We start from the raw sequence: 57,671 nt of genomic DNA, 5'->3' as shown, positions 1-57,671 counted from the left end.
AGCAGCTTGTTCTTGTGTGGTCCATTTTTGTGGCATACTAATTTCATCCATCCTCTGAATGCAGCCAGTGTTTCGTTTTGGAATTGCAAGCGCTCAAAGACTACTGTGTAGCATAAGAAGCATCACTGTCTTTGTAGTTACTTGTATATTACCAATTAAATTGGTATAAATGTGTTCCTGTAAGGATTTCGGAAAAATTCAAAAGTTAAAAAAATCAATTTTTAAGATCATTTCACAACACTTCATTTGCAATATGTTAGGCTGTGTTACCAACAATATTGGTATAAAGCAGCGATTGATACAGTTTTGGCAACCGATTTAAGCTTTGATGGTTTTGGGGGAATGGTATGTCCTGTTTGGGGTATGCCAAGCAATGCCTGTAAATCTTGAATTGGTTTGGTAGGTTAGGCGCAAGCTCTGCAGTCACTAAAAACTACGTTTCTTGCTCTGATGAATTTAGGATTGTCAAGAATAGCAACTGTCAAAGCGAGCCGTCTTCCTAAAAGCCTTCGCCGGCACTTTGACATCAAACCTTCACCTGTAGCGTTAGATTTGCTCACCGCCTTTGAAGTCATCGGTTACACTGTCCTTTTGGAATCAGATATTAACATAGGTAGACACAAGGCACAAGGTTGTCTTGATACCAAGGTGGTTTTGGGCGATTGGGCGCAAGCCAGCACTCTCTTGAGCGATTGGGCACGAGGGCACTGCGCTCCGCGCGATCGCCTATACAATGCCTTGAAGCAGATTAACCCCAAACTGTCAACTGTTGCGATTGAAACAGCTATCTCTGGGGTGAGTTTCACCCAAAGTTCTAACCTGTTTGAAAATAACCGTCTTTTTCACCAACACCTGACACAAGGAGTTGATGTTGCGTACCAAGAAAATCACCAAACAGTTCATGAAAAAGTTTGGCTGGTTGATGCGTCTAATTTGCTCAACAATGACTGGTTAGTTATTCATCCTTTAACCCTGATTGAGGGAAGTTCCACTCACTGTCTGGATGTGGTTGTCTTCATCAACGGGTTCCCATTAGCAGTCATTATCTGTACCGATCCTCAGGACAAAAACGCTACCCTCAAAAAAGCGTATCAGCAACTTCAGTTCTACAAACAACAAATTCCAACCCTGTTTTCCTACAATGCATTCCTGATTATTGCCAACCGAAATCAAGCACGAGTTGGCACTTTAACTTCTGAGTGGGAAGAGTTTCTGCCTTGGCGCACGATTGATAACGAAGACTTTCCGCATCAAGGAGAAACAGAACTAGAAGTGCTGATTCAAGGGATTTTTGACAAGCGGCGTTTTCTAGAGTTGATAAACCACTTCATGGTATTTGAGAACAACGGAGCCAGTATCAGCAAACAGTTGCTTCGTCGCCCTTTTTGTACAACGCCATACCCAAAAACAAGCTGTCATTCTTAAGCAAGCAAGTATTTCCCAGTATTCAACATGACAATTATGCCTACGAACTCCAATTGGTATGAGAAAGAACTCATCGAAGAGTTCACTACCATCATCAATCACTCTTTCCCACAAGTTGGGCAATTGCTAAAGCGCTGTCATGTCAAACTCATCCAGTCATTCTGGGGACAACAGAGTCTTCACTTCCTGCCCTACATCGCGATTTATTGCCCTAATGAGATCATTGCTGCTGTCAAAGCGCAAATCTCTGTATTTAGAGAAGTCGCAAAATATGTAGGAGTTGTTGAGGTTGTCTGTCTGAATGCCACATCCCTGCTGCATGATCCCATGTCCAAGATCAAGCAGGATAATCCTCGCTTGTGGTTAGAACTGCACTGGATTGTCACACAGGAAAAAGGACAGGTCGTATGAAAACTGGGCTTTTCTGCAATTACGAAAATCATGACCATGATGCTCGTCGTGCCATCTCTGAGCAAGTGGCGGTCGTAAAACACGGAGAAAGCTTAGGCTTTGAAGAAGCCTGGGTAACAGAGCACCATTTCAATGATTTGAGTGTTAGCTCGTCTACTTTGATGTTAATGGCACATTTGGCGGGCGTAACTTCAACAATCACATTAGGTTCGGCAGCAGTGCTGTTGGCGTTTCATAACCCAATTACTGTTGCAGAAGATATTGCCACATTGGATAACCTGTGCGATGGGCGACTTGCTGTAGGAATTGCCAAGGGTGGACCATTTCCCGAACAAAACAAGCACTTTGCCACACCGATGAGTGAATCGCGTGCCAAGACACTAGAGGCAATGACGTTGATTCATAAACTGTTGTATCACAACGATGTGTCGTTTCAAGGGCAATACTATCAGTGCAATGATGTCACGATTTACCCGAAACCCTTACAGAAAAAAATACCAGTGTACCTTGCTACCAGTGATGATGAGGCGATTGGATTTGCTGCCCTTAATTCTTTCGGCTTGATGGGAGGACCACCGTTTTCCCTGGATACACTCAAAAACAATGTTGCCAAATACCGCGCTATCAATTCCAGTGGTTGTGATAAGTTCATGCTGGCACGATTCTTTTTTGTTGCGGGTACCAAAGATGAGGCGATCGCTGAGGCTTTACCTTTGATTCGCAGTTTTAGTCAAAGAATGAAGATGTTGAGTGCTAAAGCACAAAAGTGTGGCAATAGCAGCCAACACCTCCAAGCTTCTAGTAGTCAAAAAAGTATTTTTGATGAAGACCAATTGTTAGAAAATTCGATAATTGGTGATGTAGCCACTTGCCGAGACAAAATCAAACGATTTCAGGACGAACTCAATTTAGGCACTTTAGCACTGAAACCCGCTTCGTTGAATCTGCAAAAAAACCTAGAGAGTTTGACGCGCTATAACGAAGAGGTACGAACTTATGTGTAAACAACGCAGTGATTAGAAAGGGGTGTTACCATGAATCAACCTTTCCTTCCTCCAGATGATTTGCCTCCAGCTAGAACAACTCTAGTTGATGAAATACTGCACAGACAACTAGAAACAGTTGCTGGCATACGCTTTTACCAAACCTGCGGTCCCATTATGCGGGTTTTGCTGTCGAATTGTCACTGGTATTTCCAAACGAGTTCTGGCATTTTGACGCTAGTGATTGTTTGCTATGACATTGAAAGTTATTGGCATATCACTAACGCTGTTTCCCATATTCTCAAGAGATTGAAGCTGTTTTCAAACAGTGCCAAAATTCGCCTCTGTCCACCAACTGAGTTGGGGACACCGTGGGAAATCGAAGTCAATGAAATGTCAGATGATGAAATCCCGGATGATGAAGATTAATTTCTGTACGTTCGCTCATTTTCAATAAGTGGGAGGGAATTATGTCTTGCAGTGCTTGGAGTGTGCCTGATAGAAAGACTCTGGCATTTTCATTAGTGAAAGCATCTGCCGTTGGAGACAGTTTTTCCTTGAACCGCTTCAATATTTACAGTAGCAGCAGGTAGTGAAGCAGGTGTTCTGACTCACTTTCACCGTCACCTTTTGGCTACAATCAAACCAAGCCCGAAAAAGTCTTGGCGTTCAAAGATTATGGTAGCCATCACCCAACAACCCCAAAAAATGACCATCGAGGAATATCTCGAATGGGAACCTCAGCAAGACGTTCGCTACGAATATGTCAACGGCGAAGTTTTTGCCATGACAGGTGGTACAATTCCGCACAATGATGTTGCACTTAACCTTTACGCAGCTTTACGCCCCCATCTGCGTTCCAGAGGTTGTCGGGTGAATGTGTCAGATGTGAAAGTGCAAGTCAGTTCCCAAAGCGCTTACTACTATCCTGATGTTATCGTCAGTTGCGACCCAATAGACCTCAACGCCCGCAAATTTATTCAATTTCCCAAGCTGATTGTCGAAGTCCTCTCCCCAGGTACAAGCGCCAAAGACAGGGGTGAGAAATTCACTTATTATCTTAAAATCCCCACTTTGCAAGAGTATGTCTTGATTGACTCTGAAAAAATCTCCGTTGAGCGTTACTCTCGCGGAGAGGGTAGAATGTGGCTTTACTATCCCTACACGAGTGGAGATATTATCACTCTCTCAAGTATTGAATTTGAATGTCCTATTGAATTGCTGTATGAAAGTGTTGTATTTGGAACCGAGGAATAAAGAAAAGGCAATTATTCTCAGGAAAACAGCACCTTCCTTGTTATAAAGCCCCCATATGGGGGCTTGAAAGTTTCATACTCTAGCTTGCAGATAGTTGACAACTATCTCAAAAAGACTTTGTTAATCAACAGCAACTATTACATCCGAAGATTTTATAATAGCGTATGCTTGCTTTCCTTCTTGCAGTTGAAGCTTTTCTGCTGATGACTTGGTGATGATCGCAGTGACCTCTACTCCAGAAGCAATTTCTAATATTACCTCGGTGTTAACGGCTCCTTCCACAACTTTTTTTACAGTAGCTTTAAGCGCATTACGAGCACTTACTTGCATCTTTTGATGTCCCCTGTAGTGTTTGAACTTAATAATACTAGCAACTATTGACTCTTATAATTAACATCTTGACGTCAACATTACTATTCTTAACTTTTCCTTAACGTATAAAAAACCATTGCTTAGTCTTACAGCATCCTTCAAATGATTAGATCACAAATCTTCGGGTGTTCCTTGCCCGTAAAAGCCTATGTCGTATCCATTTGAGATATTGGTGAGCAATGCCCACCTTAGCTGAAAACCGCTGTAAAATCAGGGTTTTCAGAGAAAGTAAATTTATAATGTCATATTGCCATGACTGCAATTACCATCAACTTTAATAATGTTGTTAAACTAACCGACGATCAATTTTACCAACTGTGTCAGGATAATCCCGATGTCAAATTTGAGCGCAACGCCAAGGGAGAATTGATTGTAATGCCACCAACGGGGGGAGAAACAGGAAAACGTAACGCGAAACTTACTGCACGATTTGTTTTGTGGAACGAACAAACACAACTCGGTGAAGTATTCGACTCCTCCACTTGCTTTAAACTCCCCAACGGTTCTGATCGCTCCCCTGATGTATCCTGGATACAATTAGAGCGGTGGAACGCACTGACACCCGAACAGCGCGAGAAATTCCCACCCATCGCCCCAGATTTTGTATTGGAGTTGATGTCTCCATCCGATAGTCTTAGCGTTGTTCAAACCAAAATGCAAGAATATATGGATGCAGGCGTAAAATTGGGTTGGCTTATCGACAGAAAAACTGGGCGTATCGAAATTTATAGACAAGGGCAAACAAAAGAAGTATTGGAGTTCCCCACAAGCTTATCTGGAGAAGAGATATTACCTGGTTTTGTTTTGGATTTACAGATTGTGTGGGGTTAATTGCAATTTCAAACAAGCTAAAAATTTTCTAAACAATATCATTATCAGGACTTACGCAAAGTCGAGAATGTCATACTGAGCGAAACGGAGTGTAGCGAAGTATCAAGGGAGATTCTATGTCTTTCAGACACGCTGAGTCCCAAAGGGACACGCTTCGCGAACGCGAACGTTTCGCTAGCGCTACACTCAGAATGACAGTTTTTCGTTAAAATGCGTAAGTCCTGATTATTTTTGTAGTAGCAATTTTTTATATACTAGATAAAAAATAATGTTTATGAATCCTTTTTATAGGGTTTGACAGATTTGGCTATACTTTGTTTTAGGATAGGTTTAGTGTTTTGTCTTGGTGACGGGGTAAGATCCTGTGCCAAGTTTAGTAGTTTTGGGTGGTTTGGTGCGATCGCAAGTGCTTTTTCATAGTACATTCTTGCTTCATCAACTCTGCCAAGTTTCAACAGTGCGCGACTTAAATCTGATGTGACGATGGTCAAACCTCTTTCATTTTTTAAAATTTTGTCGATTTCAAAACCTTTTATAAGTTGAATAACAGCTTCTTCTAAGTTTCCATGTGCGAGTAAAGCTTGACCCATTGCAGTATAAACTTTTGCTAGATGTCCTTGGTCGCCTAGTTCCTCGCCTAATTTGATACTTGCTTGGAAATACATCAGGGCTAATTTATGCTTTTCCTCTCCTCCCTGTTTGTGTAATACTCTACCCAGAGTGTTAAGAATTATTGCTTGTCCGCGTTGGTCTGCCTCTTTTGTAGATAAGTCGTAACATTGTCGGAGAATTTTCTCTGCTTCATTCCATTTTTGTTGTTTTCTTAGTATTCTGCTTAGAGTATGAAGGGCAAATATTAAAGGTTTAACATCGTCCAAGTCGGCACAAATGTCTTGGCTACGTTTTAATATTTGTTCAGCTTCTTCCCATTGACATTGTAATTCTAGAATCCTGCCTATATTATTCAATGAGATAGCCGAGCTTTTCTGGTTTCCTAGTTTTTCAGATATGTCGTAACTGCTTTGGAAAGCTTCTTTTGCTTCATTTAATTGCTTTTGTTCGAGCAATAAGTAACCCTTTTGATGCAATATCTCAGCTAAATAGGTAAGTCCTATTGGCTTTCGCTCCTGGTTATTTAATTCTTCTTTGATAGCAATAATACGTTCAAGAGTCGAAATAGCTTTTTCAATTTCACCCTGCTTGCGTAGTACCGCGCTTAGAGTCTTTAGCGTCTTTACTAAAGAGCGTTTGCTATTTAGTTGTTCTTGAATATCAATAATGCGCTCAAGGGTTTTTCTTGCCTCTTCAAAATCGCCCTGTTGACGCAGTACACCAGCTAGACTTGTTAGGGTCATTGTCAAGCCGCGTTGGTTGCCAAACTGTTGTTGAATTGCAATACTACTATGAAAAGAATCGATGGCTTCATCGAGTTTATTTTGCTGCTGTAAAACACCAGCCAAGCAGTTTAAACCGATTACTTCTTGGCGTTTGTCATCCAGTTGTTGGCTGATTTCAATTTGACGGCGAAAAGCATTGACGGCTTCATCGAATTTTTTTTGCTGCTGTAAAACACCAGCCAAGCAGTTTAAACCGATTGCTTGTGAGCGTTTGTCATCCAATTCTTGATTGATTTCAATTCTGCGGCGAAAAGCATCGACGGCTTCATCGAGTTTATTTTGCTGCTGTAAAACACCAGCCAAGCAGTTTAAACCGATTGCTTCTTGGCGTTTATCATCGAGTTGTTGGCTGATTTCAATGCTGCGGCGAAAAGCTTCGGCGGCTTCATCGAGTTTATTTTGCTGCTGTAAAACACCACCCAGGCGATTGAAAGCAATTCCCTCGAAACGTTTGTCATCCAATTCTTGATTGATTTCAATTTCACGGCGAAAAGTATTGACAGCTTCATCGAGTTTGTTTTGATGCTGTAAAACACTACCTAAGCAGTTTAAACCGATTGCTTGTGAGCGTTTATCATCGCGTTGTTGGCTAATTTCAATACTGCGGCAAAAAGTATCGGCGGCTTCATCGAGTTTGTATTGCTGTTGTAAAACATCACCCAAACGCTTTAAACCGATTGCTTCAAAGCCTTTAGCATCGCGTTGTTGGCTGATTTCAATGCTGCGGCAAAAAGTATCGGCGGCTTCATCGAGCTTGTTTTGCTGCTGTAAAACACCACCCAAGTAGTTTAAACCGATTGCTTCTAAGCGTTTATCATCGCCTTGTTGGCTAATTTCAATGCTGCGGCGAAAAGTATCGGCGGCTTCATCGAGTTTGTTTTGCTGCTGTAAAACACCACCCAAGTAGTTTAAACCGATTGCTTCTAAGCGTTTATCATCGCCTTGTTGGCTAATTTCAATGCTGCGGCGAAAAGTATCGGCGGCTTCATCGAGTTTGTTTTGCTGCTGTAAAACACCACCCAAACGCTTTAAACCGATTGCTTCTAAGCCTTTAGCATGGCGTTGTTGGTTGATTTCAATGCTGCGGCGAAAAGTATCGGCGGCTTCATCGAGTTTGTTCTGCTGTTGTAAAACATCACCCAAACGCTTTAAACCGATTGCTTCTAAGCGTTTATCATCGCGTTGTTGGCTAATTTCAATACTGCAGCAAAAAGCATCGACAGCTTCATCTAGTTTATTTTGCTGCTGTAAAACACCAGCCAAGTAGTTTAAACCGATTGCTTCTGAACGTTTATCATCAAGTTGTTGGCTGATTTCAATTCTGTAGCTAAAAGTATTAGCGGCTTCATCGAGTTTTTTTTGGTGCTGTAAAACACCAGCCAAGTAGTTTAAACCTATTTCTTCTTGGCGTTTGTTACCAAGTGCTTTGCTGATTTCAATTTGACGGCGAAAAGCATCGACGGCTTCATCGAGTTTGTTTTGCTGCCGTAAAACACCACCCAAGCATTTTAAACCTTTTGCTTCAGAATGTTTATTATCGAGTTGTTGGTTGATTTCAATACTGCGGCGAAAAGCATCAACGGCTTCATCTAGTTTATTTTGCTGCTGTAAAACACCACCTAAGCAGTTTAAACCAATTGCTTCTTGGCGTTTGTCATCGAGTTGTTGGTTGATTTCAATTTGACGGCGAAAAGCATCGGCGGCTTCATCTAGTTTATTTTGCTGCTGTAAAACACCACCTAAGCAGTTTAAACCAATTGCTTCTTGGCGTTTGTCATCGAGTTGTTGGTTGATTTCAATTTGACGGCGAAAAGCATCGGCGGCTTCATCTAGTTTATTTTGCTTTTGCAAAGCACTTCCTAAGCTGTTTAGCGTAATTGACAAACCATCTGGTTCATCTAATATTTCTTGGATAGCTAAAGCTTGTTTGAAAGTATCTACAGCCTGGTCAATTTTTTGTTGTCGCCGTTGTACACGTCCAAGGGTAGTAAGCCAATTTGCATGACACTGATGGCGGGTTTGCTCAATTTTGATTTTTTGCAATATATCTGAAATAGGAACAAGTACTGCCTCAGCATTCAGATGTTCCTTTTCCAGAGAAAGATACTTTGCTTGTTGAATGCGGAATTTAACTACCAATTCCCAATTCTCAAATCGTTCCGCTAAAAGTTGGAACCTGGACATGAATGCTACTGCTTGCTTCCAGTAGCCATATTTTTCAAAAAATTCTTGCAGCCGGGATGCAAATTCATAGTCAGCACTTTCTTGATGTTGCAACCAATCAGCAACCAAAATAATACCGTTAATATCCTCTGCGATCGCACTAGCAACAAAACCAACATCGCTGGATTTAACTAAATTGATAAAAAATTGAGCGTGTCGAGTTGCTGCATCATCTCGCAATCCGCGTTCAACTGCCAACTCTTGAGCAAACGCACGAATTAACGGATGGAAAACAAATCGATTCTCTCCCACCTCAGCATAGTTAAGTAGCGAAAACCGACATAAGCAATCGAGGTCATCTTGTGCCGTATACTCATCACTATAATTACCTGTTGCTGTTGCAGAACGTCGAGAAAATCCATCCTCGGCACAAACACTTAAGCAGGAAAAAAAATCAATTTGCTCTGGCTGAAGTTCTTTTAAGCTAAGTGAGAAGCAAGCACGAACATCCAAATGTTCATCTTTTGCAACTCTTAATCTTGCCAATCGTCTTTCTTCTCGCAATGAAGCCGCATAGTCTGCGAGACGACGATTTGGGTTCAACTTTAGCGCAGCGCCGATAATTTGTAATGCTAGGGGTAAATAGCCTGCTAACTCGATAATTTCTTCAGATATTTGAGGTTCGGCTGCGATGCGCTTTTCGCCTAATAGCTTTTGCAGCAGGAGTAATGATTCTGGTTTCGAGAGCGGTTTAACTTCAATCGTACCTTGATCGGGAATATCTAACGAAATGGACAACAAGCGATCGCGTGTGGTGATAATAACCGCGCATCTGTTGCCATCTGGATATAATTCCTTAATAATATTGGCATCTTCAGCATTATCGAAAATCAACAGTATCCGACGATGAGCAAACACATCTTGCATGATGGTTTTTGCGTCTCGCTCATCTTCTGGATCTACTTCTTGTCCACAACGTCGAGCAAAATCACGAGCGATGGTGTCTGCATCTTTACCATCAACCCGCAAACCAATGACACCATCAGGAAAATCTGCTTTGTGTAACGTAGCGAAGTGACAAGCAAGCGCTGATTTGCCGATACCCCCAGTACCAGCCAAACCAGCGATGCTACACAGTTTGGTTCCTTGACGATGAATCAGCAGTTCTTGAAGTTGCTGCAATTCTTCGTCTCTACCAGTAAAACTAGAGACATCTTTTTGTGGCAATATAAAAGGTATTTGAAAAGGCAGAGACGTTGAATTATTAGCTTTTTTGTGCCTTTCGCTTATTTCTGCTTCTAATCTGCTAATATTTTCATTACATTCTTTAATCTTGCAGTGAAGAGAATATTTTTGTTCGGGGTCTGCCGTTTTAACTTTTTCTTCCTCAAAAAAGCCACACTTATCCCGCCAAGAATTAAGCGCTTCTTCTAAACTAGCAACCCCCTCTAGCTTCATCCTCTACCTCTAAAGAGCGATTTTACCTGTTGCCATGACCGAACCATTAAAGCTTCGGTATCCATTTCCAACTCATAGGATGCAATAGCCGGGACAATAGGTAGAGCTACTTTCAACTTTGCACTTGCCGTTTTTCCTGGTTCGTCAAGCTTGGCACGAATTTCTGTTAACAAACGCAGCAACTCATCGGGGTAGTTAATCGAACGTTGCATTTCCAAACGTTCAACAGCTTCCATAACCCGCATCAAAGCATTTTCGGCTTGCAAATCGGAAATAAAATAAGCATCAGTCCCTTGATAAAGGAGTTGTCCATATTCAACCTCATACTTGCGAATATCCGGTAAGATTTCTCGCTTAATTCGCATCTTCAATTCGGTTTTAGCAGGGGTACTAGCTGTCACAACCAGTTCCTTTTGAAATTCCCCAAGCTTCTCGTATAAAATTTCTAAAATATCTTCGAGAGAAGTTAATCGTTGACGGCTAATTTCTTGAGACCGCATAAGTAATCTTATTTATTCAAGATAATCGTGTTTCTACGTATTATTCCTGATTATAACCAACTTATCCGGTTGAATTAGCTTTTCCTTAAGCGGACAATTACTTAAATAGAGAAAATTCGGGGCGTTATCATGAAAGCTGTTTATATCATGTTCGGCTAATTAGTTATGATTCCCACGTTGGCTGCACCCCACCCCTTTATCCCCTCCCCCTCCGGGTTCGCCAGTTGCCTAGGTCGGGAAACCCTCCTGCAGCACTGGTCTCACCGCAAGCGGGGAGGGGAGCCTAAGCGTAGCTTTGGCGGGGTGGGGTTCTTCAGGAATGATAACTAACCAACAGAGCCTTATATTATACCAAGTTGCAGTCATAGAGACTAGTTGTCATGCTGAGGGTAACGAAGCGTGAAGGGAAGCATCTCGCGAGATTCTTCCCTATGTCTGCGGCACGCACTCGCGTTCGGTCAGAATGACATGTTTGAACGCAACTTGGTACTTAGTACAGCATTTCATTAATTCGTAACGTTTTTAAACGCTGAGGAACGCTGAGGTAAACGCAAAGGTACACAGAGTCTTCGTTCAAGTTTTCGCTATGAACTTATAAAATCATGTACTTAGTACCAACGCTGCTACCGTGCTTGAAAGACGCGCAACTAGATTTTACGCACTCAATGAGTCGTCTGCATCTGTTCGGCACCGATTGTGGGTATTGCACTCAACCTTTTGAGACGATCGCTGTTGCACAATTGTAGCTAAACTAGGTCGCCCTGTGAGGGAAAGTCGCAAGTCTGCCCAAATGCCATATAGAAAATTAGCGATCGCGCCTACAATTGGCAATTTGGTCGCAGCATAAACCCAGCCCATCCCTAAAGTTTCGTAAACGCGGCGAAAAACTTCAACATTTTTAACTAGCGTTCCTTCTGGCAACACAGCATGGATGCGCCCCATTGCAGTTTCGTAGTCAATTCCGCCATTTTCTTGGGGGTTATAGTCATCAGCTGCAATATCCACAAACGCTACCAGTCCCCGATTCGCATCACGTTTCATCAAAAAGTTAACTTCGCGTACGCACAAAGGACATTCACCGTCATACAGCAGTTTTATTTTCCACGATGGTGGCTGGTTGAGGGGGTTATCAGAACTGTAGGATTGGGTTTGTAGTGAGGACATTATTTTGGTTTTAAATAAGTTTATAGCGCTTCTTTGTGTTGAGTGCAATACATCAAGTTAGGAGAACCACAGATGGACACAGATGGACACAGATAAATAATTACTTCATCGAAACGAGAAGTGCTATATTTCCGTGTCAATGAGGCGTAACGCCCCTGAAATTATAACTGCTTGGTTCAGGCATCCCCTATGATGTTGAAATTTTTGGCTCTTCTATTCATGCAAGTGAACATTATTCCACCACATGAACTTTTACGAGCAATGCCCCGAAGTTCCCTACGGCGGGAAACCCGCCTGCAGGACTTCTCTCCACCCGAAGATTTGTGGTCTAATCATTTGAAGGGCGCTGTAACGTATAAAAAACCATTGCTCTTGAACGCCAAGCATCTACTCCATTAAAATCAGCCGTAAAGGATCTAAACGAACATACCAAGGCATCGGTTGGTCTTTGAGAGTTGCCCATTTTTCCTTAAACACCTCCGCCTGTAAGTGGTAATCATTATGACTAGTAGATGGATGATGGAGTTTGAGAAATAGCGTCATCCGGTGTGGTGTTTCGCTCGTTCTCACTAGCCAACAGGCAAAGGCGTTTTCATGGGATAAGTCGTTGGTGAGAATGATCTGATGGGCACGAATTCCCACATTGGATAAAGCGTCTGGGATAGGTTCAATGACACGGAGGGTACAACCCCAATCAATGGCTTCCACCTGCCCTGATGTGACAGCAACCGCACTTGAGAAGTTCTTACATCCTGTTAATTGAGCTACACCAACAGTAGCGGGACGCTCAAAAATCTCGTGTTTGGTGCCATAATGAGCTGCTTTTCCTTTCTCTAGAACAAGCAAATTAGGACAAACCCGATACGCCTCTTCCATATTGTGGGTGACGAATAGAGTCACGCCTTCGTAATTCGCTAGTGTTTCTATCATTTGCTGTTCCAGCTGGCTTCGCAAGTGTGTATCTAGTGCAGAAAACGGCTCATCTAGTAACAGTGCTTCTGGTTGACTTGCTAAGGCTCTTGCCAGTGCGACTCGTTGCTGTTGACCGCCGGAAAGTTGATGCGGATAGCGTTCAGAATATCCTTGCAATTGTACTGTGATCAATTGGGCTTCTATTTGTTGCTTAATAGCTGTGGTAGAAAGTCCTTTGGATAAGCCAAAGGCGATGTTTTGCCCTACTGTCATATGCGGGAAGAGAGCATAATTTTGCACTACAAAACCAATGCGGCGATCGCGCGGTGGCAAATTAATCCCCTGTTGAGAGTCAAACAACACCCGCCCATTCAAAACAATGCGACCTCTTGTTGGCGTTTCTATCCCTGCAATGCAGCGTAGAATGATGCTCTTACCAGCCCCAGATCCTCCCAACAATCCCAAAGGTTGCTTGTCGGCACTAAAACATACTTGCAAGCTGAAGCCAGGGAGCTGTTTTTCAATGTCAACAAACAGCCCAGAAGAAGACGCGGGGACACGATGACGCGGTGAGTCCAGTGCTGAAGGAGGGTCTCCCGACCTAGGCAACTGGCGTTCGCGTAGCGTCTCCGTTCGGCGCAGCCGTGCCGCAGGCTCAGGAGATACCCGTAAGGGGGACGCGGTGACATGGGGAAAATTTTCTCCCCTGCTCAACAGCTCCCCTGCTCCCCCTGCTTCCTTCTTCCTCCCCCGAGTTTCCTGCCAATAGTTGACTGCAATAATTCCAGATAGGGAAATACCCATGATGGCAACAGCCCAAAACCAACCTTCTTCGATTGCTCCGCCTTCCACAGCAAAATAAATTGCCATTGGGATCGTCTGAGTTTGCCCTGGGATATTCCCTGCTAACATCAGCGTGGCACCGAACTCACCCAAAGCACGGGCAAAAGCCAAAGTCGTTGCTGCTAAAATTCCGCTCCCTGCTAAGGGTAAACTTATTCGCCAAAATATTGTTGATTCCTTTGCGCCAAGGGTTCTCGCGACTCGCAGAAGGTTGCTATCTATTTGCTCAAAAGCTCCCAAAGCAGTTTTATACATCAATGGAAAGGCTACCACTGTGGCAGCGATCGCGGCACCATACCAGGTAAAAACGACACTAAAGCCCAAAGGCTCCATCAGTTTCCCCGCCGGACCATTTTTGCCAAACAGCAGTAGCAACAAAAAGCCAACCACCGTGGGAGGTAAAATCAGAGGAGCTACGAAGATTCCCTCAATCAAAGATTTCCCTTTTCCTCGATATCCCAGCATCCAATAGGCAGCAGCAATACCTATAAAAAAGGTAATAAATGTTGCAAGTATGGAGGTTTTTAGCGATATCCATAGAGGGGAAAGGTCAAGAGGCATAAGTCATTCAAAATTTAAAAAGTAACACCCATTGAGACAGACTCAGAATTCGTGTCTTGCTTTTTGGCAGAATTTTAGTTTCTGATAAATTGACTAAGCACCAACTTAATAATAAATAAGTTGGTAATAAATTCATATATACAGTTAGACAGTTTTCAACGACATTCAAAAGGTAAATGAGGTCGAGTGACATTTTATCTACTCATTCTGTAACCGTACTTAAAAATAAAAAAGTATAAATAAAAACATTTTTATCAGATTTGTCTATTTTACCGATGGTAGCCCAATGAGATAGCCTAAAATTTTCATCGTTTTGGGGAGTAGGGAATGGACTCTAAAAAATTCCCAATCTCCACTCCTCACTTACCACTTACTCGCTTGATACGCCAGTTAAATCTGCAACAGTTTAACGGCTTGTTGCTGGTACTTTTGATGCTTGGACAATAAACCCATATTTGTTTAGTACAGTCTTAGCTGGATCACTAGATAAAAACTGGACAAACTCCTTGGCTGCGTTAACATTTTTACTGCTTTTAAGCACTGCCATAGGGTAAACAATCGGGGAATGGTATTTATCGTCAACAACGACGGCGACTTTCACCTTATCAGAGATTTTGGCATCGGAGGCATAAACCAGACCTGCATCGGCGTTACCACTTTCTACAGATGCCAAGACTTGACGTACATTGTTCGCCAAGACCAATTTGCTCTTGATCTTGTCATAAAGGTTCAATTTCTGCAAAACTTGCTCGGCATATTGCCCAGCTGGGACACTCCTGGGTTCGCCGATCGCAATTTTCTTCACCTTGGGATCTGCCAATGTGTTGAAGCTGGTGACACCTGTAGAGTTACTAGGTACAACCAAAACCAGACGGTTATTTGCCAGGTTGGCAAGGGTACCCGGAACCAGCAAGCCTTTTTGCTCCAAAGCATCCATTTGCTTTTTTGCAGCAGAGATAAAAACATCTGCGGGTGCGCCTTGCTCAATTTGTTGCTGTAAGGCACCGGAAGCCCCGAAGTTATAGCTTATGTTGACACCCGGTTTACTTTGTTGGTAGAGAGTATTAATTTCCCCGAGCGCATCTTTGAGGCTGGCAGCAGCAGATACGAGTAGGTTGGTGTTTGACTGTGCTATGACAGGAGATGGCTCAAACAATCGCAAGCCAATTGCTAGCAGCAAACTAGCAACAGCTATGCTTATAAAGGCAAAAAGTTGTCTTCTTTTCATAGTGGGACTTACAAAGATCCTCTTTTGATGAAATTACGGTTGGTACAATCTTACCAACCTAACCCCTCCATTACCAATCAATTTGGTATGATGCCTAGAAAAGAACAACGATGGGTCAGATTTCAAACCTTAGAGCAGGAGTGCAGACTTCTCTTCGGAGTTCTCAAAGCAGTCTCAGCCTACCAAAACCGAGATTCTCTAGCTACAGCAGGCGACAACTACCGTCAACCGACCAAGCATTCTCATTTAAAGATGTGCTTACAAATGCCCCTGTGCTTGTGCTAACTGCAAAAGTTCTTGTGTCGTGAGGCTACGTTTTTTCTCTACCGACTCTTTCCGCACCGCGTCCAACACAGACTGGGTTTGTTCTTTGTTGAGAATGATACCGTACTGCTGTAGTACGCTCGATAGCAATGCCCGACCAGAATGTTTACCGACAACCAAACGCCGCTCCCACCCTACCTCTTCGGGAGCAAATGGCTCGTAAGTGCTGGGATTTTGCAGCACACCGTGGGCATGAATTCCCGATTCATGAGCGAAGGTATTTTCACCAACAATTGCCTTCCAAGGCGGTACATTGGCACCTGATGCCGCTGCGACAAGTCGCGAGACTTCCAACAAACCAGAAGTGTCAATACCCAAATCAATGCCATGAATGCATTTGAGAGCCATAACAACTTCTTCTAATGCTGCATTTCCGGCTCGTTCGCCTAACCCGTTTACTGTTGTATTTACTGATAAGGCTCCCGCTTTGATACCAGCAAGAGCATTGGCAGTTGCTAAACCAAAATCATTGTGGGTGTGCATTTCCACAGGAATTGACAACGCCATTACCAATTGCTGAACTTTTGCGTGAGTCGTGAAAGGGTCGAGAATACCTACAGTGTCACAAAAACGAAACCGCGATGCACCCCATTCTTGAGCAGAATGTGCTACATCTTGGAGGAAGTTTTCGTCAGCTCTTGTGGAATCTTCTCCCCCCACGGATACAAACAGACCTTGATCAACAGCGAAGCTAATACTATCTTTAAGTTTTTGCAAAACCACCTGCGATTGACCGTGAAATTTCGCGGCAATTTGGATTTGGGAAACCGGAATGGAAATATGCACTCGCTTCAAACCACAAGCAATAGAAGCCTGAATATCTGATATGACAGCGCGGTTCCACCCGAGGAGTTGCGCTTGCAAACCCAAGCCGGAAATGAGCGATATCGCTTGTTGTTCTTCCTCACCCATCGCCGGAATACCGACTTCTAACTCGTGAACGCCGATGGTGTCGAGAATAGCCGCGATCGCCACTTTCTCCTCTAAGTTAAAAGCAATACCAGCTGCTTGTTCACCATCGCGCAGTGTCGTGTCATTAATGAGAACCTGACTCATTGCCAAAATGCCTCTAACGAAAGGTGATGTCTATCAAAGCTTAGTGGGAGTGTGAGAACCCCTACGCTGTCTTCGAGGGGATGAAACACGACTTCTTCGGGCTTTAGCCCTTTGTTTCCGCATTGATAAACAGAAGAAAAATGTTCTAAAATAGTCTCATAGGAACATGGTGAACGACCCATACCCGATATCCATAACTGGACTCCTAGAGTAGAAACGTTGTCTTTTTGACTGTTCCTAATCATCTGCGGTGGGACGCGTCGTGGATGTAAAATTAAATTGCCTGTTGAGATGGTCTAACGGGGATTAGTAACACAATTTAGTGGTCTAGTCAAGAATCTAAGAAACAGGAATAAAAGTGTAGAAGCACGGCAATAGCTAAGCTTCGTAACATCCTTTTAAGAATCACCGAGGCTTTAGCCCGGTGAGTACGTCAAATATTACACCCAATTGAAAACTACTATAATTAATTTCAACGCCGAGCCATCTGGCTCGGCGTTGAAGTTTTTGCACAATTTTTTTTACATAACCTTTGGTAAGTCTCCACCTGTACTGCTTAGGACTCAGGTGGCGTAGGTGACAGTGCTTTGGCTCAACTCATAGCATAAGTAGGAAATACCTTTGCCTGCTTGGATTTAATATAAACACGCTGCTCCTCTCTAATGTTGAGCTTACTAAACTGCTCCCGGCTGAGGAAAGCAGTTACTGTTTCACCAGACTTGAGAACCAACTCGACCCGAATTTCCCAACCTAAGTTAATAATGCGATACACTTTGGCAGGCGCAGTATCCTCAGCAGGACTGGTGTGAATCAGAATGTCATGAGGGCGCAAAAATACCTGCTCGTTGGTGCGAAGGGTTAAATCGCTGTCTGGCAAAATACCTGTATTACTAGGAAGAACATTCACAGGACCAATAAAGCTCATCACAAAAGGTGATGCTGGCTGGTCATAAATCTCAGCAGAGCTACCAATTTGCTCCACCCGACCATGATTCATCACCACAATTTGGTCTGCAACTTCCATCGCTTCTTCTTGGTCGTGGGTGACAAGTACAGTTGTTACATGAACGTCTTCATGCAATTTTCGTAACCCCGCCCTTAATTCTTTACGGACTTTAGCATCTAACGCTCCAAACGGTTCATCCAACAGCAATATGCTTGGCTGAACCGCCAATGATCTTGCCAGTGCCACCCGTTGGCGTTGACCTCCAGAGAGTTGGGAAGGATAGCGATCGCCCAACCCCCGCAACTGTACCAACTCCAAAAGTTCCTCGACTCGCCCCTGAATTTTAGCTTTGGGAACTTTGCGGATTTCCAGTGGAAAGGCAATGTTCTGCCGCACTGTCAAGTGCTTAAACAAAGCGTAATGCTGAAACACAAAGCCTATGTGGCGGTCTTGCACAGACTTGTAAGTCGCATTTTCACCAATCAGCCAAATTTCACCGGAATCAGGAGTTTCTAACCCCGCAATCATCCGTAACAAAGTTGATTTTCCTGATCCAGAAGGTCCTAACAGCGCCACAAGAGACCCTGTTTTCACTTCTAAACTTACATTGTCAACAGCACGGAAAGAACCGTACTGTTTAGTTATATTCTCAACTACAATGCCCATAGTCATATCCTCCCAGAAATTGATATAGTAATAAACTACGGTTAGTCTGTCGGAAAAATGGTATTTTGGACAACAATGACTATTTCATCTCGTTTTCCTAATCCATCTGGTCAAAGCACCAAACAAAGCTTTAAGGCGCGCTCATTCTTGCCGCTTAAGCAAAATAGTCTGTGGAAAATTGAAACAGGAGTCGTGCGGGTTATGACTTGGCATGAAGACGGTACACTTGTCACTTTGGGAATTTGGGGACCCGGAGATATTGTTGGCAAAGCGTTTTCTAAAGTCGAACCATATCAGATTGAGTGTCTCACTAAAGTAGAGGCGACAATCTTGCCTTTGGAAGGCTGGTTTCCATTAACAGATGTTATGCTTGCCCACATTCAACAGGCGGAAGAACTGATGGTTATTCGTAGCTATAAAACGGTGGAAATCATGCTGATTAAACTTTTGGGTTGGTTAGCCAAAAAATTTGGTCGAGAAGTAAAAACTGGACAACTCATTGATTTACGCCTAACTCATCAAGACATTGCTGATATGCTCAATTCAACTCGCGTGACAATCACTCGCATCCTCACTCAGTTAGAGGAACAGGGGTTGATTCATCGTCTCCCTCTGCATCGGATTGTCTTGAAAGAAGAAGAACTTTGGCATTATGAAATTTAGCTTCAGATACATCAGCAAGACCACCCATCTCCATCAGCGTTTGGCTTACCCACAATTTTTAGATTTAAAGATTCCAGGTAAGCCAAACCATGCCTAATTTGTGGCACAGTTCCACGAATTTCCAAATCAAAGCGTCCCTCTCCATTGGTGTGTTTTCCCAGCATTGCCCCCGTAATATTAACCACTAAGCCATGAATAGCAATGAGCCGAGAAATCACAGGTTCCTGCTGGTAACGCCGGGGGATATGTAGGCGTAGGCGCATCTTTGTGGTATTGGTACTTTTAGATGACGATGCGTTCATAATTTTTAACAATTTGTAATTGGTAACTCTTAATTCGTAATTAAATTAGTCATTACGAATTACGAATTATTCATCACCAACTCCCTGTATCGACGTCATGCCAAATTTCTAGATTTAAGTCATTGATATAAATTAGCGCACTCTCAATTTGTGCAGAGGTTCCCTGTAAATCCAGGTCAAACCAACCATCTCCAATACCATTGGACCCTAATATAGCAGCGGTGATATTCACCGTTAGACCGTAGTTTGACACCAAGCGAGAAATGACAGGTTCCTGGTGATAGTCTTTTGGAATTCTCAGCCGAATTCGTTTGTGAGTGAGTTGATTGTCTGAAACCATAGCTGATACTGCTTTACTAGCCATCTTTTAATGTTTCGCTTTGATGCCTGCTTTCCGTTCCAAAAACTCCTTCACCACCAAAGTCACAACTGCTAGCAGCGTTAACAGAACAGCAACTGAGAAGGCGGCTTCAGTTTCATACTGTTTGTAAGCGTCTTCCACGTATAATGGTAAGCTTTGAGTTTTCCGGGCAATGTTTCCAGAGACGACGGCGATCGCACCAAATTCACCCATGGATCTGGCATTGGTCAAAATGACGCCGTAGAGTAGCCCCCAACGGATATTGGGTAGAGTAACGCGCCAAAATATCTGCCAATCTTTTGCACCGAGTGTTCTGGCTGCTTCTTCTTGGTCGTTACCTAACTCCTCAAGAATGGGAATAACTTCGCGGGCGACAAAGGGCAAACTCACAAATGCTGTAGCCAGCACCATACCTGGAAAAGCAAAGATGATCTTAATATCAAGTGCTTGTAACCAAGGACCAAACCACCCATTCCGCCCGTAGAGTAGCACAATCATCAACCCCGCAACCACAGGGGAGATGGAAAACGGCAGGTCAATAATACTTAGAAGAAGAGCGCGACCAGGGAAGCTATTGCGGGCGATCGCCATTGCTGCACATAAACCAAACACTGTATTCACTGGTACAGTAATAAGAGCTAGTATCAGTGTTAACCAGGCAGCATGAGTAAATTCTGGGCGTGTGAAAGTGGACAAAAACACACCAATCCCTTTGTTGAAAGCTTGGACAAAGACATTGAGCGCGGGAAGGTACAGCACTAAAGTTAGATACAACACTGCTATTCCGATGAGAATGGCTGGACCCAAACTCTTAGGCTTAATTTGCTTTTGATTGCTTGGCTGTGATGTCGCTGTATGAAAGTGTGGTTGTGGGAAACCATCATTACTTGACGTCATATCTTCTTCCCCAAGCTTGTAACATATTGATTCCCAGCAGTATCAACAGAGAAATTATCAGTAGCACTATGCCAATAACAGTGGCACCGGAATAGTCATACTGTTCCAATCTTTGGAAAATCAGCACAGGTGCGATCAAATCTTTGAAAGGAGTATTGGAAGCGATAATTACAGTCGAGCCATACTCCCCAACTGCACGTGCAAAACCTAAGGCAACACCAGTCAAAATAGAGGGTAACAAGGGTGGCAAAATAACTTTGGTGAAGGTTTGCCATTGAGACGCACCTAAGCTCCAAGCTGCTTCTTCTATTTCCTTTTCCATTTCCATAAGCACTGGTTGCACCGTCCGCACTACAAAAGGTAACGAGATGAATATCATTGCCACCCCTACACCCAAGCGGGTGAAAGATACCTTAATGCCAAACGGTGCCACTAGTGAGCCAATCCAACCATTATCGCTGTAGACTGTTGCTAAGGTTAGCCCTGCCACCGCAGTTGGTAACGAAAATGGCAGATCCACGGTGGCATCAAGCACTCGTTTGAAGGGAAATTGATAGCGGACCAGAACCCAAGCAATCAGAGTTCCAAAGAAACCATTGATCAGGGCAGCTCCTATTGCCGTAACAAAAGTCACCTCGTATGTTGCTAATGCGAGTGGATTAGTCGCGATTTCCCAAAACCGAGCCGGAGGTTCAGTACTTGCCTTCAGCAACATAGCAAGTATTGGGATAAACAACATCACCGTCAGGTATGCGAACGTAATTCGCCATGTCCAAGGAAGCTTGGACAAATGAAGCAGGTACCTCTTCCAACCCGGAGGTTTTCGACGAATGAGTTCTTCCTGAGAAGGTGATGGAGGTGAAGATATAGCCATAAGCAGTGTATGAGGAAGTGGGGGAAGTGGGGGTGGTGGGGTAGAGAGCGTATCCCTCACGGGACGCTTTGCGACGAGCGCGAGTATTGGGGAGAAGTTGCTAATGACTAATGACTAATGACGATTTATTTTTTTGCTTGAATTTGGTCAAAAACTGCACCATCTGCAAAAAATTTCTTTTGGACAGCATCCCATCCGCCGTACTCACTCACTGTTCCCAGGTTTTTAACTTTGGGATATTTATCTGCGAGTTGTTTCGTCTGTGCTGTTTCCTCTACAGGTCGAAATCCGACTTTGGCAAACTCCTGTTGTGCTTCCGGTGTATACAGGTATTTGACAAAAGCTTCAGCAACTTCTCGGGTACCGTGTTTATCGACGTTCTTGTCTACAATTGCGATTGGATTGTCGATGGAGATGTTTACATCAGGAATCACGTAATCTACTTTTTCGCCCTTTTGTTGCGCCAAAACAATTTCGTTTTCATAGTTGATCAGTGCATCTCCTTGACTCCGCTTGGCAAAGATATCAGTTGCTTCACGAGCATCTTTTGTCAAAATCGGAACATTTTTGTAAACTTTGGTCACAAACTCCAGTGCTTTTTCGTCTGTTCCACCAGTTTTGATCACTGAATTCCAAAGCGCTAGGAAATTCCAGCGAGCGATACCAGAAGTTTTGGGGTCAGCTGTAATCAGTTTTACATTATCCTTTGCCAAATCCGCCCAGGTTTTGATGCCTTTTGGATTGCCTGGGCGAGTGACTAATGCGGCAACAGATTTAGAGACAATGCCATTATTGGGAAATTCCTTTTCCCATCCCGACGAAATCAATCCAGCCTTCTCAATTTTTTGGGTATCTAAGGCAAGTGCCAAGTGGACAATATCTGCTTCCAAACCATCAATCACAGCACGAGTTTGAGAACCAGACCCCCCGTAGCTCTGCTCAAACGAGACATTCTGGTTATGTTCTTTCTTCCACTGTTCGACAAATTTTGGAATAATAGCATCGTGAGCTGCTTTAGTGACAGCAAACGAAACAAGAGTTACTTTAACATCCTGCTTATTGGCAGACACAGGATTTGCGGTGGAACCACCTGCATCAGTGCTACTAGAAGAATTACCTGTACCGTTGCTAGAGCAAGCTGCGAGCGCTACACTCAAGCTAACTCCTACCAAAAAGAGTGATAGAAAGCCTTTTATAGAATTAAGCCTAAATTTATTAGCTATTTTTAAGAATATTTGCCCTGACTGTTTCAAAATATGCTGCCAAAAACTCATAATATTTCCCCCCTGAGACCTTACGGCACATCGGTACGCTAACCGTATTTATAGTTCATTGTGAGAGATAATACATGGTAGTAGCTTAAAATGCAAGCGAAAATCCTCACTTTTCCTATCGATAAAGTGAAGATTATTGAATGCTAATGCAGTTAGAACCAATTGAGGAGAACTCAGAACAAAGAATCAGAATTCGGGAAACAAAGAGTTTGCTTTTTATGCCAGCTTATGTGGCAAGCCATCTTGAAATACTAGCAGTTCTCCGGGTAGAATTTGCGTCCAGACTTCGTTGTCAGTTAGGGGAGTGGTGGCGATAACAGCAACGCGATCGCTCGGAGTGGTCAACTCACTAAAATCAACAGTCACGTCTTCGTCAATCAAATGAGCAGCCGCAAAGGGCGCTTGACGTACGATGTAGCTGAGTTTTGTTGAGCAATGAGCAAAAAAATGTTCCCCATTGGAAAGCAAGTAGTTAAAAATACCCTTTTCGGCTAAAGTTTGAGTGATATCCTTGAGGACTGGGTAAAGTTCCTTCAAAGGAGGCTTACTGTCAGGGAAGCATTTTCTGAGCCGATCCAGTATAAGACAAAAAGCTTTTTCACTATCTGTCTTACCTACAGGTTGATAAAACTTCAGATCCTGAGGTTCAAAATCTGGCAAATCGCCGTTGTGGGCAAACACCCAGTACCTTCCCCACAACTCACGACGGAAGGGATGGCAGTTTTCTAAAATCACTTCACCCTGAGTTGCTTTGCGGATATGGGCAATCACATGAGTGGAGTGGATGGGATAATGTCGCACCAACTCAGCGACGGGAGAAAAGATGGAGGGCTTATCATCTAACAAAATTCGACATCCTTTCCCTTCAAAGAAAGCAATACCCCAACCATCGCGATGGTCGTCAGTTTTTCCTCCTCGCGCCGAAAAGCCCTCAAAAGAAAAGCAAATATCAGTTGGTACGTTACAATTCATCCCCAACAGTTGGCACATGGATGTTGAAACTCTGAACTTTAGACTAATGGCTGTGGGATCAAGATAATCCAGAATCACTCAATTGATCTGGCACTAATGCTTCATTCTACAAAAATTCACTCTCCAGTTTCCTAGGTAGGAGTTTGGGCAAAACAATCGGGTGTAGGGAACATTCTTCACCTAACTCCCCACCCTACAGTCCACAACGCTCCTAGTCTTAAGTCGGGAAACCCGCCCCCACTGCTGGCTTCCCCACACCTATTCTTAACAAATTAGTTCATTTCGCAAGTATTAAGTAGCACAGAGACTTGATTTTTGAATCGGTCTATGAAATTGTATTAAATCAAGAAAAGGCAATTTTCCTACCAAAATACCGTATTTTAGATGGTGAGGAGCACTCAATTATGCATCTATTTAAGGCTTTCAAATCTTTGTTGAGACCGTCGCAAAAGTCTTCAACCCGCACCCTGCTCATTGCTGCTGGTTTAAGCGTCAGTGCCGCCGTACCGGTCTATGCTGGAATTACCTTGCAAAACCCAGCTTCTAGCAGGAAACCTGAACTCATCAGTCAGAACCAAAAACCAGTTGAATTAACTTTGGTTTCCTACGCTGTGACTAAAGAGGCGTACTCAAGAATCATTCCTCTATTTGTAAAAAAGTGGAAGCAAGAGCGTAAGCAGGACGTCAGTATTCGGGAAAGTTACGGGGGTTCTGGTTCCCAAGCACGAGCAGTCATTGATGGCTTAGAAGCAGATGTGGTAGCGCTAGCGCTAGGACTGGATATAAACCAAATCCAAAAGGCAGGGTTAATCGCACCAGGCTGGGAAAAGGAGGCTCCTAACAATGCGATCGTCACTAAGTCGGTGGTTGCGTTGGTGACTCGTCCAGGCAATCCTAAACAAATTAAAAGCTGGGATGACTTGGTTAAACCAGGAGTCACCGTCATTACTGCCAATCCCAAGACTTCTGGAGGTGCCCGTTGGAACTTCTTGGGACTGTGGGGTGCAGTGAGTCAATCTGGAGGGAATGAGGCAAAAGCCCTCGATTATGTCTCTAAGGTTTACAAAAATGTGCCTGTGCTGCCAAAGGATGCGCGGGAAGCCAGTGATACTTTCTACAAGCGAAATCAGGGAGACGTGTTGTTGAACTATGAAAATGAGGAGATCCTAGCTAAACAGAAAGGTGAATCTAACAATCCTACAGTGATTCCTCAAGTCAACATTTCGATTGACGCCCCGGTTGCTGTGGTGGATAAAGTGGTGGATAAACGCGGTACTCGGCAAGTAGCGGAAGCTTTTGTCAAGTTCCTATACACACCAGAGGCACAGCGGGAATTCGCCAAAGTCGGGTTTCGCCCTGTTAACTCTACAGTAGCTAGCGAAACACAAAAGCAGTTTCCCAAGATTGGCAAACTCTACACAGTTGCAAACTTTGGTGGCTGGGACGCAGTTCAGAAGAAGTTCTTTGCAGATGGAACTGTTTTTGACCAGATTCAGGGAGGAAGACGTTAAATCAGTTATCAGTTATCAGTTATCAGTTATCAAGATGTCCCAAGTCAATCTTCTCACTGGTCACTGTTCACTGGTCACTGTTCACTGTTCACTGGTCACTGTTCACTGTTAAAAAAGGGTGTAGGGTGGGAGACTTCTTTCATCTCCACCCTACTTTTTTTGGGGCGCAGTGCCTTGCGCCCCTACATTGCGTGAGACTGAACTAATCAATCGGTGCGTTGGGAACTTGTGCGTCAATTTGCGCTTGGGACAAATTCGGCAGTGCAGGGTTCAACTCACCTGCGAGGAAAACACCAGCAGGAGGAGCATTCAATTCAATTTCGCCAGTTAATGGATTGGTTCTAGCCACTAACTGAGTTCCATCTACTATCTTGACAAATAGAGGCTGTCCTTCTTGGTCTTGATTTTCTCCAGATGGAACGCTGATACCAGCTACGTTCACACCACTTGGCAGGTAAATACCATCACAGTCCCATTCATCATCTGTCTTTTTACCATTTCCGAGGTAAAAGAGGGTGTTGACAGAACTGTATTTGCTGGGTTTGTGAGCGTAAACAGCTAGTGTTCTGCCAGTTTCATTGCGACAGACGCCCCAGTCTTCTGTGGTTTCCATGACATATTTCTGGAACTGCAAATCAGAGATTTTCTGCTGAAGTTCCTCTGCGGTGTTGTATCCAACAGCTGACGGGTTACTCCTTGACTGTGAGAGTTGGCTGAGTTGTTGAGTGATTTGAGCATACTCAGGGCTCTTTTCCGCGATCGGGTCTGCAAAGGAAGGTTGAGCAATGACTAGGTTGACTAGTAGGAAAAGAAACACCAAAATTGCCTTAAAGATTCTCACGATTTTTCTCCTTTTCTGTTTTATGAGATTGAATCTTTTCCATTACAGGATTATGTTAGTTCTGTGGAAAAGTTTTTTAATAAGCCAAGAGATATACTTTACTATATCCAACTACTTTCGATGAAATCAAATATTCTTATTTATCAAAATAATAAGAGTAGTTTTTCTGTATGAATCTGAAAACTCTAACTGCATCTAGCAATCCTATTTCATTTATGAAATTTGGCTACCCTTCAGATACCCGACTTCGTAAGAGTTGTCGGGTATCTTGTTTTTCACGTAAGCGCAGAGCGCACGCCAAGGGCGAACGCGCAGCGTGCCCGCAGGGCTTATCATTTAGGATTGCTATATACGAATCCTATCTAAAATGAACCACTTACGCTCAATCTGATTCTACAGCCTAGATGCAAACAGCGCGAAGAAAGAAAGGGGGAACAGTATGATAAATTTTGTTTGAAATAAATTAGGATTGCTGTTGAGCTAAGTCAAGCGATCGCCAATTAATAATTTTTATTGATTTTCAAGTTAGGAATTCTTCCTTAAAGAGGATGAAAAAGTAAGTTTTGGAATTTTTTTTCATGCTCTACAGTGGACAATCTATATCTTTCAACTTTTGACTAAGCTGAGGGGGCGTGTTCGCGCAAAGAGCTAAAACTCATCCAACCAAGAAACACAACTGCAACTGACAATACTGCTAGCGCCAAGCTGTCCAAGGCAATATACACACCTAAACCAATCAAAAGGAATGGGACTAGCGAGTTGCCGTAGCGATCAATAATTAGGGCGATCGCCTTTTGGTGAGTTAATAGGTAGGCTGCGTAGCACCAGACTCCAACTAGCACAAAAAATACACTCAGAATCACTAGCAGACTTGTTAATTGAGTGTTGGCAAACAACGGCATATAGATTCCAATATTGTCACCACCGTTAGCAATGGTAATGGCTGCCACGCTATAGGTTTGAGGAGACAACAAACTACGGATAGGAAAGGAAACAGAAGACAGCATTGCTGGCTGTTCATCTGAATTATCCTCTTCTAGATTTACCAGACGATTCAAACCAATGGCAATGGGTATGAAGCCAGAAACATCCATCCAAACACTTGGCAGCATGAAGTTCCCGAAAAATCCTAGTAGACTAATAGCAACTAACACTGTGAAGCCGAGATACTGCCCTGCTACAATGTGGCGGCTACGAAGCGAGGTATTCACTTGGGCAAATAGCAGGGTTAGGATGACAATATCATCAATGTTGGTAGCTACAAAGGCGGCAACACCTGCGGGGATGGCAGTTATTAATGTACTCATTACTTGAGATCAATCCTGCTGGGCTGGTCATGATTGAAGTAGAAAGCGCTGATTCCATAATTGGCAAGTCGATATACTCCTTCATGGCGAGTAAGTACATAAAGGCGTTTCAGGCTTTCCATGAAAGTGTTTGCCAAGGGAACAAGGGCACTCTTGAGTTCGAGATGATTGGATGCAGAGGCAACCACCGATGGATAGAAACTCATTCTGTCCCATTACGTAATCAGCAAGATGGAAAGTTATTACATTTGGCAATTGGTCGCGACATTACCGAGCGCAAACGAGCAGAGAAGATACAGCAAAAGACGCAGGAACGATTGCAAATTCTTTCACAAAAGTTGATAGAGGCGCAGGAGGCTGAGCGGCGTTATATTGCCCGTGAATTACACGATGAAATTGGTCAGGCTTTGACGGCAGTTAAAATCAATTTGCAAGGCGTACAGCATTTGTCAAGTAAAAGTGAGATTGCATTACTGCTAGAAGAGAGCACAAGCATTGTTGAAGTTGCTCTGCAGCAGGTACGCAGCCTCTCGCTCGATTTGCGACCCTCATTACTTGATGATCTAGGACTGATGGCAGCGCTACGGTGGTATGTAGATCGTCAGAGTCAACGTGGAGGAATTATCGGAGAATTTCTTGCTTCTCCTTTAGAGAGAAAACTTTTGCCGAACCTAGAAACCACATGCTTTCGTATTGTCCAAGAAGCATTGACCAACGTGGTGCGACACGCCCAAGCACAACGAGTCACCGTTGAATTACGACAGCAGGACGCCCAACTGCACCTAGTCATTAATGATGATGGTATTGGGTTTAATGTGGAGGCGGCGCGGGAACGAGCTACTCATGGTGGGAGTTTAGGTTTGCTGGGAATGGAAGAGCGTGCTCTGCTGGTAGGTAGTCAATTCAACATTGAATCCGTGGATGGGTGTGGGACTAAGATTCATGTGTGTTTCCCGTTACAATAGGCTAGATGAGTGCAGCCCCAACCATGAAACAGATTCGTGTTTTACTGGCAGACAACCATACCCTAGTGCGCGCAGGATTACGTGCATTGCTGCAAAATATTGAGGGAATAGAAGTGGTTGCAGAAGCAGGAGATGGTCATGAAGCATTGCACTTGATAGAAGTCCATCAGCCGGATGTGGTATTGATGGATATTGCGATGCCCAAGATGAATGGCTTAGAAGCAACCTCCCGTGTGGTCAAGGACTGTCCCAAGGTGCGGGTGATTATTCTCTCTATGCACGCGAATGAAGAATACGTGTTGCAGTCATTGCGTAGAGGGGCAATGGGTTATGTGCTTAAGGACGCTGCTATTAGTGAACTAGAACTGGCACTCAGGGCGATCTCTCAAGGTGAAACCTATCTCAGCCCAGAGGTTTCAAAGCATGTGATTGGAGATTACTTGCGGCGGGTAGGTGATGAGTCTAGTTGTGTTGAACAATTAACATCGCGCCAGCGAGAAATTTTGCAATTGATTGCGGAAGGGCGGACAACAAAAGAAATTGCTGAGGTATTGTATATCAGTGTCAAAACAGTCGAAACCCACCGTATGCAACTGATGAAACGCCTGGGCATTCATGATGTTGCAGGTCTAGTACGTTACGCCCTTCGTATAGGATTGGTACTGCCTGATACTTAAATAATACTAGTACAGGGCGGCGGAAATAAAGCTACCATACCCTACGGGAAGCCGCTACGCGTCTACAAAATTCCCGAAAAGTTTATGGTGTAAGGATTTTGTGCCTCCTGCGGAGGAGCTGCGCTAACGCGTAGCGTGCCCGTAGGGCATATTTTGAATTTTGTGCCTGCTCCGGAGGAGTTTCACGCTCCGCGTAGCGTGCTCGTAGGGCATATTTTGAATTCCAAGGTAGCGGTACTAGTCCTGAGTTGAACAGTGCGGACCAAGCAAGAGCGAGACTCAGGACTTTTCTCCTGAGAACTCAGGGTTTTCCTGATTGGGTTCTCAACTGATTTAGCGTAATTTAGGTATTAGATTGAGTGCAGAAAGTACAGACTTTCCTCAAAGTCAAGCAGAAGGCATAACTGCCTTGAGTTGCAAGTTTTGCATTCAAGCAATTTACACTCTGACAGTGGTTTCCCCCTTGGAAACACACTAATAAACTGATGCCATCTGTGCGCATTCTTCTAGTAGACGACAGCGCCTTGCTTTTCTCAAATCCGCAACCCGTTTTTTAGCAATGGATAAGCGGCTGGAGGTTGTCGGGTCTGTTGTGCCCGCAACAGAAGCGCTGGAGCTGGTTCCTCTATTGTGCCCTGATTTGGTACTAATCGATTTAGCCATGCCTGAAATGATCAGAGCTAGCTTTTGAAAAATGCAGAATAGGGTTTTTACCTGAAAATTTCTGTTGAAATTTTCCATTCTAGGATAACCATAGCTTTACTAATGAAAAAATGATTACATTAGAAAATTTTCAACCTTGGCTTGATATTGACGCAATTAATGATGTAATGAAAGCAGCTTGCGTAGAGGCGGCGAAAACACCAAGAGCACTTTATGTTTTTATGCAAAGATATGTCTGCTATGGTAGAACCTTCAGTTCATCGGTACCAACCCTAGCCGGAACAATCAGTTCCAGTCATCTTTTGCAAGATCCAACCTGTTCAGTTCCAATGCACGCCGGACGTTCAATGGATGTTGCGGCAAAAGTACTTGCAGCATCTATCGAAGAATTCACAGATCCAAGAACTGGCGTTTCTCATGGCACGCTATCTTATGCTTTGCTAGACAAACTAGCTGAATATGCAAATTTATCTCAAGCAGAAATCAATACAATTTATCAGTCAGGAACTTGGCTTTCAGACATCATCTCCTATGTCAAAACAGCTTACAAAGCTGAATCTGATAGCCTTGAAAGTCTTGTCAGCGCCATTGGATTTCATGTTGCTACAGAAACTGTAGGAGATAACGAGTTTGGAATTATTAATGATGTACTTTTTTCTCAACATCGGAATAACAGTTTTGGTCGTTTTATCCGAAATAGTAAAGTCAGTTTTCAACAAGGAACAGTTAGCCCTTGGTATTGGATTGTGATTCATGGAACTTCTGATAGTAAGGGAGTTGAACTAAAACACTCTGCCGAAGCTTTTGCTGCTCTTAATTATGTTGTGCGCTATTCCAACGTATCAGAACAGCAAATCATAGAATGGGCAGGACAAGGTTTTGCGGAATTTGCTTATATCCAGACCAAATTTTTTCAACAAGTTCAGCAAGAACTACGCACTTTAGAAACAGCTTTAGCAGTTTAGTTGTAATAGTTGAAAATCTCGAAATAGCTCAAGTCATTAGAGTTGACATATAACTACTTGTAATACTTGGTTTAAAACTCTGTTCTGAAACAGATTGTAAGAAATTTTGTGAACTAATTAGACCATATTAGAGGTAAATAATCATGCCAGAAACTAAGTTAGCTTTTGGTGACAAGGAGCTAATTGTCAAAACTACGCCAAACAAAAAATACGAAATTTTGGATTTTTTTCTTCGGAAACTGTCAATTTTAATCGTTTTAAGTGTTGGATTTATCATTGCAGTTGTGATAATTCCATATCCAGTCAAATTATTGCCTCAATTGTTGTTAGGCATGATGTTTGCACACAGTATTGAACTTGAACATGAACTCACTCATCATGTAATTTTTTTCAATGAGCGTTTCAATCGTTTGGTAGGAACACTTTTAGGTCTTCCCATGTTAGTTTCTTTTTCCCTTTATAAAGCCCTACATGGTCATCATCATTCGGCATTGGGAACACCTGAAGACAAAGAAACCTTCAATTATAATTATGAGAAACTAACATCAATTTCAGGATTTATCCTTCATCTTTCTATGCTGGGGCATTACTCTGGAGTTGTTGAAAATATTTGTGTAGCTTTGGTTGGTAAATTAAGGGAGGATGTATCGCCTAAAATTGCACACCGTATTCGTAATGAATATTGTCTAATAGCATGTTTGATAATTATCATGCTTGTTCTCTCAATTTTATGGCAGACAACAATTTTACTCGATACTTGGCTAATACCTTTAATTATATTTACAGGGCCAATACATGCGTTGATTGAATTACCAGAACATTTTGGCTGCGATAATCAAACAACAAATCCTTTTCACAACACTCGTACAATTCAGGCATCTAAATTTTTTACATGGTATGTTAATGGTAATAATTATCACGTTGAGCATCACTTTAATCCAGCACTACCCATTAATGAATTAAGAAATTACCATAGTACAATTGTTGGCAAAATAGAGAATTTAGAATCTTCTTATTGGTCATTTTATAAGAAGTTCTTTGAAAAGCTTTTTGGTAAAAAAATCTCATTAGAGAATAACTAAAACTTGAGCAGTTTGCTGAATTAGAAACATTTTTATCTTTGATTATCTTTTGAGGTTGACTTATGGTGTCTGAAGTTAAAGTCCAAAAAATTTCGGGAATAGACCTGTGGCAGTGGCGTAACCAAGCAAAGCAAGAAGCACTTGCGGCTGATGTTCCTGTTGGTGAACTTGATTGGTTACTAGAAAATATTACAGGTCTTGAACATCTGGCTTTGCAATCAGAAACTTTCAAAACCCAAGACGAAATTTTGCTTTCATCTTCCATGTCAGACGTATCTAGTCTTTGGAACAAAAGGCTCAACGATCGCGTACCTGTAGAATACTTAATTGGACTAGCTAAGTGGAGAAAATTTTCTCTATTAGTTTCTCCAGATGTGCTGATTCCACGCCCTGAAACCGAGGGGTTAATTGATATGGCAATTGCAGCTGTTAAAAACTCCTCACTAAATTTGACTCAAGGACACTGGGCAGATTTGGGTACAGGTAGTGGGGCAATTGCCATAGCACTTGCTGATGCTTTCCCTGATATTATAATTCATGCCGTTGATTGCGATGCAGCTGCTTTGAATGTAGCAAAAGCGAATGCAAAACGTTACGGAGTGGCAGATCGAATTAATTTTTATCAAGGTTCTTGGTTTGAACCATTAGCACACCTTAAGGGTAAGTTTAGTGGAATGATTGCCAATCCTCCTTATGTTCCCACTTCTTTTGCTCAAAAAATGCAACCTGAAGTGGCTTACGAACCCCAATTTGCGGTATATGGTGGCGGAGTAGACGGTCTAGAACATGTTCGTCATCTGATTAAGTTTGCACCTGATTACCTTATTTCTGGTGGAGTATGGTTACTGGAAATGATGGTAGGTCAAGCTGAGGTAGTTACTCAACTCCTCCAAACTCAAGGAGGTTATCAAGATATTCAAATTCATATAGATTACGCAGGACGTAATCGATTGACTAGTGCAAGCCGGATTTAAGTCGAAGCATCTCTAATAACAAGCACTCAATGTTAGTAGATCGTATCACTGATTTACTTTCATTGAAAAGCTTTGTAAGGGCGACAATTCTACACCCTTACAAAGGATTCATTTGTGACAGAGGTTATAGCAATTGGTAGAAGTTGATTTGCAATGCTTAGTTTATTAATTAAATATCTTTGACTTTATTTAATACGATTAGAAAAAATGTTGCTAAAACGTATAAGTAAAAAGGGAAAAACATTGTTGAGTTGGTTATATCTTGTTTTAGGTATTATGTTTGAGGTTTCTGGAACCACATTCATGAAAATTTCAGCAGGCTTTACGAAACCTCTGCCCAGCATTTTAATATTTGTCTTTTATGCTATGAGTTTAATTTCTGTAACCATTGCATTAAAAAAATTAGATATTGGTGTAGCTTATGCTGTTTGGTCAGGTGTGGGAACAATGATCATATCAATGGTTGGTATCTTATACTTTAGAGAATCTATTTCTCTAACTAAAATTATTTCAATGGTATTAATTATTGCAGGAGTTATTAGTTTAAATTTAACTAGGAGTTGACCAAAAATAATGGGATACAAGCCCTCCCTTTTAACGAAGTAGAGGGCAGTCCCTATGAAACAAGTTTCACCCACCAAAGATGAAAGAGGTTTTTTATTCTATTTAAGGATTCAGGTACTTGAAACCCAGTTAGAGAGCCAGTTTCAAAATTGCTTTTGGCTTATTAACATACCTTTAGTCGCAATAAGGCACGAAAATCTAGGTGTTGTGTAATGCTTGTTGAGAATAGAAAATTGTGGATAATCCCGCGAAACCGTTATTAAGAAACGATTGTAGAGATTTTGATATGACCTGAATCCTTACTATTCTATACCCCTACACCCTTTACACCCTTATACCCTTACACCCATTTTCAAGCTAGACAGGTCTAGTACGTTACGCCGTTCGTATAGGATTGGTGCTGCCGCATACTTAAATAATACTAGCCCTGAGTTGAACAGTGCGGACAAGAGCGAGACTCAGGGCTTTTCTCCTCACAACTCAGGGTTTTCCTGATAGGGTTCTCAACTGATTTAGCGTAATTTAGGTATTAGATTGAGTGCAGAAAGTACAAGCTTTCCTCAAAGTCAAGCAGAAGGCATAACTGCCTTTAGTTGCAAGTTTTGCATTCAAGCAATTTAGACTCTGACAGTGGTTTCCCCCTTGGAAACATACTAATAAACTGATGCCACCTCTGCGCATTCTTCTAGTAGACGACAGCCTTGCTTTTCTCAAATCCGCAACCCGCTTTTTAGCAATGGATAAGCGGCTGGAGGTTGTCGGGTCTGTTCTGTCCGCAACAGAAGCCCTCTTTTGTTACTACCAACAAAAGAGGGTTACCTAGATAGAAATAAAGCCAATCAAATACTTTTATCTCAAGACTTTGATACTTCACAAAAAGTACAATGTCTTTTCGATTGGTTTTCTCTCGTTCAGCCTTGTGTGTTTGGTTGAATTTCGGCTTGCGATTTGAATGGTTTTGTTAGAAATAATTGACAACCATTAAACATTAGTTTTTGTGAGAAAAAATGCTGCATACATCATCAACTGCATTATTAGATTCCCAAATCAAGCAATCGCCATCTAATCAAAAACAAGAGTTAGCCTCTTATGTAAAAAGTCTTTATGGAGATATTGCTATTTCTGAATGTCCTTTTACAGAAGAAGAGATAGGCGAATTATCAAAAACGAATGAATTGTTGATTTATTTACCTGCAAAGCTGACGATGCAGCAACTTTGTGATAGGTTTGGCATTAAAGCTAATGTAAATTTCGAGAATGAAACCATGATTAGAAATACGATGGTTTCAGAAGACCAATGGTTTATCGCCTCTAATAGTAAAACACCGGAATTAATTAACGAAACTGGGCTTTTCAGCAAGCGAGTCTATGAAGATGAAGGTCTTCATGGCATGGATTTGAGAAGATATCTTGCATTCGCAGCAACTTTTAAATATTATTTTGATGAATTTCCCGACCAAACCTATTGGTGTTTTCTCTTATCAGGAAGCTACGACCGTAGCGGTGTATCTGTTGTTGGCTTTGATGCAAAAGGTGTACTTAGCCATCACGGTTGGATGAAGAATTTTAAAGCTAAGTATTGTGGTTCTAGATATATAGTTATTCCTCCGAGAATTGAAATATTGCGTTCTACAAAGTCATTAAAAAGGGCGCGTCGCGGGAACGGAAGTGCTGAAGGTAAAGAAGCAAGTATGGGTTAAACTTACGTATGTCACTTGTGCAAATATACGATTTATTTAGCCCTGATTTCTACGCACAACCAGAACCTACTTTAGATGAGATGCGCTTAAATCATCCTGTTTATTGGTGTACTCGTCTAGAGTCTTGGGTATTAACACGTTATCAGGATATTTCAACCACGATTCGAGATGCGAATTTTTCGGTGGATAGAAATGGTCAAATTGCTAGGGGAGGGTCGCCTGCACTGCGGGATAAACTAAATTTTTGCAATAACTTTTTTGCCAGTTGGATGGTTTTTTCTGACCCTCCCAGGCACACATTTCTACGCAATATTGTGTCTGGAGTGTTCACTCCCTCACTGATGGAAAGTTATAAGCTTTGCATTGAAGATTTGACTTGGGAACTGATTAAAAACGTTAGTGCTAAGGGAGAAATGGAACTAATTCAAGATTTTGCAGTTCCCCTCCCTGCGCTGGTGACGGCAAAGATGTTTGGCATATCGCGAACGCATATTACAGAACTAAAAGATTGGAGTAGTAGTATATTTACTCTACTTGGAGCTGACAATGCTAGCGATGAGGCGATTAATGCAACTTACCAAAACTTGGTAAAATGTATTACATACTTTCACATGCTAGTGGAAGAACATCGTAGTTCTAAGAGTGATAGTTTAATCAATCAATTAGCCAACGCTTCCTATTGTTCGGCTCAACTTAGTACTCAAGAAGTTGCTACCATGTGTATTGTCATGATGGCTGGTGCTTACGAAACTACAACACACTTAATTGCTAATGGTATACTTGCACTATTACAAAACCCTGCCGAGTTAAACAAACTCAAAGACAATCCAGCCTTAATTGACAGCGCAGTTGAAGAAGTATTTCGGTATTGTGGGCCTGCTTTTAGCGTCGTTCGTCGAGCTAAATTAGATACGCAAATCAATGGACAAAATATTCAAGCCGGACAAAAGATTTATTGTCTGTTACACGCAGGTAACCACGACCCAGAACGTTTTCACCAGCCAAGTAAACTAGACATTTCTCGGCAAGACAACCGTCATTTAGGATTGGGATTAGGTATCCACTTTTGTCTTGGTGCAGTTCTAACTCGCTTGGAAACCAAAGTCGCCATTAACTCTCTTGTCCAAAACTTCCCAAATATACATCTAAATTCCTCCAAACTTGAGTGGATACCTAATTTAGCAATGCGAGGTTTAAAAAAATTACCTATTGCATTTTCTTGATTAAATTATCGCTGATATGAGTTTAAAAGATAGGTAAAAAATAGAACTTACACATTGACAAAGATGGCAAGATGTAAATGGAGACTTATGAGCGTAATTTAATATGCCTTCGCTTTGGTAGGTGCAATCAAGTAACGATAATACTTGATATTAGATAGATTTAGGGTTCTGACTATCAGAGCGATTAATACCAATTCTCTGTAACAATGGGCTTAATAATTACCCCCCGCCTTTGGCGTCCCTCCGATGCCTTGGGGAGGCAGTGCGTTGCGGAGGTTCCCTCCGTTGTAGCAACTGCCGTGGGACTACAGGGGGGTGGAATTAAGCTCAACTTCATAGAGAAAATTCAACTGATGAAACGCCTGGGCATTCATGATGTTGCAGGTTTAGTAAGTTACGCCGTTCGTATAAAATTGGTGCTGCCGCATACTTAAATAATACTAGTACAACGCGGCGTAAATAGGGCAACCATTTAAAATTGCTAAAAACCTGATTCCATAATACTTTTGACTTTTGACTTTTGACTTTTGACTTCCGCCTTGCGGTACTAGCCCTAAGTTGAACAGTGCGGACCTTGAGCGAGACTCAGGACTTTTCTCCTCACAACTCAGGGTTTTCCTGATAGGGTTCTCAACTGATTTAGCGTAATTTAGGTATTAGATTGAGTGCAGAAAGTACAGACTTTCCTCAAAGTCAAGCAGAAGGCATAACTGCCTTTAGTTGCAAGTTTTGCATTCAAGCAATTTACACTCTGACAGTGGTTTCCCCCTTGGAAACACACTAATAAACTGATGCCACCTCTGCGCATTCTTCTAGTAGACGACAGCCTTACTTTTCTCAAATCCGCAACCCGCTTTTTAGCAATGGATCAGCGGCTGGAGGTTGTCGGGTCTGTTCTGTCCGCAGCAGAAGCGCTGGAGCTGGTTCCTCTATTGTGCCCTGATTTGGTACTCATCGATTTAGCGATGCCTGAAATGAATGGTCTGGAAGCAACACGCCTTATAAAAGCGCAGCCAAATGCACCATACGTCATCATTTTAACGTTGAACGATAGTAACGAAGAGCGTGCTGCAGCTAAGGTTGTAGGTGCAGATGGCTTTGTTACTAAGTCGGAATTTTCTTCATCTTTGCTGCCCTTGATACACTCTTTGTTTGCTTAGTGCAAAATTTCATAAATTCGTAGCGTTTCTTTTGCCCAGGACTTGAGACTTGCGGCTGGTTAATTCCTCATGAACTTGCGAAATGTTGTACTTAGCTAGTTACGACATCACTAAATGCAAGTACGCAGAATTAAAGCAGTCAAAGTAGTCGCTAGATAGCATTTTTTATCACTGTCCTCAGAGGATACTTCGTCTGTCAGCAAGTAAAAATGATTTCCTTTGAGTGACGAAAATACATACCATCGCAAAGCGCGTCCTATGCCGCAACCGAACTCCGTTTGGTTGCCTCAAATCGAAGATTTGAACAGAGGGTTTTCTGGAGGAAAATCCTCTGGGCATATACGGATGATCGCCCCCAGAAAACAGTCTGCCATTTTTCAAAACCCTATTTGCTCAGGCTAAAACCCAAGCTAAATTACGCTTCTGGCGATTGTAAGCGCGAGACTTGTCAGAAATCCGGGCTATACCACTACCAGTGAAAGGAAGTTGAAATGACTGATTTGCAAACATTCCACCTGCCCAAATCCATCACAGGAACACAATCTGATATCGATACAGCACGCGAGATAATTCAAGCATGGAGAACCGACGGAATATTTCAGGTTGCGACAAACACAATACAGGATCGAAAAACCGAGAGTGCATTTGAAGCGAGCCGGCGGTTCTTTCGCATGCCTATGAAGTTCAAATCCCAATGCATTAGTGATCTTAACTACGGTGGGTATATCGCTTCTGGAGAGGAAGTCACCGCTGGAAAGTCCGATTATTCCGAGATATACACTATTTGCAAAGATATTCCACTGAATGATGCCCGTGTACAAGCGCAATGGCCATGTCATGGACCAATGCCTTGGCCTGATCAGGAGTACCACCAAAGTATGAAAGTATTCATGGACGAGCTCGGCTTAATCGGCGAGAAATTGCTGAAATTGACGGCTCTGGGGTTGGGGCTGGATGATATTAACGCTTTAACGAAATTGACCAGGGATGGTTGGCACCATATGCGCGTATTGCGATTTCCGACGCTATCTCAAAAATCGGCGAGGGGGATCGGCGCACATACCGACTACGGGCTATTGGTCATTGCAGCCCAGGATGATGTGGGTGGTCTCTATATACGTCCACCGGTCGAAGGGGAAAAGAGAAACAGAAATTGGTTATCGACCGAAAGCATGGCAGGTATGTATGAAAACGATGATCCTTGGACCTTTGTGAAGCCTGTGCCAAGTGTACTGACCGTGTTCCCTGGCGATATTCTGCAGTTCCTGACTAATGGCTATTTGCTCTCAACGCCCCATAAAGTCAGGCTAAACATGAGGGAGCGATTTGCGTTAGCGTACTTCCATGAGCCCAATTTCGATGCTTGTGTCCGCCCGCTGTTTGATCCGTCAAGCGATGAGCATATCCACTACGGAACGCACTTTACAAATATGTTCATGAGGTCTTACCCAGACCGAATAACCACACGCCGTATTATCAATGAAGACCGCTTGTCAATTTTGGCTCGTTTGGAAAACAAGACCCTTGGTCGTTTGACCACAGTGAAAAACGCATACGCATTGCAAAGATAATAACCAAACGGAAGCAACGCGAAAAAGTTGGATCAAGCCGAAAAAGGGCGATCGCATTCGCAATTGGCGCGGAAGAGTGGAAATGCCATTGGTGCATCGACATTCGTATCATCGATACAGAATGCGCTCATTTGTTTATCCCCAACTAGGGAAGTCTCAATTTTTAAGAGGCAACCAAATCAAGCTGCCACAGTTGGGATGGTTAGAGTCTGTCCGCTGTCAAGAATTACAACTAAGCATTTTCAGATCCCCAAATACCCACTCCTTTTGCTGCTACCATGTAACGGAAAATGTACTCTACTAACTCAATGTAATGACTAGCAGTTTTGGGAGAAGGTGCCCAAACTGTAACACCGTGGTCGCGGATGAGTAAAGCCGGGAGTTGCACACAAGCTGTTGTAAAGCGCTCTTTTATGTCATCGGCAATACGGGAAACCTGTAAATGGTTGGCGAATATCGGCATACCACAATCGGGGTTTTCTTCCCACACTCCCAGCCCTTTGAGCATCTCCAACGGTGGTAGGGGCAAGGTATCACCTTTGACAAAGCGAGAAACCAAATTTGCTTCAACTGAGTGGACGTGGTAGCAGCTGTTAGCTTCAGGAAATAGGGCATATACAACTTGGTGAATAGCTGTTTCAGCTGAAGGCTTCAAATCAGGAGAAGATTGCTCCACCTTGCCGTCTGGATAGATACGCACAAAATCACCAAGTTCTAATTGTCCTTTAGACCGACCACTGGCTGTAATCCAGAAGCTACCATCGGGTAAACGAGCTGAGAGATTTCCCGCAGTTCCTACCATCCATCCTTGTTGGTAGAAGTGACGGGCAGCACAGATAAGTTCAAGACGGCGATCGTCTTGCGTTGAGCTTTTCATTTGATTAAATTAGTTCTACAATCTTGCTAGGTAGTCGCGCACTTCTAAAAAGTCGAAGTCGCAAAAAACTATTCGCTTCACTTCATCACCGAATGTATTTCAGGCTACAGCCTGACGAGTGCGAATTTCTGTACCCGTGTACTCGGGAGCCCAGCCTTCTGTCCCAGTGAAATACCGCACTGCTTTAATCCGCCGTGCTGGAGTGAGATAAAACCAGTGTTCAGTTCCCGCAGGTACGTTGATGTACTCTTCTGGCTGTACTGTCAGTTCTACTTGAGTTCCATCAGGTCGTACAAAACCAAAAATACCTTCTCCGTCAACGATGTAGCGGACTTCGTCTTCTGAATGGGTATGGATTTTCTCAAACTTCGTCAGCAGTGCATCAAGGTTAGGGATACCTGGATGCAGGACGATGAAATCGCGGGTTTGATAGCCTGCTGTTTGTTGAAGTTGCTCAAAATAGCCATCCAGAGATTTTAAGATTTGTTCTTTCTCATCCTCGTTGAGGCTATCTTGTGCTAAAAGTTGACGCAATTGTTGACTATCTCCCACAGCCCAGCGATTAAGTTGGATGTTTAGGGGTGCCAATTCGCGGGAAATGTCTTGCAAATCGGTGTGTCGTGTTCCATCTTCCAATTGTAGAATCGCCATATCTCACCTCTTGCAAAGATATTTATTCTACGGTATGTCTACTAACTTGTTATTGTTCGTTGAAAAAACTTAGGGAGCCTAGCGACTAGTCTCGCGTAAGAGTGTCCAGTTAGTACAGCCTTATGAACTAGGATACTCTGCTTTGTTCATTTTAATTAACGGTACATTGATAGGAATTTTGTATTTATTGACTTTAGCCATTTTTGATGGGATGAGCCACATCTAGAGAAAATGGGGTGAGAATGACGTTTTGGTGTCGATAAAAAACCTTCTCGCGCTAACATTCTTGTCAGTTTTCTGGGATTTTTCCCATTTCTATCCGAAAGTGCATAAGTTGCTTCTGTTTATACCTACTAAGTACAAGCAAAGCTTTCCAAGCTTAACTTCCGTTCCGCAAATCAGGTAGGACTTAAGCACATTTTTTTTAATTTGTCAACCTATAAGTCCTCGTAATCTCTAAAAATAAGGAGTTTATTTAAGTTATGCCGTTAATAGAAGATGTCAAAAGAGTTTGCGATCGCCTTGCTCCTTTGGGATGGCGCGACTTACTGCTGGCACATGGACTTGATATCACTGCAACCAACCTCAAGCAGGAATTAACCAAGGAACTGCCTAACATCAATCGTAACATTTCAGGGTTTGAAGATTTTGCAGGTGAAGGCAAAAGAGGAATAGAAGCAGGAAATCCAGCGCGAAGCTTGTTATTTCATGCTTTTGCTTCACCAAATGTTGTCCTAAATGCTCAAAGTACAAACTCGCAAGCATATCCGACGCTAGCAGAACTCGAAATCATTGAAAACTTTGTTTACGGTGTGCAACCTCCTTCTTGGGAAGATTTGCAAGTCCGCGCACAGGGGCAACTTTTGGCGATCGTTGTGTTTGCCTCAGAATATCGACCTGGTGCAGAAACTGTTCAGCGCAAGCATGCTGATATGTGTTTCTCGCGGACTGGTGTGGCGCGAGTCGGAACGGCGGAACCACTGTATGACGCTCGACTTCGCGGATTTTTACCCTTTGTTGAGGGAGATATCCATGCATTTCGAGTCTTACCTGCTCGTTATTCTGCCTATGTTGCAGTTCAACGCAAAGGTAATCGAAGTATTTTCGGTCCTATGCGTTTTCAGCCAGGAGATAGTTCTCAGCCAGGAGATAACAGTCGCGAGTTCTGGGTTCCTCTGCACAAGCTGTTCAACGGCAGAGAATGTATTCGCGGTTTAAATTTGCAAGTAACACTGGCTACGGGTCATGTCAATGAAAAACTGCGGCGGATTCATTTGGAGTTGAGAAAAACGGGATGGAACACAGGATGGAGTGAGCCGGATCTTAGCAACCCGCCGTTCATTTTTACACAAGGTATTGCTGAATTCACGACCAAGCCTGATTTTGGCAGTGGGCTTCTAGTTCCAGTCGTTCACTCTAATCTAGTGGAAGCAGCAACGTACAAAGGAAAAGTGCTAACCTTTAGGGTGCCACAGGATAACAGGGAGGAGCAAGGTGAGAGATTATCCTCCAGCCTGCGAATTCCTTTAAATGGTCCGGAATATGTTCATGTTCGCCACAAAGTATTAGCGAACGGTGAAGTAGAAAGTCTCAACAATCAAAAGGATGTAGAGGGTGCGGTGCAAAAAGGTGGTTATGATGCCGTACACTATCTTGACTTCACCGGCGATGGCTGGGTTGAAGCAGTCTGTCCAGAGTTGGCTGTGGCAATTCCTCGGCGTGTACCTGCTTATTCTCTCGTGACAGCACCAGATTTCTTCCCCAACTGTGACCAGCGAGAGTTACTGGAGTGGACAGAGCAGTCAGTACCTCAGAGACTCAGAGAAAATCTCTGGCGAATTCCACCAGAGACGCTATCTGACGATCGCATTGCTCCTAACCTTCAATTAAAAGGTGCTAATTTCCGTCCAGAAGATAAAACCGTCACTGCAATTGTCTCGTTACCTTTTAAAGGTACCGTGCGACAAATGCCGCTCAATGGCTCGCCAACAATGCGGCATGCATATCTCCCAGATGCGGCGGCTGGTTTATTTGCCCCTGGTTGGGATATCGGTACAGTTGTTTCGGAAAGCGGAGAGGAACATTTAGCAACTTACAGGTTAGGCAGTCCTTTTCCTGAAGACTCCAAACTGTGTGCTGCACTGAGTACATTTTGGCCCGCAGTCGCTCCCGATGCCGCACGAACATTTCAGCCAAATCCCGCATGGCCCACTGTCAGCCCTTTGACAGATGAAGAAATTGGTCAGACTGGTAACTTACCTTGGGATGGTATTCCCGGTCCTCGACGCGTTACGCAGAATGGCAAAAACTTGATAGAATATGCAGATTTGGCTCATGCAGATTATGTAGAGAGTTCTTTGCAGAAGAAATTCTCGCTATCGCTCACGGGTCGGGTTGATGTGCGTGAATATGAAGCCAGAGTTTTAGCGATGGCAAAGGTTTATGAAGTTTTAAACATCACTCCTGACCAGAGAGGACAATGGAGCGTATTTTCATTCCGTCAAGTGCAGCCAACTGATTCAGAATTGAAACAGGCACAAACTCAAACAGGAACTACAGTTGTTGGTAGCATCTATCGGTTTGAAATTTATCGTTATGGCAATTCTTCCCCAAATCCAGACGATTTTCGCAAACAATGGGTTGAAATTCAAGAAACCGTAACGTTGTTTGTCACACCTCTCAACGTTTTGTTGAAACGCAACAATGATGCCTGGAGACGTGCTTAATACCGATGTGCTTGTCATAGGTAGCGGACCTGCTGGGTCTGCTGCTGCTGCTGCATGTGCCCAAAAGGGTTTACGAGTTATCCTCATTGAGCGTGAGCTATTTCCACGCTCTCACCCCGGTGAAACTCTGCACCCTGGTGTAGAGCCGCTTTTGAAGCAGTTAGGTGCCATTGAGCCAGTGTTAGCAGCTGGCTTCCTACGCCACGCTGGAAACTGGGTGCAGTGGGAAGCTGAAAACCATTTTGTCCCCTTTGGAGAAGATGATTCGGGAGCATGGCTGGGATTTCAAGCCTGGAGAGCCGATTTTGACAGCATATTGCTTAATCGCGCAAGAAATTTAGGTGTTGAGGTTTTGCAGCCATGCCAAGCATCCCGCTTGGTTGTGGATGAGTGCAAAGTGGTCGGTGTTGAGACAAGCCAAGGAACTTTTCGGGCATCTAAAGTGATTGATGCTACGGGAAGTCACCATTGGTTGGCTCGACAATTAGGATTGCAAATTAACTACCACTCTCCGCGTCTGATTGCATACTACGGTTACGTCACGGGGGAATGTCCGGCGCGAGATGATGCTCCTGCGATTATTGCTGACTCTGATGGTTGGACATGGACTGCCAAAGTGCAACCCCAACTTTACCAGTGGACGCGCTTATCGTTGAGTGGGCAGAAAATCCTAAAAGACTGGCTCCCCGATGAATTCCACGGACTCAAGAGTTACCGGAAAATGCAGGCGGCTGATGTCACTTGGCGCATCGTATCGCAACCGGCGGGTTCTGGTTACTTCATGGTTGGGGATGCGGCGATGGTTCTTGATCCCGCATCAAGTCATGGAGTGCTGAAAGCGATTATGTCTGGGATCATGGCTGGGCATTTGATTGCAGCGGAACTCTTAGGGAATCTCACCCCCGCACAAGCGACTCAGCATTATTGTCAGTGGATTAATAATTGGTTTGAGCACGATGTAGAGAACCTGAGCAAGCTCTATGCTATGTTGCCAAATTAGTCAGCGTGTAAATCACCCAGCCATCTTTATCAAAGCGGGCTGGGTTGTTTGATTAAACCTGGCTTACAGCAGTTTTCACGTATTTGAACCACACTGTAAGGGCACAGCAAAGCTTCGTGCCCCTACGACAAATGTGGTCTATTTACCTGAAAATAGCTGTAAAAATAAAACCACAGATTAACACAGATGCACACAGATAATTAACTAGTGTTAATCTGTGTGCATTTGTGGTTCTGTCTATCCTGAAATTATACTGTTGCAAGAAGTCTTGTGTCAGCAGGAAGCGGACTTTAGACGATGTCGGCGTAGCAAGAAACCTGCTCCAATCATGCCTATACCAATGAGCGTTGTGGTCGTTTTTGGTTCTGGAACTGTTTTTAACGTGTTGATGGAGCCATACACTAAAGCTCGACCTTTTAAGGTGGTCGTTTTTTCCCCCAGAGTAATTATGTCCTCTTCTGTAAAGAGGAGCGTGCCCGTAGCATTTTTGAATATGCCTTCACCACCAGTGATATCCACAGTACCAGAACCCGAAGCTGTCAGGTTTACCAAGTCAATTGCAGTGGTGGCGTCACTCGTTCCAAACACCTTGTTAGTGCCGCTTCCAAACGTGATATAGCCTAGTGGTAAGTCTTGTAAGCCAAATGCCGTAGCATCTATGTTAAAGGTGAGTTCGCCCGTGGTAGGGTTGGTTTTGGAGTAGGTCAGCCCGTCGTATTGGTTTAGACCATAGGGCGCGTCAGTACTGATACCTGACTCAACGACTTGTGAAACGTCCGAAGTTATGGGCGTAACTTTGACCGTTGTATCATAGTAGGAGCTAATTGGATAGGAAGTTTGTGCGATCGCCCTCCCACCACCCAGTCCGAAACCAAGTAACATGAGAGTGACTGGAACAAGCCTTGCAGTGTATGAGCGGAGTATTACTTGCATTAGAAGTATCAAGTTTTACAATAACGCAACATCTAATACCAGAAGCTTACAAACACTCAAGAGCAGGTTGCAATGAATAATCTTTTGATAGTATTGTCAATTTTTCCTTATCTTGCGATCGCCTAACCTTGATCAGTAAACTTCTTGCAAAAGTCACTCGCTTCGCTCAAATTCGCTCATTCAAAATTCGCTCATTCAAAATTAATTAGTGGGAGCAAGGAAGCGCCACTCAGAAAGTTGACCACCAATATCATTGATTATGGTGGGGGCTTGTACCCATAATTAATCAATTCAAAAAAAGATTCTTAATTTTTGAACTTTGAACGAGCGAACTTTGAATTCAAAAAAGGTCAAAAAGTTGTGAATGTCATTAGTCGCGAAACGCACTGTAGCGAGGAATCTCAAGAGATGTTTCGCTATGCCTCCGGCACGCTGCGCGAACGCTCAACATGACATTTCAAGCATTTTTGCAAGACGTCTAGTGGTTGACGCCAAAATACCCCTCTCCGCATCCGGAGAGGGGTTAGGGGTGGGGTCATGTGCGTTCTAGATCTTAACCAAAACGTCCGCTGATATATTCCGCAGCTTCCTTTGTCGCAGGAGAATTAAATATTTGCTCGGTAGGACTGAATTCAACTAATCTTCCCGTACGTTTGCCATGCTCGTCTATTTCGGTGTTGAAGAAGGCAGTCAAATCTGCTACCCGTGAAGCTTGCTGCATATTATGAGTCACCATGATGATGGTGTATTGTTCCTTGAGTTCAAGGCAAAGTTCTTCAACTTGACGAGTAGAAATTGGGTCTAAAGCAGAACAGGGTTCATCCATCAATAGGACATCTGGCTTCATGGCGATCGCCCGTGCAATACAAAGCCGTTGCTGTTGTCCTCCAGATAACGCTGTACCCTTGTCTTTGAGTTTGTCTTTCACCTCATCCCAAAGAGCAGCTTGGCGTAATGATTGCTCTACTAGTTCATCAATGTTACCTTTATAACCATTTGTACGTGGTGCAAAGGAGATGTTTTCGTAGATTGACTTAGGAAAAGGGTTTGGTCTTTGGAAAACCATTCCAACTTGACGACGCAATTTTACCGAATTAATCTTGGGATCGTAAATATTTTTATTTCGGTAATGCAGCCTACCCTCAACGTGAGCTCCGGGGATCAAATCATTCATTCGGTTGAAGCAACGCAGTAGGGTACTTTTTCCACATCCTGAAGGTCCAATAAAGGCGACGATTTGTCTTTCAGGGATTTCTATATGGACTTCTTGAAGCGCCATAAATCCGCTGTAGAAAACCTTCACACCCTCAGCATGAAAAACTGCTTCATCTCTTCTGCTTTGGGTGGCGCTACTTTGTTTGCTTCTGGCGTTGTTGTAGGTCATATTTTGTGTTTCCCAATGTGTGTTAAGCAAGTTTGCAAGAAGTCCCTCGTCCTTTATCATTCGTCATTTGTATTTACAAATGAAAAAGGACAATTGACAAAATATAGGCAAAGTTCATCGATCTATTGAAAAACGTTGCCGGATATAAATGGCTGCTCCATTTAGCACCAAAATGACAAGCATCAACACAATGATTGTCGCTGCTGCTGCGTTGGAAAAGCCTGGTTCAGGACGAGTGATGTAGGAATAAATTTGGATGGGCAATGCCATAAATCGTTGGAACAAACCAGGGTTGAACGTGAGGAAACTGACAGCACCCACGACAATCAAAGATGCGGCATCACCAATTGCACGAGAGACTGAAATAATCACTCCAGTTAGAATACCTGGAATGGCATAAGGTAAGACATGATTGCTAATAGTTTGCCACTTAGTTATACCTAAGCCGTAGGAAGCATTTCTTAGAGAATCTGGAACGGCTCGAATTGCCTCTCTAGATGTGACAATAATGACTGGTAAAGACAGCAAGGACAAAGTGAGCGCCCCAGAAATCAAAGCAGGACCAAAGCCCAAAAGATAATTGAAAACGCCTAAACCTAGCAATCCATAAACAATTGAAGGGACTCCAGCCAAATTGCTAATGTTAATCTCGATAATACTATTCCACCAGGTTTGCGGTGCGTATTCTTCGAGATACAAAGCTGCTCCTACGCCAATTGGGACTGAAACCAAAATGACTACGACTCCCAAAAGAACGCTGCTGATAAGAGCAGGAAGAATACCACCTCTATCAGCGAAACGGGAAGGATTTTCAGTCAAAAAACCGGGGGTCAAAAATCTGGCTAATCCATCTCTGCAAATATCAAAAATGAGGAGAGCAAGAACAAATAAACCAATGAGCAAACCAAGCAAAAATAAATATTCAAATACTTTGCCGATGGTTTCTCTTCGTTCTATATTTTGAGTAAACTCTTGTGATTCTTGATGAAAATCATCTGGAGAAATCGAAGTCGCCATGCGTATTACTCGTACTTTTCCTTGTAACGTTTTGCAATCCAATTACTGAAAATGTTTAAAGCCAAAGTAATCAAAAACAGAACAGCTCCTACAGCGTATAAAGTCTTGTAGTTAAGACTCCCACGAGGACTATCTCCGCCTGAAATCTGAGCCATGTAAGCTGTCATTGTTTCTACTGACTCCATAAAATTCACAGTCAGTTTGGGCTGCTGTCCTGCGGCGATAACAACAGTCATTGTTTCACCCACAGCTCGAGAAACTCCCAAAATAATCGAGGCAATAATTCCAGAAAGAGCCGCAGGAAGGACAATTCTGAATATAGATTCGAGTTTAGTGATTCCCAACGAGTAAGCTCCTTCCCGCAAAGAGCGAGGAACAGCTCTTATCGCATCTAAGCTGATAGAACCAACAGTGGGCATAATCATAACTCCCATCATCAACCCAGCACTCAAAGCGTTGAAGAGTTCCAATGGGAGAAAACTCCGCAAAAACGGTGTCACAAACAAAAGAGCGAAGTAACCGTAAACAACCGTAGGTACCCCCGCCAGCAGTTCCACGGCTGGGCGTAAAATCGCTGCTACTTTGGGTTGGGCGTACTCACTTAAATAGATAGCTGAGGATAAACCTAGAGGAATGGCAACAGCCATGGCAATAACCGTAGTCAGTAAAGTGCCATTAATCAAGGGCCAAATTCCAAAATGTCGCTCTGCAAACAGAGGCGTCCATTGGGTATCCAGAAAGAACTTCGCAAACGAAACCTCTTGGAAAAACTCAAACGCTACTTGAAAGATAATTGCGACAATCCCAAAGGTTGTAAGCACGGAAACCAAAGCGCAACAAAATAAAATCGCTCCGACAATTTTTTCCTGAATATCTTCAGATGGATTCTTTTCCAGTGAACGTTCGTAACCTTGATGAGACTCGTCTCGATAATTTGCGCCCTGCATAATCAGTCATCAATAAATAGTGAACAGTCATGAGTAAACAGTGAACAGCCATCAGGAATAAAGAGTAGAAAAATGATAACTGATAGCTGATTACTGTTAAAGATATTTTGTAATTGCCTGACCAGGTTTTGCATCTTTGAACTTGTCACCCGAATTCTTACGAAGCAATGTTTTGTCTTGACATAACCCTTATCTGTTAGTTCAACATAACCAGTACCCCTGACACACCTTTTAGAATTGGCTAAAGAATTGGCTAAGTACAAACCAACAAATTCTCTCACTGCTAGCTTGTTATCTAAAGTAGACTTGCTGACATAGATAAGTAGAAAAGACGACACAAAGCAGTTTAAAACTTTTGAGTTACTTTTGACGGTGGTGTTTCAGAATTTCCTTTTATATTTTGTATGGCAAATCAGCGCAGCTTATTTTTATTCGCTATGTAGTCACAAATTCCAACATAACGAAGTGCAGTTTCATCATTGCCTGCAAAAAAATATACTACATTTCTATAGATATACCGTATTTAAGTAGTTATAATAGTATCATATGGTAAGTAGTGAAAAATCTAACTTTTGTAATGTTTTGGTAACATTGAGTTAGAGTAAATAAAATTGACTCCTCTACCCTTTTGGATATAGTTACAAATCCATAGCTATTTCTCTCTTAAGATTTCTTGCAATAGCAAGGGAGTGACTGGTGGTTTCAAATATTAAGTCATTCAATTTACTAAAATTTTTAATCATAAATAGATACATATAATTTCTTGAATTACATCTGTATTTATCTATAATAAGAAATATTTAGAAAAGCAGATTTTTGCCTCGACAATACATATTAACGCTTTGATGTCAAGCTTTTGTTGAAATTTAGAGCAATACAAGACTACCCGACTACTAACTGGGGCTAGCAGCGCTATTTAGGTGTCAATTAGGACTGTTGAGTTCCATCTGAGTGATCTATACGCTACTGTATTCTGAACTATTGACTGAAGCTAAATGACAATTTAACTTAACTTCATCTTAATCTTACAGAAGATAGAAGGGATTACCGTAGTTATTTAAAGAACTTTACATTTAAATTGCCGTGTCAATGACAACTCATACCAAGCGTGCGTATGAGCTAGCTCTAGGCAATTTTGGTTCACGACATTGTAGCCCAATACAACTCTAACTCAATACAGCCTAAAGCAAGTTGATGGCGCTTGTGCAAAGAGCGGTAGAGTTATTGCATCGTCGCTCGTTTCATCTTGACCAGGAAGAAAAAGGTACAAGCCCCTAAATTTATTTATGGAAAAAGAAAAAACGTATTTCATCGAGTAGGCGCAAGAAATACGGCGTCCGCTGACTCAAGCCCCTAAATTTATTTATGGGGTTCTTACTTTTGACTTTTGAATGCGTGACTTTTGACTTCCCCGAAGGGGCTGACTTCCCAATCTCAGACTGAAGAAGGTTGTGTAAAGAGCTGTTTAATTAGAGGTTAATAAGAAGTTAAGACAAACATCTCAGATTCTAGCTAGGGAAGAATGACAGACAAGGATGAATTTCTCTATCCTCGTAGCCGTTATTACGGTCACAATAAGCCGGAAAACCTGATATTTAACGCAAATTTACAGAAATTTGCCCAACAAATTGGTTACATCGTTAGCCTTCACACCGGTGGGAAACTCTCTTCAGAAGAAGCGTATCAACAAATTGAAGCACTTTGGCAACAGCTAGAACTTTTAAACAAGCAGCTCAGAATTGGCGAAAATCCTTTGCCGACGGATGAAGGACAAAAAGACGACTAAATTTAATCAAGTCTCGACGTTGAGCCTAGAATCTCCTGGCTTTTTATCCACATGAGCGATCGCCCAGCCTGTACCTCTGGCACTCACCGTAAAATTTGGACGAGCCTTGGGAGTGTTAACTCACAACAAATCTTCCTGACGACTCTGAGTTTTTACCCAAGGAATATTCTGCAAAAATTTGAAATTTTGTATTCTAAACCAACGTTTAGAAGGTTGTTTTTCACTACTGCTGTTGAGTTCCCAGCAGTCGCGCCTTTCGCCGCCCCACTCCATCCGGTTAATTGAAAATTCTGCCCAAGGTTCACCATCTGAGATTTCTCGTTCTATGGGCTCAAACCACATTTGATTCTCCTATTCAGAAAATTGAGCGCCCGAAAGCGCTACACAACCTAAGAGCCTCACTCTCGCAACCCAAGTACTTTGTGAGGATTATTTTTCCGCAAACGAATGCAAATATTAAAGCCTGACAATATCACCAAAAGCAAAGCTGTAACTCTCTGCACATCAGGAATCTAAGTAGATGTACTTCTTATATCCTCTTTGCGTTCTTCACGTCTATATTGTTTATCAAAATTTTAAGAAAAAAAGTAGCAGATGAACTTTCACCTGCTACTAGCAAGTGGTCGGAGAACAGTTATGGATTAATTTGTGTGAGCCAATTCTTTGACACCAGGTTGCACATTCTTCACAGATTGTGCAAACTCTTTGAGAGCTTCTGTCAATCTTTGGTCAATTTCTTGATCAAGTTGCAGAGTGCCATCTTGTATTTGCAGTTGTTTGTCTACTGCATAAACACCGCCCAAGATGTACCGTGCTTTTAACTCAGACAACACGGGTTTAAGGGCATATTCAATTGCCAACAAATGAGCGAGTGTTCCACCAGTAGCAATGGGTAGAACAACTTTTCCTGACAAAGCTCTTTGAGGTAGCAAGTCTAAAAACGCTTTGAGAACTCCCGTGTAAGCTGCTTTGTAAATCGGAGTGGCAATGATAATACCATCTGCTCTTTCTATAAGTCCTTTCGGCTGTTCTAGGGCTGGGCTATCGTATTGTCCATACGCCAAAACTTCAGCCGGTACATCGCGAACGGAGAGAATATCTGTTTGGAAGCCCTCTTGCTGCAAAATTTTGGTGGAGTGTTCCAGAATACCGTAGGTTCTGGAAGGATGGGATGGACTACCGGCAATTGCTAAGATATTAGCCATATTTTTTTAAGCCTTTTTGCGTTCAAAAGTCTTGAGTGCTGAGTATATACTACGAAGGAAATTCCAGAAATTGAGCAACTTTTTTTTCTTTGAGTACTAAGTCATTTTTGTTTACTTTCTAGAATTGCGCCCAGCACTCGTTACTCAGTACTCAGCACTATTTTCTAATCCACAGTGGTGGCTGTCTTTTGTTTTTGCTGCTGTTTGGGAAAATCCTGATTGGCAACAATCTCTCCGAAAGGACTCAAAACCTGCTGCTGTTCAACAACTGGCAGATTCTCTAACGGTAAACGGGGGAATAGCAGTTCCGCGACTCGATAAGCTTCTTCTAAATGGGGATAACCAGAGAGGATGAAGGTATCGATACCTATCTCGGTATACTCCAACATCCTTGCAGCAACGGTATCGGCATCGCCTACTAGGGCGGTTCCCGCGCCACCTCGCACTAAACCAATCCCCGCCCACAGGTTGGGGCTAATCTCTAATGCTTCCCGGCTACCGTTGTGCAATTGCCCCATACGGCGTTGCCCTTCGGAGTCCATACGAGCATAGGCGTTTTGTGCTCTGGCGATCGCCTCCTCGTCCACATACCGTATGAGTTGATTGGCTGCTTCCCAAGCTTGGCTCTCGGTTTCACGCACAATCACGTGCAGGCGAATACCAAACCGCAATTTCCTTCCTTCTTCTTCTGCCAGTCTGCGAACAGAGGCAATCTTTTCGGCAACTTGAGCTGGTGGTTCACCCCAAGTCAGGTAGACATCGACGTGTTTGGCTGCAATGCGCTGGGCTATAGGAGAGGAACCACCAAACCACAACGGTGGATAAGGCTTCTGGATAGGCTGAAAGAGTATTTTGCCTTCTTGGATGTCCAGATAGTCACCCTTGAAGTTAGCCACTTCACCAGCAGCTATCTGCCGCCATACTGTCAAAAACTCATCCGTCAATTTGTAGCGATCGTCATGACTCAGGTGCAAGCCATCTCCCGCCAATTCCACCGGATCGCCACCAGTGACTACATTAATCAACAAACGTCCATTGGATATGCGGTCAAACGTTGCTGCCATTCTTGCTGCCACCCCTGGTGACATCAACCCCGGACGGATCGCCACCAGAAACCGCATCTGACTGGTATGAGTGACTAGGGTTGACGCCAAAACCCAAGCATCTTCACAAGAACGACCCGTAGGAAGCAATGCCCCCGTGAAGCCCAAGTGATCTACTGCTTGTGCAATTTGGCGCAGGTAAGAAAAGCTAACTGACCGTCCGCCTACGGAAGTGCCCAGATAGCGCCCATCACCGTGAGTTGGGATAAACCAAAGAAGATGCATGATGCCTATTTAAAGTAGCTGCAAAATGCCTATTATACTACTGCAAATTGACCGATTAACCGTAATTAATTGCCACATTAACTTAAGAGTATTGCACAGCCTCCTAAGTAAGGCAAGACTTTTTGAGAAAAAAATACGGTTCTTATATCAGTTTAAAGTAGTTTTTTCCAATGGTTATGAGCGAAGGGTTTGTAACTCTTGGCTGAAGTTCCTGGCTGTTGTGAGAACTTATCTGATATCATGTCCGCTCAATGACCCACAAATCCTGGAAAACCCCACCCCAATGAGTGGCTACGCCAAAGTTCCCCTCCCCGCAAGCGGGGAGGGGTTAGGGGTGGGGTTCTGTAATTTGCTGGACATTATATGATTCCTGCATAAGTTAACTTTGGTTTCATCTATATGATCATGTATAAGTATCAGTAAAAAATTTCATTCTCCTGACTGTTTTTAAAATACATATTTTATTAAATTTGTCAATATATTAAGCCCTAACACTTTATCCCTACTCGCTAATGAGTGAAAACACGCGTGTCAAAACAATTTTGCTCTTGGCGGCGAATCCAAGACAAACTTCTCAGTTGCGACTGGATGAAGAGGTACGGGAAATTGATGAGGGATTGCGACGCGCAAACAAGCGGGAGCAGTTTAAATTAGAGCAGAAATGGGCAGTGCGATCGCGCGATTTTTACCGAGCAATCTTGGACACTCAGCCCCAGATTGTACACTTCTGCGGACATGGTGCTCTTGAAGATGGCATTGTGCTGGAGGATGACACGGGGCAAATAGCGTTTGTGCGGGCAGATGCCCTAGCGAGTATGTTTAAGCTATTTGCCAAAAAAGGGGTTGAATGTGTTCTGCTGAACGCTAGTTACTCAGAAGTGCAAGCAGAAGCGATTAGCCAACACATTGAGTATGTGATTGGTATGAATCGGAAAATAGGAGATAAAGCGGCGATTAATTTTGCTGTAGCGTTTTACGATGCTTTAGCCGCTGGCGAAGAGATGGAGTTTGCTTATGAGTTGGGTTGTTCTCAGCTTATTGGCTTGAAGGAACACGAAACTCCTGTACTTAAAAGAAAATTGCTGAATCATCCCGTTGCAGAAAAGACAACGCGCCAACGCATCTTTATTAGTTATAAGCGCGATGTTGAGCCAGATCAACCAGTCGCTTTAGAAGTTTTTCAAGCACTGTCGCAGCAGCACAAAGTTTTTATCGACCAGACGATGTTGGTTGGTACGCGCTGGGCTGAACGCATTGAAGGGGAAATTCGCCAAGCTGATTTTCTCATCGTTTTTCTTTCGTCTCGCTCAGTTTACAGCGAGATGGTAGAGCAAGAAATCAAGATGGCGCACGAGATGGCGCAAGTGCAGGGAGGACATCCTGTTATTCTCCCGGTGCGTTTGGGGTATCGCGAACCGTTTCAGTATCCTTTGAATCGTTACCTCAACGATATTAACTGGGCTTTCTGGCAAAGTGAAGAGGATACACCGCGCCTGATAGCAGAGTTGACACAAGCTATCTCAGGTGGTGAGTTGCCTTTTGATGCGGCGCAAGCTAAAGCTGCTTTACTTGAGACGAGTGAACCTTCACCGTTACCTCGACCTTTTGCTTCAGCACAGCCAGTGGCGTTGGAAATGCCAGAAGGAACGATGGACACTCAATCTGCATTTTATGTGGAACGTCCATCGGATGCCATTGCAATCAGGACAATTGCACAGCGGGGAGTCACCATTGCGATTAAAGGACCGAGACAAGTTGGCAAGAGTTCGCTGTTGATTCGTGCAATTGAAGCTGCGGTGAATGCAGGTAAGCGGGTTGCTTTTTTGGATTTCCAACTTTTTGACAAAGCCGCCTTAACAAATGCTGAACTCTTCTTTAAGCGATTTTGCAGGTGGCTGACTTATGAGTTGGACATGGAAGACCGAGTTGAGGAATATTGGAAGACGCCACTGGGGAACAACCTCTGTTCCACCAGCTACGTTCAACGCTACATTTTAAAAGAGCTGGGCAAACCCTTAGTTTTGGCAATTGATGAGGTAGACAAGGTTTTTGACGCCGACTTCCGCAATGATTTCTTTGGGATGTTGCGGAGTTGGCACAATAAGCGCGCCACGACACCCATTTGGAAGCAGCTGGATTTGACGCTGGTGACTTCCACCGAACCTTATCAACTGATTGACGATCTTAACCAATCACCTTTTAATGTTGGGCAGGTGATTGAATTACAAGATTTTACACCAGAACAAGTGGCTGACCTTAATCACCGTCACGGTTCACCCCTCAACTCCAGTCAGGAACGGCAATTGATAGTTTTGTTGGGTGAACATCCTTACTTAGTACGTCGGGCGCTTTACTTAGTCGCCAGTCAGCAACTTTCTACAGCTGAGTTATTTGCCAATGCAACTGCTGACAATGGTCCCTTTGGGGATCATCTGCGTCGGCATCTCTCGCTGCTGCATGATAAAACAGAACTGATCCGAAGTCTGCTGCAAATCATTCGTCAGAACACCTGCGAAGATAAGCGCGTCTTCTGGCGGCTGCGGGGTGCGGGTTTGGTACGCGAGGAAGGACGGACAGTTTTGCCACGCTGTCAGCTTTACGCCGAGTATTTCCGGGAGAACTTGCGTGAGTAACCCAAGCATCTACACAGTTGGTGGGACTGTGCAAGCCAACCAGAATGGCATTTACATTCCCCGCAAAGCGGATGAGGAATTGCTGGCGCTGTGTCGGGAACACAAGTTTGCTTATATCCTCACCTCACGCCAAATGGGCAAGTCGAGTTTAATGGTGCGGACTGTTGAACAACTGGCAGAAGAAGGGATTCAGTCAGTTGTGATTGATTTGACGCAGGTGGGCGTGCAGGTGACTGCTGAACAGTGGTATCTAGGGTTACTCACAATTATTGAAGGAACCTTGATGCTAGATACAGATGTGGTGCAGTGGTGGCAGGAAAATTCACATTTAGGCTTTACTCAGCGATTAACTTTATTTTTTCAGGATATATTACTGAAAGAAGTTACCTCACCTGTCGTGATTTTTGTTGATGAAATTGATACGACTCTCAACCTAGATTTTACTGATGATTTTTTTGCTGCTATTCGTTACCTCTATGTGGCTCGCGCTTTAGATGCAGAGTTTCAGCGTCTTTCCTTTGTCCTGATTGGTGTGGCGACTCCGGGGGATTTGATACGTGACCCTAAGCGTACACCGTTTAATATTGGTCAGCGCGTTGACTTGACAGATTTCACCTTTGAAGAAGCGAAACCCCTCGGTGAGGGACTAGGACTGGCAACGAATGAAGTGCAACAGGTGCTGAGGTGGATGCTGGAGTGGACGGGCGGACATCCATATTTATCACAACGGCTTTGTTGCATTGTTAGCCAAGAGAATAAGAAAAGTTGGTCAAAAGCTGATGTTGCTCGTGTGGTAAGCAGCACTTTCTTGGGTGCAATGAGCGAGCAAGATAATAACTTGCAGTTCGTCCGTGATATGCTCACCAAACGCGCACCAGATAAAGAAGGTGTTTTGAGTGTTTATCGAGAAATTCGCCGGGGTAAGTCGATTCTGGATGAGGAACAGTCAATAGTTAAATCGCACCTCAAGCTTTCGGGTGTGGTGCGGCGTGAGAATGCTGTTTTGAAAGTGCGGAATCGAATTTATCAGCAAGTGTTTGATTTAAAGTGGGTGAACAAACATTTGCCGTTGAATTTACGGGATACTTGGGAGCAGCTGAAGCCAGCGCTTCCTGTGATTGGAGGGCTGACAGGAGTTGTGGTGTTACTAATGGGGCTAGTATTGTACACTAACTACCAACTTCTGCGTGTTGAAAACCTCAACTCGGAAATTCTCACGCAAAGTCTCAATTCTGAAAACCTGTTTGTCTCACATTTAAATCTTGAGGCTTTAGTAGAAAGTTTGAAGTTAGGCAAACGAGTCAAACTTCCAGACAAGGATATAGAACCAGGTAACCGCATGAAAGCAGTCGCTACTTTCCAACACGTTGTTTATGGGATAAGGGAACGCAACCGACTGGAAGGGGATAGCAGTTATGTCACGAGCGTGGCTTTCAGTCCGGATGGCAAAACGATTGCTTCTGGCAGTGATGACAACACGGTACGGTTGTGGAATCTCAACGGGCAGCAACTCAAAACCCTGAGTAAGCATAGCAGTTCTGTCACGAGCGTGGCTTTCAGTCCGGATGGCAAAACGATTGCTTCTGGCAGTGATGACAACACGGTACGGTTGTGGAATCTCAAGGGGGAGCACCTCAAAACCCTAAGTGGGCATAGCAGTTCTGTCACGAGCGTGGCTTTCAGTCCGGATGGCAAAACGATTGCTTCTGGCAGTGATGACAAGACGGTACGGTTGTGGAATCTCAACGGGCAGCAACTCAAAACCCTGAGTGAGCATAGCAGTTCTGTCAGGAGTGTGGCTTTCAGTCCGGATGGCAAGACAATTGCCACTGGCAGTGATGACAACACGGTACGGTTGTGGAATCTCAAGGGGGAGCACCTCAAAACCCTAAGTGGGCATAGCAGTTCTGTCACGAGCGTGGCTTTCAGTCCGGATGGCAAGACAATTGCCACTGGCAGTGTTGACAAGACGGTACGGCTGTGGAATCTCAACGGGAAGCAACTCAAAACCCTGAGTGGGCATAGCAGTTCTGTCATGAGCGTGGCTTTCAGTCCGGATGGCAAGACAATTGCCACTGGCAGTTTAGACAAGACGGTACGGTTGTGGAATCTCAACGGGCAGCAACTCAAAACCCTGAGTG

General features: G+C 43.3%; 51 protein-coding genes (1 of these 51 running past the window's edge). 25 read left to right on the top strand and 26 right to left on the bottom strand.

What is annotated here, in order from left to right; translation table 11 throughout:
• Window positions 1-36 carry the 5' portion of a hypothetical protein gene (locus tag AACT52_RS22595; protein WP_143172859.1) on the bottom strand. Its footprint begins 813 nt before the window's first position, so 36 of the gene's 849 nt are visible here — the first part of the coding sequence; it begins with the start codon at window positions 34-36; the stop codon falls past the left edge of the window.
• A 414-nt stretch (window positions 37-450) separates the two neighbouring features.
• On the opposite strand from AACT52_RS22595, the gene AACT52_RS22590 reads away from it, so the two are divergent.
• From AACT52_RS22590 to AACT52_RS22570, 5 genes are all read left to right on the top strand, one after another.
• The gene (locus tag AACT52_RS22590) at window positions 451-1,425 is read left to right on the top strand and encodes a type I restriction endonuclease (RefSeq protein ID WP_073633476.1); all 975 of its coding nucleotides are present in this window, start codon (window positions 451-453) and stop codon (window positions 1,423-1,425) included.
• Window positions 1,426-1,461: 36 nt separating this feature from the next.
• A complete protein-coding gene (locus AACT52_RS22585) occupies window positions 1,462-1,836 on the top strand; it encodes a hypothetical protein (RefSeq protein WP_073633475.1) in 375 nt (124 codons plus the stop codon).
• Window positions 1,833-2,840 carry an LLM class flavin-dependent oxidoreductase gene (locus AACT52_RS22580; RefSeq protein ID WP_073633474.1) on the top strand — a complete coding sequence of 336 codons (1,008 nt, stop codon included), beginning with the start codon at window positions 1,833-1,835 and terminating at the stop codon, window positions 2,838-2,840. Before AACT52_RS22585 ends, AACT52_RS22580 begins: the two co-directional genes overlap by 4 nt.
• A gap of 30 nt (window positions 2,841-2,870) precedes the next feature.
• Entirely contained in the window at window positions 2,871-3,248 is a 378-nt protein-coding gene (locus tag AACT52_RS22575) for a hypothetical protein (protein ID WP_073633473.1), read from the top strand.
• A gap of 249 nt (window positions 3,249-3,497) precedes the next feature.
• Entirely contained in the window at window positions 3,498-4,076 is a 579-nt protein-coding gene (locus AACT52_RS22570) for a Uma2 family endonuclease (RefSeq protein WP_073633472.1), read from the top strand.
• Window positions 4,077-4,196: 120 nt separating this feature from the next.
• On the opposite strand, the gene AACT52_RS22565 is transcribed toward AACT52_RS22570, so the two are convergent.
• Entirely contained in the window at window positions 4,197-4,406 is a 210-nt protein-coding gene (locus AACT52_RS22565; protein WP_041038565.1) for a TOBE domain-containing protein, read from the bottom strand.
• A 294-nt stretch (window positions 4,407-4,700) separates the two neighbouring features.
• Between AACT52_RS22565 and AACT52_RS22560 the strand changes: the two genes are divergently transcribed.
• Window positions 4,701-5,279, top strand: coding sequence for a Uma2 family endonuclease (locus tag AACT52_RS22560; RefSeq protein WP_073633471.1), 579 nt, complete (start codon window positions 4,701-4,703; stop codon window positions 5,277-5,279).
• Between the two features lie 272 nt (window positions 5,280-5,551).
• Here AACT52_RS22560 and AACT52_RS22555 read toward each other — a convergent pair whose 3' ends face one another.
• From AACT52_RS22555 to AACT52_RS22525, 7 genes are all read right to left on the bottom strand, one after another.
• Window positions 5,552-10,297 (bottom strand): tetratricopeptide repeat protein, encoded by a 4,746-nt coding sequence (locus tag AACT52_RS22555; protein WP_073633470.1) that lies wholly within the window; start codon window positions 10,295-10,297, stop codon window positions 5,552-5,554.
• Window positions 10,294-10,797 carry a hypothetical protein gene (locus tag AACT52_RS22550; RefSeq protein ID WP_073633469.1) on the bottom strand — a complete coding sequence of 168 codons (504 nt, stop codon included), beginning with the start codon at window positions 10,795-10,797 and terminating at the stop codon, window positions 10,294-10,296. Before AACT52_RS22550 ends, AACT52_RS22555 begins: the two co-directional genes overlap by 4 nt.
• A 654-nt stretch (window positions 10,798-11,451) precedes the next feature.
• The gene (locus AACT52_RS22545) at window positions 11,452-11,961 is read right to left on the bottom strand and encodes a thiol-disulfide oxidoreductase DCC family protein (protein ID WP_073633468.1); all 510 of its coding nucleotides are present in this window, start codon (window positions 11,959-11,961) and stop codon (window positions 11,452-11,454) included.
• A 387-nt stretch (window positions 11,962-12,348) separates the two neighbouring features.
• The gene (gene modB / locus AACT52_RS22540; protein WP_073633467.1) at window positions 12,349-14,277 is read right to left on the bottom strand and encodes a molybdate ABC transporter permease subunit; all 1,929 of its coding nucleotides are present in this window, start codon (window positions 14,275-14,277) and stop codon (window positions 12,349-12,351) included.
• Window positions 14,278-14,683: 406 nt separating this feature from the next.
• Window positions 14,684-15,505 carry a molybdate ABC transporter substrate-binding protein gene (gene modA, locus AACT52_RS22535; RefSeq protein ID WP_073633466.1) on the bottom strand — a complete coding sequence of 274 codons (822 nt, stop codon included), beginning with the start codon at window positions 15,503-15,505 and terminating at the stop codon, window positions 14,684-14,686.
• 258 nt (window positions 15,506-15,763) lie between these two features.
• Entirely contained in the window at window positions 15,764-16,885 is a 1,122-nt protein-coding gene (nifV, locus tag AACT52_RS22530; protein ID WP_073633465.1) for a homocitrate synthase, read from the bottom strand.
• Window positions 16,886-17,477: 592 nt separating this feature from the next.
• Window positions 17,478-18,497: a sulfate/molybdate ABC transporter ATP-binding protein gene (locus AACT52_RS22525; protein WP_073633464.1), complete on the bottom strand. Its 1,020-nt coding sequence runs from the start codon at window positions 18,495-18,497 to the stop codon at window positions 17,478-17,480.
• 75 nt (window positions 18,498-18,572) lie between these two features.
• Between AACT52_RS22525 and AACT52_RS22520 the strand changes: the two genes are divergently transcribed.
• Window positions 18,573-19,160 carry a Crp/Fnr family transcriptional regulator gene (locus tag AACT52_RS22520; RefSeq protein ID WP_073633463.1) on the top strand — a complete coding sequence of 196 codons (588 nt, stop codon included), beginning with the start codon at window positions 18,573-18,575 and terminating at the stop codon, window positions 19,158-19,160.
• Between the two features lie 11 nt (window positions 19,161-19,171).
• On the opposite strand, the gene AACT52_RS22515 is transcribed toward AACT52_RS22520, so the two are convergent.
• From AACT52_RS22515 to AACT52_RS22490, 6 genes are all read right to left on the bottom strand, one after another.
• Window positions 19,172-19,462: an NIL domain-containing protein gene (locus tag AACT52_RS22515; protein WP_073633462.1), complete on the bottom strand. Its 291-nt coding sequence runs from the start codon at window positions 19,460-19,462 to the stop codon at window positions 19,172-19,174.
• A 73-nt stretch (window positions 19,463-19,535) separates the two neighbouring features.
• Window positions 19,536-19,802, bottom strand: coding sequence for an NIL domain-containing protein (locus tag AACT52_RS22510; protein WP_073633506.1), 267 nt, complete (start codon window positions 19,800-19,802; stop codon window positions 19,536-19,538).
• A 27-nt stretch (window positions 19,803-19,829) separates the two neighbouring features.
• Entirely contained in the window at window positions 19,830-20,720 is an 891-nt protein-coding gene (gene cysW, locus AACT52_RS22505) for a sulfate ABC transporter permease subunit CysW (protein ID WP_073633461.1), read from the bottom strand.
• Entirely contained in the window at window positions 20,707-21,594 is an 888-nt protein-coding gene (gene cysT, locus AACT52_RS22500) for a sulfate ABC transporter permease subunit CysT (RefSeq protein ID WP_073633460.1), read from the bottom strand. The genes cysW and cysT overlap by 14 nt, the downstream gene beginning before the upstream one ends.
• Window positions 21,595-21,719: 125 nt before the next feature.
• On the bottom strand, window positions 21,720-22,868 hold the full coding sequence (locus AACT52_RS22495; protein ID WP_073633459.1) for a sulfate ABC transporter substrate-binding protein: 1,149 nt from the start codon (window positions 22,866-22,868) through the stop codon (window positions 21,720-21,722).
• A 216-nt stretch (window positions 22,869-23,084) separates the two neighbouring features.
• On the bottom strand, window positions 23,085-23,858 hold the full coding sequence (locus AACT52_RS22490; RefSeq protein WP_073633458.1) for a class II glutamine amidotransferase: 774 nt from the start codon (window positions 23,856-23,858) through the stop codon (window positions 23,085-23,087).
• Between the two features lie 386 nt (window positions 23,859-24,244).
• Here AACT52_RS22490 and AACT52_RS22485 point away from each other — a divergent pair, with 386 nt between their 5' ends.
• Window positions 24,245-25,351 (top strand): sulfate ABC transporter substrate-binding protein, encoded by a 1,107-nt coding sequence (locus AACT52_RS22485; RefSeq protein WP_073633505.1) that lies wholly within the window; start codon window positions 24,245-24,247, stop codon window positions 25,349-25,351.
• Between the two features lie 202 nt (window positions 25,352-25,553).
• Here AACT52_RS22485 and AACT52_RS22480 read toward each other — a convergent pair whose 3' ends face one another.
• The gene (locus tag AACT52_RS22480) at window positions 25,554-26,192 is read right to left on the bottom strand and encodes a hypothetical protein (protein WP_073633457.1); all 639 of its coding nucleotides are present in this window, start codon (window positions 26,190-26,192) and stop codon (window positions 25,554-25,556) included.
• A 617-nt stretch (window positions 26,193-26,809) separates the two neighbouring features.
• Window positions 26,810-27,499: a cadmium resistance transporter gene (locus AACT52_RS22475; RefSeq protein ID WP_073633456.1), complete on the bottom strand. Its 690-nt coding sequence runs from the start codon at window positions 27,497-27,499 to the stop codon at window positions 26,810-26,812.
• Between AACT52_RS22475 and AACT52_RS22470 the strand changes: the two genes are divergently transcribed.
• From AACT52_RS22470 to AACT52_RS22420, 11 genes are all read left to right on the top strand, one after another.
• On the top strand, window positions 27,490-28,464 hold the full coding sequence (locus AACT52_RS22470) for a sensor histidine kinase (protein ID WP_083630489.1): 975 nt from the start codon (window positions 27,490-27,492) through the stop codon (window positions 28,462-28,464). The two genes, AACT52_RS22475 and AACT52_RS22470, sit on opposite strands and share 10 nt — an antisense overlap.
• A gap of 23 nt (window positions 28,465-28,487) precedes the next feature.
• On the top strand, window positions 28,488-29,141 hold the full coding sequence (locus tag AACT52_RS22465; RefSeq protein WP_073633454.1) for a response regulator: 654 nt from the start codon (window positions 28,488-28,490) through the stop codon (window positions 29,139-29,141).
• A gap of 773 nt (window positions 29,142-29,914) precedes the next feature.
• The gene (locus AACT52_RS22460; protein ID WP_073633452.1) at window positions 29,915-30,769 is read left to right on the top strand and encodes a hypothetical protein; all 855 of its coding nucleotides are present in this window, start codon (window positions 29,915-29,917) and stop codon (window positions 30,767-30,769) included.
• Between the two features lie 143 nt (window positions 30,770-30,912).
• Window positions 30,913-31,851: a fatty acid desaturase family protein gene (locus AACT52_RS22455; protein WP_073633451.1), complete on the top strand. Its 939-nt coding sequence runs from the start codon at window positions 30,913-30,915 to the stop codon at window positions 31,849-31,851.
• A gap of 62 nt (window positions 31,852-31,913) precedes the next feature.
• Window positions 31,914-32,825, top strand: coding sequence for a peptide chain release factor N(5)-glutamine methyltransferase (prmC, locus tag AACT52_RS22450; protein ID WP_337251663.1), 912 nt, complete (start codon window positions 31,914-31,916; stop codon window positions 32,823-32,825).
• A gap of 207 nt (window positions 32,826-33,032) precedes the next feature.
• A complete protein-coding gene (locus AACT52_RS22445; RefSeq protein WP_073633450.1) occupies window positions 33,033-33,389 on the top strand; it encodes a DMT family transporter in 357 nt (118 codons plus the stop codon).
• A gap of 1,007 nt (window positions 33,390-34,396) precedes the next feature.
• Complete coding sequence (locus AACT52_RS22440) at window positions 34,397-35,089, top strand: hypothetical protein (protein WP_073633449.1); 693 nt, start codon at window positions 34,397-34,399, stop codon at window positions 35,087-35,089.
• 8 nt (window positions 35,090-35,097) lie between these two features.
• On the top strand, window positions 35,098-36,312 hold the full coding sequence (locus tag AACT52_RS22435) for a cytochrome P450 (protein WP_073633448.1): 1,215 nt from the start codon (window positions 35,098-35,100) through the stop codon (window positions 36,310-36,312).
• Between the two features lie 206 nt (window positions 36,313-36,518).
• On the top strand, window positions 36,519-36,746 hold the full coding sequence (locus tag AACT52_RS22430; protein WP_073633447.1) for a hypothetical protein: 228 nt from the start codon (window positions 36,519-36,521) through the stop codon (window positions 36,744-36,746).
• Window positions 36,747-37,103: 357 nt separating this feature from the next.
• Window positions 37,104-37,472, top strand: coding sequence for a response regulator (locus tag AACT52_RS22425; RefSeq protein WP_073633446.1), 369 nt, complete (start codon window positions 37,104-37,106; stop codon window positions 37,470-37,472).
• Window positions 37,473-37,963: 491 nt separating this feature from the next.
• A complete protein-coding gene (locus tag AACT52_RS22420) occupies window positions 37,964-39,043 on the top strand; it encodes a 2-oxoglutarate and iron-dependent oxygenase domain-containing protein (RefSeq protein WP_073633445.1) in 1,080 nt (359 codons plus the stop codon).
• Between the two features lie 232 nt (window positions 39,044-39,275).
• Here the strand turns inward: AACT52_RS22420 and mtnB are convergent, their stop codons facing one another.
• Together mtnB and AACT52_RS22410 are read right to left on the bottom strand one after the other, a co-directional pair.
• The gene (gene mtnB / locus AACT52_RS22415) at window positions 39,276-39,920 is read right to left on the bottom strand and encodes a methylthioribulose 1-phosphate dehydratase (RefSeq protein ID WP_073633443.1); all 645 of its coding nucleotides are present in this window, start codon (window positions 39,918-39,920) and stop codon (window positions 39,276-39,278) included.
• Between the two features lie 99 nt (window positions 39,921-40,019).
• The gene (locus AACT52_RS22410; protein ID WP_073633442.1) at window positions 40,020-40,571 is read right to left on the bottom strand and encodes a 1,2-dihydroxy-3-keto-5-methylthiopentene dioxygenase; all 552 of its coding nucleotides are present in this window, start codon (window positions 40,569-40,571) and stop codon (window positions 40,020-40,022) included.
• 482 nt (window positions 40,572-41,053) lie between these two features.
• Here AACT52_RS22410 and AACT52_RS22405 point away from each other — a divergent pair, with 482 nt between their 5' ends.
• Window positions 41,054-43,297: a hypothetical protein gene (locus AACT52_RS22405; protein WP_073633441.1), complete on the top strand. Its 2,244-nt coding sequence runs from the start codon at window positions 41,054-41,056 to the stop codon at window positions 43,295-43,297.
• On the top strand, window positions 43,275-44,297 hold the full coding sequence (locus AACT52_RS22400) for an NAD(P)/FAD-dependent oxidoreductase (RefSeq protein ID WP_073633440.1): 1,023 nt from the start codon (window positions 43,275-43,277) through the stop codon (window positions 44,295-44,297). Before AACT52_RS22405 ends, AACT52_RS22400 begins: the two co-directional genes overlap by 23 nt.
• Window positions 44,298-44,570: 273 nt before the next feature.
• Here AACT52_RS22400 and AACT52_RS22395 read toward each other — a convergent pair whose 3' ends face one another.
• Window positions 44,571-45,230 (bottom strand): PEP-CTERM sorting domain-containing protein, encoded by a 660-nt coding sequence (locus AACT52_RS22395; RefSeq protein WP_073633439.1) that lies wholly within the window; start codon window positions 45,228-45,230, stop codon window positions 44,571-44,573.
• Between the two features lie 312 nt (window positions 45,231-45,542).
• Here AACT52_RS22395 and AACT52_RS41495 point away from each other — a divergent pair, with 312 nt between their 5' ends.
• Window positions 45,543-45,683 (top strand): hypothetical protein, encoded by a 141-nt coding sequence (locus AACT52_RS41495; protein WP_445263927.1) that lies wholly within the window; start codon window positions 45,543-45,545, stop codon window positions 45,681-45,683.
• A 100-nt stretch (window positions 45,684-45,783) separates the two neighbouring features.
• Here the strand turns inward: AACT52_RS41495 and pstB are convergent, their stop codons facing one another.
• From pstB to pstC, 3 genes are all read right to left on the bottom strand, one after another.
• The gene (pstB, locus tag AACT52_RS22390; protein ID WP_073633503.1) at window positions 45,784-46,614 is read right to left on the bottom strand and encodes a phosphate ABC transporter ATP-binding protein PstB; all 831 of its coding nucleotides are present in this window, start codon (window positions 46,612-46,614) and stop codon (window positions 45,784-45,786) included.
• A gap of 114 nt (window positions 46,615-46,728) precedes the next feature.
• Window positions 46,729-47,631: a phosphate ABC transporter permease PstA gene (gene pstA, locus AACT52_RS22385; RefSeq protein ID WP_073633438.1), complete on the bottom strand. Its 903-nt coding sequence runs from the start codon at window positions 47,629-47,631 to the stop codon at window positions 46,729-46,731.
• A 5-nt stretch (window positions 47,632-47,636) separates the two neighbouring features.
• Window positions 47,637-48,578: a phosphate ABC transporter permease subunit PstC gene (gene pstC, locus AACT52_RS22380; protein WP_073633437.1), complete on the bottom strand. Its 942-nt coding sequence runs from the start codon at window positions 48,576-48,578 to the stop codon at window positions 47,637-47,639.
• 1,522 nt (window positions 48,579-50,100) lie between these two features.
• On the opposite strand from pstC, the gene AACT52_RS22375 reads away from it, so the two are divergent.
• Entirely contained in the window at window positions 50,101-50,364 is a 264-nt protein-coding gene (locus AACT52_RS22375) for a DUF7219 family protein (RefSeq protein ID WP_073633435.1), read from the top strand.
• Window positions 50,365-50,484: 120 nt separating this feature from the next.
• On the opposite strand, the gene AACT52_RS22370 is transcribed toward AACT52_RS22375, so the two are convergent.
• The 3 genes from AACT52_RS22370 to ssuD all read right to left on the bottom strand — a co-directional run bounded on the left by AACT52_RS22370 (window position 50,485) and on the right by ssuD (window position 52,897).
• Window positions 50,485-50,706 carry a hypothetical protein gene (locus tag AACT52_RS22370; protein ID WP_073633434.1) on the bottom strand — a complete coding sequence of 74 codons (222 nt, stop codon included), beginning with the start codon at window positions 50,704-50,706 and terminating at the stop codon, window positions 50,485-50,487.
• 299 nt (window positions 50,707-51,005) lie between these two features.
• Complete coding sequence (gene ssuE / locus AACT52_RS22365) at window positions 51,006-51,569, bottom strand: NADPH-dependent FMN reductase (protein WP_073633433.1); 564 nt, start codon at window positions 51,567-51,569, stop codon at window positions 51,006-51,008.
• Between the two features lie 164 nt (window positions 51,570-51,733).
• Entirely contained in the window at window positions 51,734-52,897 is a 1,164-nt protein-coding gene (ssuD, locus tag AACT52_RS22360) for an FMNH2-dependent alkanesulfonate monooxygenase (protein ID WP_073633432.1), read from the bottom strand.
• A gap of 512 nt (window positions 52,898-53,409) precedes the next feature.
• On the opposite strand from ssuD, the gene AACT52_RS22355 reads away from it, so the two are divergent.
• The gene (locus AACT52_RS22355) at window positions 53,410-55,530 is read left to right on the top strand and encodes an AAA-like domain-containing protein (RefSeq protein ID WP_073633430.1); all 2,121 of its coding nucleotides are present in this window, start codon (window positions 53,410-53,412) and stop codon (window positions 55,528-55,530) included.
• The coding region (locus AACT52_RS22350; RefSeq protein WP_198940977.1) for an AAA-like domain-containing protein at window positions 55,523-57,671 on the top strand (2,149 nt) is incomplete at its 3' end. The genes AACT52_RS22355 and AACT52_RS22350, both read left to right, overlap by 8 nt.

Origin of the sequence: Scytonema sp. HK-05, assembly GCF_963872035.1 — a bacterium.
GTDB lineage: Bacteria > Cyanobacteriota > Cyanobacteriia > Cyanobacteriales > Nostocaceae > Kalymmatonema.
This window is presented reverse-complemented; position numbering and strand designations above follow the sequence as displayed.

Excerpts from the sequence above, each read along its gene's own strand:
- AACT52_RS22550 (WP_073633469.1), bottom strand. The coding sequence starts at position 10,797 with ATGCGGTCTCAAGAAATTAGCCGTCAACGATTAACTTCTCTCGAAGAT.
- prmC (WP_337251663.1), top strand. The coding sequence starts at position 31,914 with ATGGTGTCTGAAGTTAAAGTCCAAAAAATTTCGGGAATAGACCTGTGG.
- nifV (WP_073633465.1), bottom strand. The coding sequence starts at position 16,885 with ATGAGTCAGGTTCTCATTAATGACACGACACTGCGCGATGGTGAACAA.
- AACT52_RS22465 (WP_073633454.1), top strand. The coding sequence starts at position 28,488 with ATGAAACAGATTCGTGTTTTACTGGCAGACAACCATACCCTAGTGCGC.
- AACT52_RS22425 (WP_073633446.1), top strand. The coding sequence starts at position 37,104 with ATGCCACCTCTGCGCATTCTTCTAGTAGACGACAGCCTTACTTTTCTC.
- AACT52_RS22525 (WP_073633464.1), bottom strand. The coding sequence starts at position 18,497 with ATGGGCATTGTAGTTGAGAATATAACTAAACAGTACGGTTCTTTCCGT.
- AACT52_RS22395 (WP_073633439.1), bottom strand. The coding sequence starts at position 45,230 with ATGCAAGTAATACTCCGCTCATACACTGCAAGGCTTGTTCCAGTCACT.
- AACT52_RS22560 (WP_073633471.1), top strand. The coding sequence starts at position 4,701 with ATGACTGCAATTACCATCAACTTTAATAATGTTGTTAAACTAACCGAC.
- AACT52_RS22475 (WP_073633456.1), bottom strand. The coding sequence starts at position 27,499 with ATGAGTACATTAATAACTGCCATCCCCGCAGGTGTTGCCGCCTTTGTA.
- AACT52_RS22400 (WP_073633440.1), top strand. The coding sequence starts at position 43,275 with ATGATGCCTGGAGACGTGCTTAATACCGATGTGCTTGTCATAGGTAGC.
- AACT52_RS22585 (WP_073633475.1), top strand. The coding sequence starts at position 1,462 with ATGCCTACGAACTCCAATTGGTATGAGAAAGAACTCATCGAAGAGTTC.
- AACT52_RS22510 (WP_073633506.1), bottom strand. The coding sequence starts at position 19,802 with ATGGTTTCAGACAATCAACTCACTCACAAACGAATTCGGCTGAGAATT.
- AACT52_RS22565 (WP_041038565.1), bottom strand. The coding sequence starts at position 4,406 with ATGCAAGTAAGTGCTCGTAATGCGCTTAAAGCTACTGTAAAAAAAGTT.
- AACT52_RS22455 (WP_073633451.1), top strand. The coding sequence starts at position 30,913 with ATGCCAGAAACTAAGTTAGCTTTTGGTGACAAGGAGCTAATTGTCAAA.
- ssuD (WP_073633432.1), bottom strand. The coding sequence starts at position 52,897 with ATGCATCTTCTTTGGTTTATCCCAACTCACGGTGATGGGCGCTATCTG.
- modB (WP_073633467.1), bottom strand. The coding sequence starts at position 14,277 with ATGCCTCTTGACCTTTCCCCTCTATGGATATCGCTAAAAACCTCCATA.
- AACT52_RS22580 (WP_073633474.1), top strand. The coding sequence starts at position 1,833 with ATGAAAACTGGGCTTTTCTGCAATTACGAAAATCATGACCATGATGCT.
- AACT52_RS22490 (WP_073633458.1), bottom strand. The coding sequence starts at position 23,858 with ATGTGCCAACTGTTGGGGATGAATTGTAACGTACCAACTGATATTTGC.
- AACT52_RS22590 (WP_073633476.1), top strand. The coding sequence starts at position 451 with ATGAATTTAGGATTGTCAAGAATAGCAACTGTCAAAGCGAGCCGTCTT.
- AACT52_RS22495 (WP_073633459.1), bottom strand. The coding sequence starts at position 22,868 with ATGAGTTTTTGGCAGCATATTTTGAAACAGTCAGGGCAAATATTCTTA.
- AACT52_RS22445 (WP_073633450.1), top strand. The coding sequence starts at position 33,033 with ATGTTGCTAAAACGTATAAGTAAAAAGGGAAAAACATTGTTGAGTTGG.
- AACT52_RS22405 (WP_073633441.1), top strand. The coding sequence starts at position 41,054 with ATGCCGTTAATAGAAGATGTCAAAAGAGTTTGCGATCGCCTTGCTCCT.
- cysW (WP_073633461.1), bottom strand. The coding sequence starts at position 20,720 with ATGACGTCAAGTAATGATGGTTTCCCACAACCACACTTTCATACAGCG.
- AACT52_RS22485 (WP_073633505.1), top strand. The coding sequence starts at position 24,245 with ATGCATCTATTTAAGGCTTTCAAATCTTTGTTGAGACCGTCGCAAAAG.
- AACT52_RS22430 (WP_073633447.1), top strand. The coding sequence starts at position 36,519 with ATGGGCTTAATAATTACCCCCCGCCTTTGGCGTCCCTCCGATGCCTTG.
- mtnB (WP_073633443.1), bottom strand. The coding sequence starts at position 39,920 with ATGAAAAGCTCAACGCAAGACGATCGCCGTCTTGAACTTATCTGTGCT.
- modA (WP_073633466.1), bottom strand. The coding sequence starts at position 15,505 with ATGAAAAGAAGACAACTTTTTGCCTTTATAAGCATAGCTGTTGCTAGT.
- AACT52_RS22555 (WP_073633470.1), bottom strand. The coding sequence starts at position 10,297 with ATGAAGCTAGAGGGGGTTGCTAGTTTAGAAGAAGCGCTTAATTCTTGG.
- AACT52_RS22515 (WP_073633462.1), bottom strand. The coding sequence starts at position 19,462 with ATGAACGCATCGTCATCTAAAAGTACCAATACCACAAAGATGCGCCTA.
- ssuE (WP_073633433.1), bottom strand. The coding sequence starts at position 51,569 with ATGGCTAATATCTTAGCAATTGCCGGTAGTCCATCCCATCCTTCCAGA.
- AACT52_RS22355 (WP_073633430.1), top strand. The coding sequence starts at position 53,410 with ATGAGTGAAAACACGCGTGTCAAAACAATTTTGCTCTTGGCGGCGAAT.
- AACT52_RS22470 (WP_083630489.1), top strand. The coding sequence starts at position 27,490 with ATGTACTCATTACTTGAGATCAATCCTGCTGGGCTGGTCATGATTGAA.
- AACT52_RS22370 (WP_073633434.1), bottom strand. The coding sequence starts at position 50,706 with ATGTGGTTTGAGCCCATAGAACGAGAAATCTCAGATGGTGAACCTTGG.
- AACT52_RS22570 (WP_073633472.1), top strand. The coding sequence starts at position 3,498 with ATGGTAGCCATCACCCAACAACCCCAAAAAATGACCATCGAGGAATAT.
- AACT52_RS22435 (WP_073633448.1), top strand. The coding sequence starts at position 35,098 with ATGTCACTTGTGCAAATATACGATTTATTTAGCCCTGATTTCTACGCA.
- AACT52_RS22575 (WP_073633473.1), top strand. The coding sequence starts at position 2,871 with ATGAATCAACCTTTCCTTCCTCCAGATGATTTGCCTCCAGCTAGAACA.
- pstA (WP_073633438.1), bottom strand. The coding sequence starts at position 47,631 with ATGGCGACTTCGATTTCTCCAGATGATTTTCATCAAGAATCACAAGAG.
- AACT52_RS22440 (WP_073633449.1), top strand. The coding sequence starts at position 34,397 with ATGCTGCATACATCATCAACTGCATTATTAGATTCCCAAATCAAGCAA.
- AACT52_RS22420 (WP_073633445.1), top strand. The coding sequence starts at position 37,964 with ATGACTGATTTGCAAACATTCCACCTGCCCAAATCCATCACAGGAACA.
- pstC (WP_073633437.1), bottom strand. The coding sequence starts at position 48,578 with ATGCAGGGCGCAAATTATCGAGACGAGTCTCATCAAGGTTACGAACGT.
- AACT52_RS22375 (WP_073633435.1), top strand. The coding sequence starts at position 50,101 with ATGACAGACAAGGATGAATTTCTCTATCCTCGTAGCCGTTATTACGGT.
- pstB (WP_073633503.1), bottom strand. The coding sequence starts at position 46,614 with ATGACCTACAACAACGCCAGAAGCAAACAAAGTAGCGCCACCCAAAGC.
- AACT52_RS22460 (WP_073633452.1), top strand. The coding sequence starts at position 29,915 with ATGATTACATTAGAAAATTTTCAACCTTGGCTTGATATTGACGCAATT.
- AACT52_RS22520 (WP_073633463.1), top strand. The coding sequence starts at position 18,573 with ATGACTATTTCATCTCGTTTTCCTAATCCATCTGGTCAAAGCACCAAA.
- AACT52_RS22545 (WP_073633468.1), bottom strand. The coding sequence starts at position 11,961 with ATGTCCTCACTACAAACCCAATCCTACAGTTCTGATAACCCCCTCAAC.
- AACT52_RS22410 (WP_073633442.1), bottom strand. The coding sequence starts at position 40,571 with ATGGCGATTCTACAATTGGAAGATGGAACACGACACACCGATTTGCAA.
- cysT (WP_073633460.1), bottom strand. The coding sequence starts at position 21,594 with ATGGCTATATCTTCACCTCCATCACCTTCTCAGGAAGAACTCATTCGT.